The following is a 57671-nucleotide window of genomic DNA, read 5'->3' on the forward strand; positions in this document are numbered from 1 at the left end:
TTCCAAGGGCAAGCGCACGGTGATTGGCCGCGATCATGTGGTCGAGAAGCTGGAGGTGGCGGGTCGCACCTTCACTTATCAACAGCCTGAAGGCGCGTTCACCCAGCCAAACGGCACGGTCAACCAGAAGATGCTCAATTGGGCCTATGAAGCGTTGGGCGAACGTTCGGACGATTTGCTGGAGCTGTACTGCGGCAACGGCAACTTCACCCTGCCGCTGGCTACCCGTGTGCGTAAAGTGCTGGCGACTGAAATCAGCAAGACTTCGGTTTATGCTGCGCTGAACAACCTGCAAGATAACGCTGTGGATAACGTGACTCTGGTGCGTCTGTCAGCCGAAGAGCTGACCGAAGCCCTGAACGAAGTGCGTCCGTTCCGTCGCTTGCAGGGTATTGACCTGAAAAGCTACGAGTTCGGCAGCGTCTTCGTTGACCCGCCGCGTGCGGGCATGGACCCGGACACCTGTGAGCTGACCCGTCGCTTCGACAATATCCTGTATATCTCATGTAACCCGGCGACATTGGCCGACAACATCGCCCAATTGCACGATACGCACCGGATTGAGCGTTGCGCGCTATTCGACCAGTTCCCGTGGACTCACCATATGGAATCGGGTGTTTTGCTGGTTCGTCGCTAAGTTTTCATATATAGCGTCGACTGAATCGCGGGCAAGCCCGCTCTCACAGGAACTGTGCAGTTCTTGTGGGAGCGGGCTTGCCCGCGATGGCCGCGCTACGGTTTCTGAAACTGAAAATACCCCGCCACCTGCCGCAAGTCCCCTTCGCTCAACAACCCCGCGTAATACTTGAGCTGCACCCGCGCCAGCAAATAGGCATAGCGCGCCTCAGCCAAATCCCGCTTGGCGCTAAACAGTTGCTGCTCGGCATCCAGCACATCCAGATTGACCCGCTCGCCACCACTCACGCTTTTCTGCGTGGCCTGCACCAGGGCACTGGCGGACTCCACCGCCATTTCATAAGCCCGCACCTTGGCCGCCGCACTGCTATTAAGGTTGTACTGTTTGCGCAGGTCCACCAGCGTGGTCGCCGTTTGCGCGTCCAGCTCATATTGCGCCTGGGACAGCTGCCGCGCCGCCTGCCGGGTCGAGGCCGAGACTGATCCGCCAGCAAACAACGGCACGGTGAGCTGTATGCCGACGCTGTTGGTGTCGTATTTCTGGTTATAGGTGCTCTCAGAGTCGGAACTGGTCTGGCGGCTGCTCGCATATAAACTGAGCTTGGGCAAATGCCCGGCCCGCTTACGCTCCACTTCGTACTCGGCCGAGGTCAAGGCATGCTGTTGCGACGCCAGTTCGGGGTTATTGGCCAACGCCAGTTCACGCCAGCTTTCAAAGCGCTGTGGTTCCAGAGGCAGGATGGCAAAACGCGGCGTCAACGGATCAAGCTGCTCAATCTCCAACGGTTGACCCAACATTGCTTCCAGCTCACGCAGGGCGGCGTCCTGATTATCTTGCGCCTCGATCTCTTCAGCCACCGCCATGCTCAGGCGCGCCTGGGTTTCCAGCACATCGGTGCGGGTGCCCTCGCCGCCTTTCAATAGCCTCTGGTTGAGTTGCAAGCGCTCGGCGAAGGCACGCTTTTGCGCACGACTCAGCTCGATCCGCTCCTGCGCCAGCAATGCCTGACTGTAGGCACTGAGCAGACGCACAGCCAGATACTGGCTTTTGCTACGAAAGCGCTCATCGGAGAACAACGCCTGCGCTGCGCCTTGTCGGAATCGAGCATAGGCTTCGTAGTCCAGCAGTGGCTGCTGCAACGTCAAAGTCGCCGCATAACTACGGTAATCACGATCGGTACGGGTACTGGCCTGGGTGACTTCAGACTCGTTGCGCGAGTTGTTGTAGTTCCACGACAAGGTCGGCAATAACGCCGAACGCCCTAGGGCACGGTTCTCTTCCCCCGCCGCGCGTTCCTCAATCGCCGCCTGAAACGTCGGGTCGTTGCGGATCGCCAAATCGTAGGCTTGCAGCAAACCCAAAGCCTGCACCGGCCCCGCACACATCATCAACAACCCGCATAACATCTGGCGCACGCTCATTCTTCCACCAACGCCATATGGGTGCGGTCAAGCAAGGGTTTGAACAGGTAATTGAGCATCGAGCGTTCGCCCGTGCGGACAAAGGCTTCCACCGGCATGCCGGGGCGGATCTGCAAACCGGCCAGTTGTGCCATGCCGGCTTCGCTGACTTGCGCACGCAGCGTGTAATAAGGCTCGTCGGTGCGTTCATCGACCTGACGGTCCGCCGATACCAGCGTTACTTCACCTGCTACCCGAGGTGTGGTGCTTTGGCTAAAGGCCGAGAACATCAGCTCCACCGGCAGACCGGGGTGAACCTTGTCCGCCAGCTCAACCGGCACCCGCGCTTCAACCAATAGCGGTTCGCCCTGAGGCACGATTTCCATCAGTGCCTGACCGGGCTTGATCACCCCACCTTCAGTAAACACGTCCAGGCCCACCACGATGCCCGCCACCGGGGCGCGCAACTGGCTGTTGGCCAGTTCGAATTCGGCCGAAGCCAGACGATTGCGCAAGTCTTCGGTACGCACACGGGTGTCGGCCAGTTGCGTACGGACTTCCTTTTGATACTCCTCGGCCAGTTGCCGAATCTTCAGACGCATCTCCAGTACTTGTCGCTGCAACTGGCCGATGCGGCCGTAGTCTTCGCTGATCGAACCCAACACCTGGGCATACACCCGTTCGCTGTCCAGCAGGCGATTGCGCGGGATATAGCCTTCGCGGGCCAGCTCACGCAGGCCTTGCAACTGTTCGGTCAGGGCCGTGCGTTGCAGCACCTTGCTGGCCTGGGAATCTCGCACCCCGCGCAGCTGTGCCTCGGCGCCGGCGATGCTTTCATCCACGCCTTGCTGGTCCAGCAGCAAGGCTTTGCGCCGACTATCGAAGAGTTGCTGCTGTAAGACCAGGTTGGAAGCCACTTCCGGCTCGGCCGCCAATGCCGTCAGCTCGGCCGGGAAGTTAACGCGGCTGGCGCCATCACCCTCGGCATTAAGCCGCGCCTCGCTGGCCAGCGATCCATAGAACTGACTGCGCAATGACTGGGCTTGCCCCAGCAGCGGGGTTTCCTTCAGGCGGATCAGCACCTGGCCTGCGGCCACCGTGTCACCGTCACGCACATCGATACGCTCAACGATCCCGCCGCTGGGGTGTTGCACCACTTTGCGATGGCCGGAAACCATGACCTTGCCCGACACCGCGACGCCCTTGTCCAGCGGCGCCAATGCAGCCCAGCCGAGAAACCCGAGAAACCCGCCAAGCATCAGCAGCCAGCCCAGGCGCGCATAGCGAGTGTCATCCAGTTGCAGCACATTGCTGTCGCCAAGGATCTTGGCGTATGACTGCTTCATGCCTTGCTCGCCTCTGCCGTACCGAGCCGATAGCTCACATTCATCGCCGGTTTTGCCGCCGCAGGCTTGGCCGCTGTGGGGGCTCCGAGCACCTTGGCGGTCGGGCCAAAGGCTTGTAGCTGGCCTTCACGCAGGATCAAGAGCTGGTCGGTAAGGGTCAGCACATTGGGTTTGTGGGTAATCAAGATCAGGGTCCGTTTGTGCTGTTTGAGTTGGACAATGGCCTGCAACAGGGCCTGCTCCCCGGCCTCATCGAGGTTGGAGTTGGGTTCATCGAGCACAATCACCGCAGGCAAGCCGTACAACGCACGGGCCAGGCCGATGCGCTGCTTCTGCCCGCCAGACAGCCCCGCGCCACCTTCACCGAGGCGAGTGTCGTAGCCCTCGGGCAATTGCAGGATCAGTTGATGCACGCCCGCCAGTTGTGCGGCGGCCAGCACCTTGTCGGCATCCACCTCGGCAAAGCGTGCGATGTTTTGGGCGATGGTCCCGGCAAACAGCTGTATGTCCTGGGGCAAATAGCCCAGATGCGGACCAAGCTGGTGTTTGTCCCACTGCGACAGCTCGGCACCGTCCAGTCGCACCTTCCCCGCCAGGGGCTGCCACACGCCGATCAGCAAACGGGCCAGGGTTGATTTGCCGCAACCTGACGGCCCGATGACCCCCAGCACTTGCCCGGCAGGCAAGACAAAACTCAGGTTGGCCAAGGTAGCGCGACGGGTGCCGGGCGCACTGGCGCTCAGTTGCTCAACCGACAACTCGCCCTTCGGTACAGGCAAAGTCATACGCTGCGGGCGTGGCGGATAGCTGTGCAACAGGGCTTCCAGGCGTTGATAGGCCAATCGAGCTGAAGTCCATTGTTTCCAGACACCGATCAACTGGTCGATGGGGCCCAGCACACGCCCCATCAGAATGGAGCCGGCAATCATCATCCCGGCAGTGATTTGCCCTTGTACCGCCAGCAAGGCGCCGAGCCCGAGCACCAGCGATTGCAAAGCCAGCCGCACACCTTTTGACCAGGCGCTGACGGTGGCGGTTTTTTCACTGGCCAGATTTTGTTGCGCCAAAAATGCCGTGTGCTGCGCCAGCCAGCGACCACGCAGGGTGTCGAGCATGCCCATGGCTTCGATGGCCTCGGCGTTGCGCAAATGGGCGCTGGCTTGTTGGGTGGCCTCTACCGACAACTCGCTGGCGGCTTTAAGCGGCGCTTGCGAAACCCGCTGGTTGACCCACGCCAGAATCATCAACAGCACCGCCCCGCCCAGGGCCAGCAGCCCCAGCCAGGGGCTGAACATAAAGATTACAAACAGGTACACCGGAAACCACGGCGCATCGAAAAACGCGAACAGCGCATTACCGGTGGCGAACTGGCGCAGGCTGGTCAGGTCATTCAAAGCCTGCCCTGCCGCCGGGCTGCCGGTGCGCAATTGCGCTTCAAAGGCTGCGTCGTAGACGCGCTGATTCAAGCGCATATCCATCTGCGTGCCGAGGCGGATCACCACCTGGCTACGCACCCACTCCAACGCGCCCATCAGGCCAAACAGGCCGAGGATCATCAGCGTCAGCATCAACAGGGTCATTTGATTGCCCGATGCCAGCACCCGGTCGTACACCTGCAACATATACAGGGCCGGGGCCAGCATCAGTAAATTGATCACGGCCGAGAACAGGCCAATATTGAAAAAAGCACGTTTGTAGGCCGTCAAGGCAGCCAGCATCTCGTTGGCTTTGGGCCGGGTCATGGAAAGATTCCGAAGAAATGGGCCGAAAACCCTGTGGGAGCAGGCTTGCCTGCGATGCAAGCGGCGCGGTCTTGCTGCCAGACCGTGCCGATGCAATCGCGGGCAAGTCGAAACGTCGCACCGCCGCTCCCACAGGATTGGAGTTCACTGGGGTGAGCGGGAGTTACGCCGCCAGTGCCCAGTCCTGAGCCACATCCAGCACGCCAATCAGGCTGATATCAGCCGCCAGCGGTGCATCGGAGTGAGCCAGGCCAGCAGCCGCCAGTTGGTCGAAGGTCGAATCGGTGCTCAGGCCGAACCCGCTCAGCAGGTTGTTGAGCACGCCTTCCAGACCCGATACATCGCCTTTCATCAGGCCGTAGATCACATCCTGAACAGCGTTGCCCGCACGGCCGGCATCGCTGGCGGCAGACAGGTCGAGGCCGTTGAAGGAGACGGTGTAGTCGTTCAGGCCAAACGCGCTGCCCGCACCACCAGTCAGAACTTCGCCCAGACTTACGCTATCCAATTCGCCCCACAGGTAGTGGTTCATGTTGTCGCCAGCAGGGACTTGAGGGTTATACACATAATGCAAGCCATTGCTGGTATCGCTTCCTGCGATAAAGGCGTAGTCCGAATCATTAGCACCGTGCGTAGCATATTGCTCGCCATTTTGCTCACGAGGGCCAGTATTGAAACCACCGGTATTACTTAGACCGTGACCGGCCGTTTTAAAACCCAAAGCCCATTCACTAAGCACGTCACTAATCGAATCAGAACCAACAAACGAACTATAGTTAATTGAAATAGTCATGATTTAAATCTCTTCCTTAGATAATTTCAGTGAAGTGACGCACGGCAACGCACGCCTTTGCTCACCACGAGCAATCTTTTACATAACGAAGCAGACAGCCCGTTATTTAGAATTTATATTCGAGCATACCGCTCAATGTCCGACCTCGCGCCATGCTCAAGTTATTGGCATCCCCCATGGCTACAAAATAGGCTTCGTCGGTAGCGTTCTCTAATGACAAGGAAATATTCAAAGTGTCCGTTGGCCAATAACTGGCATAGAGGTCGTACACGCTGTATTTAGGCCAGAGTGCTTGCTCTATACCGCTGTAACTCCATTCATTCAGGCTCGCGCCATTACCAGGGCTGTAGCGCAAGCGTATCCCCGTGTCCAGGCGCCGCTCAAGGAAACGAGCACCAACCGTTAGAGACCCTCGATCTGCGGGCATATATGCCGCATTACCCATAGTAGATCCGCAATCGATTTTGTTGTTTCTGTCCGGGTCATCGAGCCATTCATAGACTCTAGTATTGATGTAGCCAATCTTGCCATTAGGCCGGGTGTAGGGCGTCCTGATTATCTTAATAACCTCGCCCCTTTTCTTGGCTCCGCCCATATAGTACCCACTTGAGCAAAATTCATTACTGCCAATCATATGTGTGTAACTCAGGTTGGTATACAACCGCCCCATATCGTAATTCAACTGATATTCAACGCCGCGAAACCGGGTCTCCGCCTGGTTATTCACATACGCAGAGCGACCCGACCCGACGACATCCGCCGACCCTGGAAGAGAGACACCATAATGTAAAAATGAGAAATTCTTGATGTTATTGTCAAAGTAAGCAACTTTTACTCCAAGCCGGTCATTATTAAAGAACAGGGATTCTTTAAAGATATTTAAGCCGAACTCCCATTCCCGGTTTTCCTCAGCTTTCAGGTATGGATTGGGGTAAACCCGCTCCGGCGCATTCCCCCCATGGGGCCGCCCGGTCATAAACACCTCAGTCACCGCCGGCGGGCGCCAGCCTTGGCCCCATCGCCCATAGAACTGCAACCAGTCAACTCCGGGCTTTATCCCTATACCAAACGTCGGTGAAAACTTGCCTTCTTCACGATCTGAATCATAGAAATGAACATTTCTTACAGAAGTCCCCGATGTCATCACCTCGCCACCATTCTCCCCTGGAGTGACCAGCGCTTGCCATAAGCTCATGCCCGTTTTGCCTTCCAGGCGATAGCGGTCATAACGCAACCCGGCATCCAGCGTCAGCCAATAGCTGTACTGGTAGTGCAGGTTATTGAACAGGCTGGCCATGGTGCGTTTGCCTTCCGGGTCTGCTCCCTCGACCCAGGGCAGATCCTTCTCGTTCTCGGCCGGCACCAGATTGTTCTTGGATTTCAAGATGTCCTGATAGCTTTCCAGGCCATAGTTCCAGCTCAGTTGCCCGTAGTTGTTGAAGTCAAACCGGGACGTGTTTTCTACCTGAAAACCCCATGTGCTGGTGCGAAACTCATCTTCGTAACCATCAAATGCATTACCACTATCAGCCGACGCTTTGTGGGGGGCATTACGCCGATCAAGCTGCGTATTGACGTAATAAAGTTTACTTTTGAAGTCGATCAGCTCGTTATCCGGGTTGTAGCTGTAATCCAGCGCCAGGTTGCCGGTATTGATATTGCTTTTACCGGTACGCACATAGTCGTAACCATCCTGCGTCGTATTGAGGTTGGTCCATGCGTCAGCGCTATCGCTGTCGGTTTCCAGGTAAGTGAACTGCGCTCGCTGGTCGTTGGGCAGGTTCAGCCCGAACTTGACCATCTGCGAACGGGTCACGCTGCCGGTATCGCCTACTTCACTGGTCAGCCAGTCTGTCCAGGCTTCGCGATATTTGTTCTTGTTGCGAATATTTACGCCCAGGTTATCGGCGTTTTGCCGACCGGTACGGTAGTCACCAAAATGGCGTTCACTGTAGGCAAACAAGGCATCGCCAAGGTCATTGCCAAATGCGAAAACGCCACCGCCGTTGAAATAGGTGCCGTTACCCAACTCACCGATGCCACTGCCGGCCCGGATGCGCCCGCCGTACTCTTTGCCATCCTTCAAAAACTCGCTGGCTTGCAGGGTGTTAAAGCTGGCAATACCCCCCAGTACTGCAGCACCGCCCATGCCGGATTGGGCACCTTTGTCGATTTCAACGCTGGAGACCATTTCCGGGTCGATCAACATCACGCCATTGCGTTGCTGATGGCCGTTGACGTTAAAATTCTGGCGCATGCCGTCAACGTTCATATTGACCCGGCCATAGTCCTGAATCCCGCGGATATTGACCGACAGGCCCTGGTCCCGCTGATTGACGGCGGTGTACACACCTGTAGTTTCTTCCAGCATGTCCGCCGCATGACGTGGGGCACGCTTGTTGATTTGCTCGCGGGTAATGACAGCGACGGACGATGGGGTCTCATACACCCAATCCGCACTGTTGCCTTCACTGGCAGTCACCGAGGTGGTGCCCAGCGCCAGCGCGCCTGCGTGTTCGCCGCTGACACGGGTCAGGGTGATCTGGCGTTCGCCGGTAAAGCGGTATTCCACCGGGTTGTTGCCCAGCAAGCGGGCCAGGCCTTCCTGGACACCGAAGTCGCCATTCAGCGCCTGGGACTGCAGGCCGCGCAGCATCTGGCTGTCGAACAGCACTTGCAGGCCCGCCTGCTCGGCGAAGATCAGTACTGCCTTGTCCAGCGGCTGGGCCGCGATATGGAAGGCGATAAATTCCTGTTGCACCACACTGCTGGCTTTTGGCGCAGCGTGTGCCGGCGTTTGCGCCGCCAAAACGGCAAGGATTCCGATATGAACTGCAAAGGCTAACCGGCTAGCGGACTGCACCCCTTTGCGCTGACTACCCACCATTTTTATTTTCCCCAGGCTGTACGAGCTGCTTTGCGAATGAATCTCAATAGCAAGACGCATTAGCCGGGGAAAGTCAGTAAAGGTTTTTGCGATTAATTTTCAATAGGGGCTTTGAAGGCTATGCAGGGCCCTGTGGGAGCGGGCTTGCCCGCGATGGGATGACCGCGGTTTGTCAGGCACACCGAGGCGCTTGCATCGCAGGCAAGCCCACAGGTTTGGTGTTGATCCCGATGTCAGTAAATCAGGCTGACGCCCGCCAGCTCGACGCGCTTTACATGCAACTCACGCGTCAGGGTCTGCAGTGCGCTGTCGAGCATTTCCAGGCGGAATACGCCGCTGACCTGACGGCCGGCCAGGGCCGGGTTGGCCAACAGGATCTGGCCGGGGCGATAACGGTTGAGCTGCTCAATCACCTGCCCCAACGGCTGGCGATCAAAGATCAGTACGCCACGGCGCCAGCTGGTAGCCGCGCTCAGGTCAAACTCGGGCAGTGGCTGCACGCCATTTTTGACGCTATAGCGAGCGCTCTGGCCTTCTTCCAGGGTTTGCTGCGCTGCACCCTGAACGGGCGGGCTTTGCAGGCTGACCGCGACGCTATGCTGCAATACGCCAACCCAGGCCTGATCACTACCCTCGCGGCCCACCACAAATTGCGTGCCCAGTGCCTTGGTACGCCCGCCCGCGCTTTGTACGACAAAGGGCCGGGTTTCGGCTTCGCTCATCGGCGCCACGTCGAACACGGCCGAGCCAGCCAACAAGCTGATGCGCCGTTCGTTGCTGTCATAGTCGATGCTGATGGCGCTGGAGGCATCCAGCTCGACCGAACTGCCATCGTCAAGTTGAACCGTGCGGATTTCTCCTGCGCCGGTGCGGTAGTCAGACTGCATCTGTAACAGCAACGTCGGGCCACTGACCCAGCCCACAGCCAGTACCAGCGACAGCACCGCCGCCCGCCCGACCCAGCGCAGCGGACGCCTACGGTGGGTCAATGGCGCTGTGCGGGCTTCTGCCGGGCGCTGGCGATGGGGCACTGGCCTGCTCTCCAGCGCCAGCTCCCCCAGTGCCGCCCAGATCTGTTCGGCAAAGCGCAGCGCAGGCGCATGGCGCTCGTCGGCAGCCAGCCACTGCTCCAGTTGCGCCTGCGCCTCTTCGCTCAATGCACCCGCGTGCAGACGCACCGCCCACTCGGCGGCCGCTTCAGTAATCATCTGCTGTTCGGGGCCTTGGCTATTCACGTGTGAATCTCTATTTCTCGTTATATATAAGCAGTGACGTCCTGCTGGCTAAAACTCAGTAAGCCATTCATCTACAAATATGAAAGTTATTTCTGAGGCTCTTGTAGGCGCTGCATGACGTAGGCCAAGGCCTTGGACAGATGTTTCTGCACTGAGCTGTCAGAAATTTCAAGATGCCGCGCGACCTGAGCATGGGTCAGGCCCTCAATGCGGTTGAGGCGGAAGATTTCCTGGGTACGTTCGGGCAATTCGGATAGTGCCTGCTTTAGAGCCATGCGCTGTTGTTCAGCCATCGCCTGGGCCTCCAGCCCTGCCAGTTCATCTTCGATTTCAGCCAGGGCTTCGTGGCTGACCGTATCGGTCTTGCGCCGGGTTTCCTGGCGAATATGATCGACCAGCAGGTTGCCGGCGATGCGGTACAGATAGCCGGGGGTGTTGTCGATTTGCTCTTTGCGCCCACGCTCTGCCATGCGCAGAAAACTTTCCTGCACCAGGTCCGCAGCCAGCTGAGGGTCCCGCACCTTGCGCGCCAGGTACCCGCGCAGGGCACCGGCATGCTTGAGGAACAAACCCTTGAGATCCATATCCGACAAACCGACTCCCTGAGCATGAAGGAAAGGGGTCGCTATCTTACTTTTTGTCGAGAATGATTTTCAATTGGTATTGTGTTTCATTAGTACAAAGCGTGTCGCTGGCTCACGCCTGTAAATAACGCAACACGGCATCACCTATCATTTCGCGCTGACGCTGCTTGACCTGCAGATCGGAAAAGTCGACCTGGAAGATTTCGCCAAGGGTGTAGCGGTTCGAGACGCGATAAAAACAGAATGAGCTGACCAGCAAGTGAACATCCAGCGGGTTGAGCCCGGTACGGAAGACCTTTTGTTCAACGCCACGCTGCAGGATGTTTTCCAGCGCCTGCACAATGGTGTCGTTCATGGCCTTGATGCCTTCGGAACGCTTGATGTATTCACCCTTGTGGATATTTTCAATGCTGACGATACGCACAAAATCCGCGTTCATATCGTGGTGATCGAAGGTAAATTCCACCAGCCGTTGAATCGCCAGCACCGGCTCCAGCTGATCCAGGTTCAAGCGGCTCTCGATGCTGCGGATTTCCCCGTACAGTTTCTCCAGCACCTCGACGTAGAGCTGCTCCTTACTGGTGAAGTAGTAGTAGATCATGCGCTTTGAAGTTTTGGTGCGCTCTGCGATAGCGTCCACCCGCGCCCCCGCCAGCCCTTGTTCGACGAACTCGATAATGGCTTCTTGCAGGATGTTTTCGCGGGTTTTCTCTGGGTTGTTCTTACGGCTTTTACGCGGTTCGACTACCGGTGCCGTGGCGCCGGTGTCGACTTCTTGGATCTTGGTCATAAAGGCTCACGGCCATCTTGGGATGCCCGTGATTATGGGCTGCCCTGCTCTGTGAAGGAAGTCGCCTTACAGCTTTGCCTGACGCGCCGCACCACTGCGCGACTTGGCCATGGCCGCTAGACGCACTGCAACGTTGGCCGCGCCATAGCCGGCGTAGCCATTCTTGCGTTGCAGCAGTTCAAAGAAGAATCGCCCTTCAAACGCTTCGGTGTACACATGGAATAGCTCGCCGCCCTGGGCATCGCGGTCGTACAGGACGTTGAAATAGGCCAGTTTGCTCAGGAACTCGTCATCAAAATCAAAGCGCGCTGCCAGGTCGTCGTAGTAGTTGAGCGGGATATCCAGCAGCGGTACGCCTGCGGCTTTGGCGCGACTGACTTCGGCGAACAGGTCGTCACATTCGAAAGCGATGTGATGTACACCAGAGCCGCGATAACTCGACAAGGCATGTGAGATGGCGGTGTTTCTGTTCTCGGAAATATTCAGCGGCAAGCGAATCGAGCTGCAACGACTGCGCAGCGCACGGCTTTTTACCAAGCCATACGGGTCCGGTAGCACCACTTCGTCATCGGCCTCGAAATCCAGCAGGCTTTTATAGAACAACACCCAGCTGTCGAGGCTATCGGCCGGCAATGCCATGGCCATATGGTCGATGCGTTTCAGGCCGCCCTGGGCTGATGCCGTTGGTGTGAGGTTAAAGTCCGATTCGTATAACGGTTTGCCCGCCTCGTCCTGGTCCACCAGATAAATCAGGCTGCCATCCGGTGCCCGTACTGCCGCCAGCTCCAGCTCGTTGGGGCCGACCAGGCCGCGATAGGGCTGGCCCTTGTAGGCCACGGCGCGGGCCAGTGCGCTGGCGCTGTTTTGCACACGAATGGCGGTGGCGCATAACGATGGGCCATGAGCCTCAAAAAAGTTATGGGCGAACGAATAGGGTTCTGCGTTGAGGATCAGGTTGATATCACCCTGGCGCAGCAGGCTTACATTCTTCGAACGGTGCTGACCGGCCTTGCTGAAGCCCAGACGTTCCAGCCAGTGAGTCAGTTGCGCGCCCTGATTTTCATCCACGGCAAATTCAAGAAATTCGATGCCGTCGTACTGGCTGGCTGGCGGCGGCGCGAACAGGGGTTGCAGCGTTGCAGCCGGGACGGCCTGCTGGGCCAGGCGCTCGCGGGTTTTCTCTTCGAGGTACAGCAACGAGCGCAAACCATCGGCCGCATTGGCCCGCGGGGGCGCGGCGCGAAAACCGTCATTGAAGATTTCCAGCGACAAGGGGCCGGTGTAGCCGCTCTGGATAATCGGCGCCAGAAAGCCCGGCAGATCAAATTCGCCCTGGCCCGGGAAGCAGCGAAAATGACGGCTCCACTCCAGCACGTCCATGGCCAGGATCGGCGCATCGGCCATCTGCACAAAGAAGATCTTGTCACCGGGGATCTGCGCAATCGCGCTCGGGTCGCCCTTGAGCGACAGGGTGTGGAAGCTGTCGAGCAAGACGCCCAGATTCGGGTGGTCGACCTCACGCACCAAGTCCCAGACCTGTTGCCAGGTATTGACGTGGCGGCCCCAGGCCAGCGCTTCGTAACCGATACGCAGGTCCCGTGCCCCGGCACGCTCGGCGAGCAAGCCAAGGTCATCAAGCAGGATCTGCCGGTCACCGGTCGAGTCCGCAGCGGCGTTGCTGCACACCAGCACGAGGTCGGTACCCAGTTCCTGCATCAGGTCGAATTTGCGCTCGGCACGGTCCAGGTTGCGCGCCAGGCGGTCGCGGCGGCAGCCTTCAAAGTCACGGAACGGCTGGAACAGGCTAATGGCCAGCCCCAGGTCTGCACACATCTGCCGTACTTCCCGCGGGCTGCCATCGTAATACAGCAGGTCATTTTCGAATATTTCGACCCCGTCAAAACCTGCTGCTGCAATGGCGTCCAGCTTTTCTGGCAAGGTGCCGCTCAAGGAAACCGTGGCGATCGAACGCTTCATTTATAACTCCCAGGATTGGCGCAGCCTGCAGGCGACGGCATTTCTTAATGGCCTGATTATTAAGGGCGCCCTATTATTGAGCAACCAATCTGTACCAACCAGTTAGTTTTGCGTGCGATTATCGAACATAATGACCTCTCTTGAATTGACGATTTTTTGTCCACTCGCCACCATCGAGTCCGTACTTCTTGCGTCACCTGCTGTGCAACACCACATAAAAATTCCAAGAAACGGGTAAACATCCATGGTCCCTTCTCCGACTGCACGCACCACCTCTGCCCATGCTCCAAGCGCAGGGATCGGTGACAAGATTCGCGGCACCCTGGCGACTGGCAAAACCCGTTGGGGCATGCTGGCACTGGTGTTTTTCGCCACCACCCTGAACTTTATCGACCGCGCTGCCCTGGGCGTCATGCAACCGATTCTGGCCAAGGAAATGAGCTGGACGGCGATGGACTACGCCAATATCAACTTCTGGTTTCAGGTGGGCTATGCCATTGGCTTTGTACTGCAAGGCCGCCTGATTGATCGGGTTGGAGTCAAGCGTGTGTTCTTCTGCGCCGTGTTGCTGTGGAGCCTGGCCACCGGTGCTCATGGCCTGGCCACGTCGGCCGTGGGCTTTATGATCTGCCGCTTTATTCTCGGGCTGACCGAAGCCGCCAACTACCCGGCCTGCGTAAAAACCACGCGCCTGTGGTTCCCGGCCAGCGAACGGGCTGTGGCCAGCGGGATCTTCAACGCCGGGACCAACGTCGGCGCCATGTTCACCCCGATGTTGTTGCCACTGGTGCTGCATGTGTGGGGCTGGCAGGCCGCCTTTTTGTGCATGGCCGCCTTGGGCGGTATCTGGCTGATTTTCTGGGGTTTGAAGTACTACAACCCGGAAGATCACCCGACCGTAAGCAAAGAGGAACTGGCTTACATCCAGCAAGAGAAAGAACCTGAGCAAACCACCGTATCCTTCGGCACCATCCTGAAGATGCGCGGCACCTGGGCCTTCGCCTTGTCCTACGCAATGACGGCTCCAGTGTTCTGGTTCTACCTGTACTGGCTGCCGCCGTTTTTGAACCAGCAATACAACCTGGGCATCAGCGTGACCCAGATGGGTATCCCGCTGATCATCATCTATATCACTGCCGATTTCGGCAGCGTCGGCGGCGGGATTCTGTCTTCAGTACTGATCAGGCGCGGCATGGCGGCGGTCAAGGCCCGACTGGTATCGATGCTGTTGTGCGCGATCAGCATTATCGGCGTGGTCATGGCTGCCGGCTCCAGTGAACTGTGGGTTGCGGTAGGCGCCATTGCCCTGGCACTCGGCGCGCATCAGGCGTGGACTGCCAATGTGTGGAGCATGGTGATGGACTACACGCCCAAGCACATGATGGGCACTGTGTTCGGCTTTGGCGGCATGTGCGCGGCCATCGGCGGGATGTTTATGACCCAGTTCGTGGGCTATGTACTGACTGTCACCAACAATAATTACACCTTGTTGTTCACCATGATTCCAGCGATGTACTTCATTGCGTTAGTGTGGATGTACTTCATGGCGCCGCGAAAAATCCCGCAGGTTTGACGCATAGACTCAACGAGGTCTCGATGACATTGCCCACACCCCTTTCAGGGGTGAACAAACCCTTGAAGGGCATCCTGCTGATTGTGACGGCCACTGCGCTGTTCTCCAGTCACGATGCGCTGTCCAAGTACCTGAGTGGTTTTTACCCAGTGGTGATGGTGGTGTGGGCACGTTACCTGGTGCATACCGTGCTGATGGCGGGGATCTTTCTGCCACAGTCCGGGTTGCGGGTACTGCGCAGCAAACGGCCTTTGCTGCAGGTGTTGCGGGCCATCTGCCTGCTGGGTTCGGGCCTGTTTTTCACCTATGGATTGTTGTTTATCCCGCTGGCAGAGAATACCGCGGTCAACTTTCTCGCGCCGCTGTTGGTCGCGGCATTGTCCGGGCCATTACTGGGCGAAACGGTAACCCGCGGGCAATGGCTGGCCGTGATCTGCGGGTTTATCGGGGTGGTGATCATCATTCACCCTGGGGGCGAGTTGTTTACCCCGGCGGTGTTGTTACCGATGGCGGCAGCGCTGTGCTTTAGCTGTTATCAGATTCTGACGCGCAAACTCAGCGCGTATGACAGCCCCACCACCAGCAACTTTTTTGCCGGGCTATTTAATGTGTTGGTGATGAGCGCGCTGGTGCCGTTTTTCTGGCAAACCCCGACATTGGTCCACGGTCTGCAAATGCTCGCATTGGGCAGCCTGGGCATGACCGCGCATTTGCTGCTGACCCAGTCGTTTCGCGTGGCCGCACCGGCCTTGCTGGCGCCATTCAGTTATTGCCAGATTGTGTTTTCCGGGGTGTTGGGCTGGTTGCTTTTTGACCACACGCCGGATCTGGCCAGCCGCGTCGGTATTGCGATTATCTGTGCCAGCGGGCTGGCGGCAGCTTGGCAGCAACGGCGCGGGCGCGCATAACCAGTGGGAGCGGGCTTGCTCGCGATGCAGGCAACTTGGTTTATCAGGTAAACCGAGATGATCCCATCGCGAGCAAGCCCGCTCCCACACACAATTGCAGTGCCGGGTATGTTCAGAAGTCGAAGAACACTGTCTCGCCTTCGCCCTGGATGCGGATATCAAAGCGATAGGCTGTTTTGCCATTTAACTCGCATCGATGAGCAATCAGGGTTTCGCGACGCTGCGGCTGCTCGATCAGGTTGAGCACCGGGCATTGGCCATTCGCGTCTGGCTCGTCGCTGAAGTACAGCCGCGTCTGCAAATGGATATTGATGCCACGGGCAAACAGCGACACATTGATATGCGGCGCCATGGGTATACCCGCAGCGTTGTTCACCACACCCGGCTTGATGGTGTTGAGTGTCCACTCACCGGCATCGAAGGTGGTGGCAGTACGGCCAAAGCTGTTGAAGGCTTTTTCCGAGTCAAAATCTTCGTCGTAAACCCCTTCGTGGTTGGCTTGCCACAGTTCCAGAAAGGAGTCGCGCACCAGGTGGCCGTTACCGTCATAGACGTTGCCAAACAGCACGATGTGCTCGCCCGCAGCGTGCGGCTTGGCCATCTCGCTCCAGATTTCTTCAGGGCGCGACGGGTTGCCGGCAGCGGCCAGTGCCAGGCCGATATGCACATAGGGGCCAGCCGTTTGCGATGGGGTTTCCGGTAGCAGTTCGATAGGCATGACGGGGCTCCTCAGCAGTTTTCGAAGTGAGTCTGGCGCTGACCGCGCAGCACAATGTCAAAACGATACGCCAGGCAATCCATCGGATTGGCGGCGCCCATGTCCAGACGGGCGATCAAACTTTGCACCGCGTCAGGATTGGTGATCGACTTGACGATCGGACACATCGGGATCATCGGGTCGCCTTCGAAATACAGCTGGGTAATCAGCCGCGTGGCAATCGAGGGGCCACTGATGGAGACGTGGATATGCGCCGGACGCCAGTCATTTGGCCCGTTGCGCCAAGGATAGGGGCCAGGTTTGACAGTGCGGAAGCTGTAATAGCCTTCGCTGTTGGTCAGCGCACGACCCACGCCACCGAAGTTGGGGTCCAGGGGGGCCAGATAGCGGTCGTTCTTGTGGCGATAACGGCCACCCGCGTTGGCCTGCCAGATTTCCACCAGGGTGTGGGGAATCGGCTTGCCATACTGGTCGCACACGCGCCCCGCCAGGATGATTCGTTCACCAATCGGCAAACCGCCATTGTTGAAATTGAGCAGCAAGTCGTTATCGAACTTGCCGAATTTCAGATGGGAAAAGTCAGGCCCGCTGGTTTCGCTGACCGATTGCGGAATGCTCACCAGCGCCTGGCGCGGGGAACGGGCAATCGAGGTCTTGTAGTCGGGGGTCAGGGCTTTGGGGTGCCAGTTGCGGTCACGGATGATAAAGCGCCGGCTGTCTGCATCAGACATGTCGATCTCCTGTTGTTTTTATAGAGGCTAGAAGCCAGTTTCAAACAACAGGCCAGTAAGGACTACTGAAAAGGCCACATACATACATAACCAAATGGTTATGGATAAAGTTCTTCGCCATAGGCCTGGCCCAATTCGCGCAAAACCTCGACACAGCCCTGGGCCGCCACTGACATGGGTACATGGGCGTTGCTGCAAATACCGATCGAGCCGCCCGGCTCGCGCTGGCCCAGGTCGATTTCTTGCAGTTCGCCACTGGCCAGATCCAGGCGCACGGCGTCCAGCGGTGCAATCCATACCGCATCGTTGCGCAATACATAACGCCGACTGAGAGTGATCGACAGGGTTTCCAGACGCTGGCGGGACTGGCTGATACCGCACTGCACAAACAGGCTGTCGGCAAAAGTGCGAATAGTGGTGTTGGCCAAGGGCAAAACCAGCGGGTAGTTCTCCAACTGACTGCGGTCCAGCGGCCCCCGGGTCAGGGGGTGATCTGCGCGTACCACCAGAGTCATGGATTCGCTGTAGAGATGTTCAAAGTTCATCCCTTGAATTTGTGGGCTGTCGGTCATGCGCCCCACCACCAGATCGACATCACCTACGCGCAATTGCGATAACAGATAGGCGCTGGGCCCGGTCACAACGCTCACCACCAGCGACGAATGCCGCGCATGCAGGCGCTGAACCAGTTCGGGTATCAGCAGGCTTTCCACGGTGGACAGCACCCCAAGCCGCACCGTACCGCCCACATATTCGCCCCCGCGCAAGGCATTCACCCCTTCACGCAATGCCTGCACCGAAGGTGTCGCATAACGCATAAAGGCCACCCCGGCCTCAGTCAGCGTAACCCCGCTTTTACTGCGCACAAACAAGCTGACCGTCAGCAGTTCCTCAAGCTCCTTGAGGGTTTTCGACATGGCCGGCTGGCTCACCGCCAGTACATCCGCTGCCCGCGCCAGGCTGCCCTGGCGCGCCATCTCCAGAAAACACACGAGGTGACGGTACTTGATGCGGGTATCAATGTTCACAGGGGTAACAACTCCGGCGCGGGGATTGGCTGAGATCGCGGGCTTTGCGATAAAAGATGAGTTTATCCTCACCTGCCAACCCTGAGCCCAAATGCCATACTCTTTGGCCAATAAATAAGCGTCTGACAGCCGGACTGGCATTGTCCCGACTCAGCAACAACACTTGAATACACGATTTATCAGAGGACTGCCCCCATGCTTTGGAAAAAAGGCCGACGTAGCGATAACGTCGAAGACGTGCGCGATCAAAGCACCGGTGGCGGCGGGATGCGTATCGGTGGCGGTAAAGGGCTGAGTTTGATGGCCGTGGTGGTGATTGTCGGCATCGGCTTGCTGACCGGGCAGGACCCGATGCAGATCCTCGGACAATTAAGCGGTCAGCTCACCGAACAATCTTCGCCCCAGGTCACCCAACAAGCCGGGCGTGCGCCAGCGGCCAATGACGAACAAGCCGATTTTGTACGGGCGGTTCTGGGTGACACCGAGGACACCTGGCGTCAGGTATTTCAACAAGCCGGGCGCAGCTATAAAGATCCGACCCTGGTGCTGTTTCGCGGCCAGATCAATTCGGCCTGCGGCTTTGCTACCGCAGCCAGCGGGCCGTTTTATTGCCCGGCAGACCAGAAGGTCTATCTGGATATGAGTTTCTTCCAGGAAATGGCCCAACGGTTCAAGGCCGCTGGCGATTTTGCCCAGGCTTATGTGATCGCCCACGAGGTTGGTCATCACGTACAGACCTTGCTGGGTGTGTCGTCGAAAATGCAGATGGCCCGCCAACAGGGCAAGCGCATGGAAGGCGATGGCGGCTTGCTGGTGCGTCAGGAACTGCAAGCCGATTGCCTCGCCGGGGTGTGGGCCAATCATGCACAAAAACGCCTGAACTGGCTGGAGCCTGGGGATATTGATGAAGCCTTGAATGCCGCCAATGCCATTGGCGATGACCGCTTGCAGCAACAAGGCCAAGGCCGTGTGGTACCGGATTCCTTTACCCACGGTACTTCTGCGCAACGGGTGAAATGGTTCAAGACCGGTTTTGAGCAAGGCAATATCAATCAGTGCGATACCTTCTCGGCAGCGAGGCTTTAAATGGTCATACGTTCGATCGCGTCAATCATGGGCCTGTTGCTGGCCTGCTCCGCCACTCAAGCGGCTGAGCACGGGGTTAAGGAACTTAGTCCCGATCATCTCAAAATAGGCCCCGGGGAATTGAGTCTCGGCCTGAGTCAGGACTGGAAACGGCCACTGCCGCAGGTGCAGCGCGCATTGATCGTGATTCACGGTCGCCTGCGCAATGCTCAGACGTACTTGCACAGCGCCGAGCAGGCTGCGAGCCAGGCCGGGCAGTTATCCACAACCCTGGTGATTGCGCCGCAGTTCCTCAATGAGTCTGATGGCACTCGCAATGCCTTGTCCGACTCGGTCCTGCGCTGGCACGCCAATGACTGGATGGCGGGCGACCCGGCGGTGAGTCCTGCACCGCTCAGCTCTTATGCGGCACTGGATCAGATCCTTGAACGACTCAGCGACCGCAAGCGCTTCCCTGCCTTGCGCGAAGTCGTGATCGCCGGGCATTCCGGGGGCGCCCAAGTGGTGCAGCGCTACGCCCTGACCACTCAGGCCGACAAAGCCTTGCAGGCAGACGGGATCAAGGTGCGCTATGTGGTTGCCAACCCGTCTTCTTATGCTTACTTCAATGCCCAGCGGCCGATTCCGACCTTTGATGCGGCGAACTGCCCTGGCTTCAACACCTGGAAGTACGGGCTCAAGGAGCTGCCTGCCTACGCCGAGGGGCAAAAACACCGACAGCTGGAACAGGCCTATGTCGAGCGCGACATTACCTATCTGCTAGGGGCCAAGGACACCGACCCCAACCACCCGGCGCTGGATAAAAGCTGCGAGGCCGAAGCCCAGGGTGCCTTCAGGCTGGAACGGGGCAAGAACTACTTTGAGTATTTGACCCAGCGCCATCCACAGGGGCTCAATCAGCGGTTGGTTGAAGTGCCCGGGGTCGGGCACAACGGCGACCAGATGTTCACCTCGCCAGAGGGGCAGAAAGCGTTGTTTGGCGGGTAAACACACCCATTACCGCTGTGGGAGCGGACTTGCTCGCGATAGCATCACCTCGATTTTCCTGGTAAACCGAGTTGCCTGCATCGCGGGCAAGCCCGCTCCCACAAGGTTTAAAGGTTAGGCGAGCAACTGACGCAGTTCGAAACAGTCTTTGGCGTGCCAGTCGGTCAGTTCCGGCCACGGGTTTTCCGGCACGTTGACCAGTACCGTCTTGCTGCCCGCCGCACGGCCGCAAGCCAGGTCAAAGTGGTAATCCCCCACCATCACCATCTTTGCCGGCGCCACATCCCAGGCCCGCGCCAGCTGCAGCAGGCCATCCGGGTCCGGCTTGTGTACGGCGTTGTCACGGCCCAGAACATCCTGCGGCGCAAAGCACTCGCCAAGGCCAATGGCCTTGAGGGTGATATGCGCCAGCTCCTGGGCATTGCGGGTCAGGATACCCAGGCGGCAACCCCGGGCAGCCAGATCGCGCACCAGCTCAACCGCGCCGGGTGCCGGGGTCGAAGCCAGCGCCAGTTCGCGTTCGTGCTCCAGCAACCAGGCGTGCTTGGCCGCAGCCTCTTCTGCGGGCAAGCCGTTAAGGTGGGTCAGGATGTCTTCATCCGCCGGGATTTCCAGCGCCCGACGAATCGCGGCAAAATCATGCACGGCGAGGGTCAGGGTGCCGTCCATATCGAAGACCCAGTGTTTGACGTCCTTGAGTGTCATGCCCAATCCTTGCGATGGCGGATCAACCCTTCCTGCGTGACCGAAGCCACCAGTTGACCTGCGCGGTTGTACACACTGCCACGGGAGAATCCACGGGAATTGCCCGCCCACGGGCTGTCCATGGCGTAGAGCAACCAGTCATCGGCACGCAGGTCGGCGTGGAACCACAGCGCATGGTCGAGGCTGGCGACCTGCATATCTTTTTGCCATACGCCTTTGCCGTGAGGCAGCAAGGAGGTGGTCAGCAAACCGAAGTCCGAGGCATAGGCCAGCAGGTATTTATGCAGCGCAGGCGAATCAGGCAAGGTGCCGTCGGCGCGAAACCACACGTATTTGATCGGGTCAGTGACCTTGGGGTTGAACGGGTCTTCACCCACCACCGGACGAAATTCGATGGGTTTGGCGCACAGCAGTTTTTCCCGCATGGACTCTGGAAGCAGGTGCCCGCGCTGGCGAATCATATCGAGCTCCGAAGGCAGATTCTCCGGGCCGACAACGTCGGGCATGGTCGTCTGATGCTCAAAGCCGCCCTCGTCATATTGAAACGAAGCGCTGCTGGTAAAGATCGGCTGGCCTTTCTGGATTGCGGTCACCCGCCGCGTGCTGAAACTGCCACCATCACGTACCCGGTCAACCTGGTACACCACGGGCAAACTGGCATCGCCGGGGCGCAAGAAATAGCCATGCATCGAGTGCACATGGCGGGCGTCTTCAACGGTCTGGCTCATGGCCGACAGCGATTGACCGAGCACCTGACCGCCGAACAACTGGCGAAAGCCCAAGTCCTGACTGCTGCCGCGAAAGAGGTTCTCTTCGATCGGTTCCAGGGTCAGCAAGTTGACCAGATCATCCAACACTTGGCTCATTCAGATTCTCCTCACACAAAGCAATACCTTCGTAATCTTCGTTACGCAGGTCAAAAAATTCCGGCTTGCGCCGCTCTACTGCACCTGTCTAGCCGTGCAGGGTTTCCAGCCACTGTGCCCGCGTGATGCGGTACAGCACATGAGGCCTTAGCGGGTCGCCTTCTGGCAGCAGGGGGTGATCAAAATCACCACTGAGGTCATGCTGCATACCAATGGCCTGCATCACCTTTTGCGATGGCAGATTGGCCTGGGTGGTAAATGACATCACCTGATCCAGGGCCAGGCGATCAAAGGCACAGCGCAATACCGCCCAGGCCGCCTCGCTGGCATAACCCAGGCCCCAGTGTTCAGGGGCCAGCCGCCAGGCTATTTCAACAGCCGGGGTGAAGGGCGTCTCAAACGAAACATTCATCAACCCGGTAAAACCAATAAAGGCACCTGTGTCCTTGCGCTCCAGTGCCCACAGCCCGTAGCCATATTCTGCAAAGTGCCCGCGAATTCGACCAATCAACGCCGCGCTTTCGAGGCGGCTCAAGGGCGCCGGAAAGTAGCGCATCACCTGTGGGTCGGCACACATGGCAGCGAACTCGGGCAAGTCTGTGTCACGCCAGGGGCGCAAGTGCAAACGGGCACTTTCGAGCTCTTTGATCTGCTCCATCAGTCCTCTCCGATTTGTTACCGGGCTTTACCCGAGCAGTGTACAGCGCTGTTAATATCCAGCGCTCGTTACGACGCGAAAATCCCTATGCCAGTGCCACTGATTTACCACGATGACTACAGCCCGCAGTTCCCGGCGGAGCATCGTTTTCCGATGGACAAGTTCCGCCTGCTGCGCGACCACCTGGTCGAGTCCGGGCTAACCCTTGATGCACACCTGCTACGCCCCGAGCTGTGCCCTGTGGATATCCTGGCCCTGGCCCATGACCGTAGCTATATCGAGCGCTATATGGCGGGCGAGCTGGCCCGCGAAGATCAGCGCCGCCTGGGCCTGCCCTGGAGCGAGGCGCTGGCGCGACGCACCATCCGGGCGGTGGGCGGCTCGCTGCTGGCCGCCGAGCAAGCGCTGGAGCACGGCCTGGCCTGTCATCTGGCGGGCGGCACCCATCATGCGCACTACGATCACCCGGCGGGCTTTTGCATCTTCAATGACCTGGCGATTATCAGCCGCTATATGCTGGAAAGCGGCCGGGTTAACCGGGTGCTGATTTTTGACTGTGATGTGCATCAGGGCGATGGCACAGCACGAATCCTCGAACATACGCCAGACGCCATTACCGTTTCCCTGCACTGCGAAAAGAACTTTCCGGCGCGCAAGGCGCAAAGTGACTGGGATATCGGTTTGCCAATGGGTATGGGCGACATCGAGTATTTGCAAGTGGTGGACGAGGCGCTCAATTACCTGTTGCCGCTGTATCAACCGGACCTGGTGCTCTACGACGCCGGTGTGGATGTGCATAAAGACGACGCGCTGGGCTATTTGAAGCTCACCGACGCAGGCGTTGCCGCCCGTGACGAGAGCGTGATGCGCCACTGTCTGGGCCGTGACATACCGGTAGTCGGGGTGATTGGCGGGGGTTACAGCAAAGACCGCAAGGCCCTGGCGCGCCGCCACGGGATTTTGCATCACAGTGCACAAAAGGTCTGGCTGTCATCGGGTTGTCACTAAGCTGTGATTTTTTACCCACAATGCCTGTGGAACTGCCTGTGGATAACCTGAGTGAAAGCCCCTGCAGGTCACGGCGGGCATGGCCTGCAGAAAGCTGTATGTTTTTCGTACAACCCCTGTCTCGGTAGGAGTGGGCTTGCTCGCGATGGCATCACCCCGGCTTTCCTGACAGATCGCGTCGTCTGCCTCGCGAGCAAGCCCGCTCCCACAGGGAATGTGTGCGTGAGTCAGGTAGAATGCCCGGCTTATTTCGCCGATTTGCAGCCCTGTCATGACTCAGCCCTCCTCCCCTACCCATCATGTCGCCATTATTGGCGGTGGCCCGGCCGGTTTGATGGCCGCCGAAGTGTTGAGCCAGGCAGGCGTGCAGGTTGATCTGTATGACGGCATGCCCTCGGTTGGCCGCAAGTTTTTGCTGGCCGGGGTCGGCGGCATGAATATCACTCATTCCGAAGCCTACCCGGCATTCTTGTCGCGCTATGCCGAGCGCGCACCGCAAATCGCACCACTGCTGCGTGCTTTCAACGCCGACGCCTTGTGCCAGTGGATTCACGATCTGGGCATTGAAACGTTCATCGGCAGTTCGGGCCGGGTGTTTCCCACCGATATGAAAGCCGCACCGCTGCTGCGCGCATGGCTCAAGCGATTGCGCGAGTCCGGGGTAGTTATCCACACCCGCCATCGCTGGCTGGGCTGGCAAGCCGATGGCCAGTCGCGTGTCGATAGCCCGGAAGGTGAAAAACTGATCAAGGCAGATGCCGTGGTGTTGGCCCTGGGCGGTGGCAGTTGGGCACGACTGGGCTCGGATGGTGCATGGATGCCGTTGCTGGCCGAGCGCGGCGTAGAACTGGCAGCCTTGCAGCCGAGCAACTGCGGGTTCGATGTGGCGGGCTGGAGCGAGGTGCTACGCAGCAAGTTTGCCGGTGCTCCGCTGAAAAACATCGCCATTGCCCTGGAACACGGCACGCCGCGTTTGGGCGAATGCGTGATTACCGCCAGCGGGATTGAAGGCAGTCTGATTTATGCCTGGTCGGCGCCGATTCGTGAGGCGATCAATCAACAGGGTGAAGCGACGATTCTGATTGACCTGCTGCCGAACAAGCCTGTGGATAAAATCCAGGCAGCATTGGCCAAACCGCGCGGCTCGCGCTCGATGAGCAAGCATTTGCACAGCCAGTTGGGGCTTGATGGCGTAAAAGCGGCGTTGTTGCGCGAGTTGGCGTCCGCCGAATTTTTCAACGACCCGACGCGATTGGCCAAGGCCATCAAGGCGCTACCGTTGAAGCTGATCAAGGCCCGGCCATTGGACGAAGCCATCAGCAGCGCCGGTGGTGTACGGTTTGAGGCTGTGGATGAAAACCTGATGCTCAAGGCAGTGCCCGGCGTGTTCTGCGCTGGCGAAATGCTTGATTGGGAAGCCCCCACCGGCGGCTACTTGCTCACAGGCTGTTTCGCCAGTGGCCGTGCTGCCGGGTTGGGGGTTTTGAGCTGGCTTGACGCGCAAAGCTGACCGAACTGTGGGAGCGGGCTTGCATCGCGAGCAAGCCCGCTCCCACAGTTACAGGGTGCTTAAGGCTTACGCTTGCGCGGGCCGGTGTTGAAGACCGGTACTTTACGCACAGGCTTGACCGATGGCTCGGCCGGTGCCGCTTCGCCGCTATCGACCCACTTGCCCAGGTTGCGCTTGCCACCACCGCCCGAGGTTTTCGGCTTTTTCGGCTTCTTCGGCTTTTTGATCACCTGACCCGAAGCATCAGTCTCAGGCACACGGTGCTCAGGCTCGAAGTCTTGCTCTTCGTGACGCGGCAACGTCTGACGGGTCAGCATCTCGATGGCCGACAGCATATTCACTTCATCAGCGCAGACCAGCGAAATGGCTTCGCCCTTCTGACCGGCACGGCCGGTACGACCGATGCGGTGAATGTAGTCTTCAGCCACGATTGGCAAGTCGAAGTTGACCACCAGCGGCAGGTCTTCGATATCCAGACCACGGGCCGCAACGTCAGTGGCGACCAGAATCTGCACTTCGCTGGCCTTGAAACGATCCAGCGCCCGTTGACGGGTCGCCTGTGGCTTGTCGCCATGAATGCCGTCAGCGTTGATGCCCAGGCCTTGCAGCTTGCCGACCAGCTCATCCACACCGTTGCGGGTTTTGGCGAACACCAGTACCTGTTTCCAGTGCTGGGTACGCAGCAGGTGCAAAAACAGCTCTGCCTTGCGCTTTTTATCGACCGGGATCACCCACTGCTTGACGCTGCTGGCCGCTACGTTACGCGGGCTGACTTCGATGCTCAGCGGGTTGTCGAGCATCTGCTCGGCCAGCAGGCGGATCGCGTCAGAGAAGGTGGCCGAGAACAATAGGGTCTGGCGTTTTTTCGGCAACGCACGGTAGATGTCGCGCAGCTCTTCGGAGAAGCCCAGATCGAGCATGCGATCGGCTTCATCGAGAATCAGGGTTTGCAGCTGGTTGAACTTGATCGCCTTCTGGCGATACAGGTCGAGCAGACGCCCCGGGGTGGCGACCAGTACATCAACGCCTTTGCGCATTTTCATCATTTGCGGGTTGATGCTGACCCCGCCGTACACCGCATAGGTGCTCAACGGCAGGTGCTCGGCGTACTGGCGGATGCTTTCGTGAACCTGTTCGGCCAGTTCGCGGGTGGGTACCAGTACCAGGGCGCGTACCGAGTTGCTGGCGACTTTCGGGCCTTCCATGGTCAGCGACTGCAACAACGGCAAGGCGAAGCCGCCGGTTTTGCCGGTGCCGGTCTGGGCGGCGGCCATCAGGTCGCGGCCAGCCAGCACTGCGGGGATCGCTTGGGCCTGAACCGGGGTTGGGGTCTTGTAGCCGAGCGTCTCAAGGGCGCGCAGCAAGGGTTCGATCAGGCCAAGGGTGGCGAATGTCATGGGGATACCGTCGAAAAAGGTCAGCGCGTGGGTGCATAAGTTGCAATGGCGCGCAGTTTACCCTAATTCACGCGGGTTTCTGCTTGCGCCACTGCGGCAAACCGATCAACACCACGGCACTGATGATGACCGCCATCGCCAGGCACTCTTCAACACCGATGCTCTCGCCGGCAAAGGCAATGCCCAGCATGACCGCCACGGCCGGGTTGACGTAGGCGTAGCTGGTGGCGGCGGCCGGGCGCACGTTTTTGAGCAGGTACATATAGGCGCTGAAGGCGATGATCGAGCCGAAGAACACCAGATACAGCAACGCGCCCCAGCCTGCGGCGGTCGGCATTTCGGTCATGCGCTCACCGCTGAGCAGGCTGGCGCCCAGCAACATGGCACCGGCGGTGAGCATTTCAGCCGCACTGGCCATAGGCCCGGCGGGCAGTGGCAAGTGGCGGCTCCAGACCGAACCAAAAGCCCAGGTGGCGGCGGCAAAAATCACCATTGCCGCGCCCATGGGGCTGGCTTGCAGGTTGGAGCCCAGGTTGAGCATGCCGATACCGACCAGCCCGAGGGCAATGCCCGCCCATTCCAGACGGGTGTTGCGGGCACCCCAGAAGTAACCGAAGAGCAAGGTGAACAACGGTACCGTGGCCACGGCCAGCGCGGCGACGCCGGAGGCCACACCGGAGTGCTCGGCCAGGGTCACACCGCCGTTACCGCAAGCGAGCAACAGAAAGCCGATCATGGCTGCCGAGCGCCATTGCACCGCGCTAGGGGCCGGCGCACCACGCCAGCGCATAAAGCCGTACATCAAGCTGCCTGCAATCAAGAACCGCACTCCGGCCATCATCAACGGTGGCCAGGACTCAATGCCGATGCGGATGGCCAGATAAGTCGAGCCCCAAATCACGTACAAGGCAAAGAAAGCACCGATCAGTTGTAACGGAAAACGACGTGCGGCAGGCATGAAGGCAGCTCAAGGGCAGAGGCAGGGGACTGGGGAGTTTAGACAAGGGCCGGGGGAAGGCATAAGTACAGAATGCACCAAAAGGGGCCGTACACTTTTCACTACTGACCGTATTGTCTTGTGGGAGCGGGCTTGCCCGCGATTCAGGCACTGCGGTGCATCAGGTACACCGCGGCGATTCCATCGCGAGCAAGCCCGTTCCCACAAAAAACCAGCCTGCATCAAGACCGCTGATGTTAAAACCCCCGATAGCGTTTCAAATGCTCATTAACCTTGGCCGCGGGAACCTTCTGCAAGGTGCGCAGCAGATCATGGTTCAGCTCTTTCAACCCATGCTTGTGCCGCAGTTGCTGCGCCAGATACGTCGTCAGGTTGGCCGCCATTTCCGCATCGGCCATGGCCCGGTGAGCCTGGCCGGTGTGGGGCAAGTCGGCAAAGGTGGTCAGGGTGCCCAGCTTGTGATTGGGCGCAGCCGGCATCAGGCGGCGCGCTAGCAGCAACGAACAGGCAAAGTTCTGCAAACGGGTGCGCTTGATCAGACCCATTTCAAAATCCCAGAACTTCTGGTCAAACGCCGCGTTGTGCGCCAGCAACGGGGTGATACCGACGAACTCATTCACTTCGTTCATCACCTGCTCGGCCGATGGCGCAGTGCGCAGCATGGCGTTGCTGATACCGGTCAACTGTTCAATAAACCCCGGCACCCGCACACCAGCGTTCATCAGGCTTTGGTAACGCTCGACGATGCGCCCGCGCTCAAGAATCACCACGGCAATTTCAGTAGCCCGGCAAGTGCTGCTCGGGGAGATGCCGGTGGTTTCAAAGTCAATTACCGCGATGCGTTCCAAACCTGGTCAATCCTGTAAAAAATAAGGGTTACTTAAGCAGCAAATTGCCTTCAATCGGCACGTAACGGCTGGCAGCACGAATCAATGAATTGGCCGTCAGGCCGGGTACGCCGTAGGCCACGGTTTCAACCCCGTGCTTGCTGGCAATACGCTCAAGCAGCAGGTCGAAGTCGCCATCACCGGAGGCCAGCACCACTTCGTCCACGTTGGCGGCAACATCCATGATGTCGATGGTGATGCCCACATCCCAGTCGCCCTTGGCCGAGCCATCGCTGCGCTGGATATAGGGTTTGAGTTTTACGATAAAACCGAGGTTGCGCAGGATCTGCTGAAACTGCTGCTGCTTGCTGTCACCCCGATCAATCGCATAGGCATAGGCCTCGACAATTTCACCGCGTTTGCTGATATCAGCCCACAGGGCAGCGTAATTGAAATGACAGCCATAGGCCTGGCGAACCGTGTAATAGAGGTTCTGCACATCCGCGAAGACCGCAATTTTTTTCACCGGCAAACCTCAATGGCGCCCGGGCTGCGGGCACGCGACTGAAAAACAAGACCGCAGTATGCCAGCCTGTCGAGGGTTTGCGCGGATAAACCGCCCGGCGTGCAGTAACACGCCGGGCGCAGGGATCAAACGTAGGAGTCGTCGTCGGAAAAGAAGCTGTCGTCATCCAGCCCCACGTCTTCAATCCCGCCACCGCTGTTGGCAAACGGCTGATTGCCCCATCCGCCGCTGGCGGTGCCTGGCTGCTCGATGATTTCTTCGACAATCTGCGGTTGCTGATTGTGATGGAACAGGCTGCTGATACCTTGCGCCAGCATCACGCCACCGGCCACACCCGCTGCAGTTTTCAGAGCACCACCCATAAAGCCGCTGCCCAACGCCGGGGCTGGCGCTGCGGACTGAGGGGGCGCAACAGGGGCAACTGCCGGGCCATCACGCCAGCCACCCGTGCTCGACGCGGGAGCCGGTGCACGATCACCACCGCCAAAAAGCCCCGACAGAAAGCTGCCGCCCGATGGCGCAGATGCGGGAGCTGCCTTGGCCTGTGTCAGATCTGCCTGCAGTTGCTTGTTCTGCTGGTCAAGTTGCTTGAGCGCTACCTCCTGCACCAGCAATGCTTGAGTCATGTAATACGTTGCCGCAGGCTGACGCGCCAAATGCTCATTAATGCGCGCCTGTGCCTGGGCATCGCGCGGGGCGGATCCTGCCTCGGCTTGCTGCAACCGTGTAAACAACCCGTCAATCAGGGTTTGCTCTTCGCTGTTCATGACAACCTCATTCGATTGCAGATAAAAACCTGCCCCTGGCATAACGCAGAAGCTCAATAAAAGTTATGGGGCACGCTACAAAAAGTTTCAATGGCAACTAGCCTTCATTAACTTTTGTTCATCCAGGTGATTCACGGTTAAAGTGGCGCACCGCTTTTGACTACTGACAACTGCCAATGAATCCGCTGACTGTTCTTCGCGACTCCCTGTATTTCTTCCAGCGCAATCTGAGCCAGATCGTGACGCTGTGCCTGCCGCTGGTCATTCTTGAAGCGGTGCTGCAACACATCGTCGACAACGCCGTGGGCCCTGATCCCTCACCCGGTTACGGCCTGGTGGTCGGCCTGCTGCTGTACCCGCTGTACACCGCAGCCCTGATCCTGTTTCTCGATGCCCGCAGCCGTGGCGAAAGCCCGCGCAACCGCGATCTGCTGGCATCGGCGGTCAATCTGTGGCCCAAATTCGCCCTGCTCTCGGCAATCAGCACCCTGCTGATAGTGCTGGGGCTGTCGATGTTTTTTGTGCCGGGGATTTTCCTGACCGTGGTGCTGGCCTTCTCCGAGTACCGGCTGGTATTGCGGGGTGAAGCACCACTGGCGGCCATGAAGTCGAGCTTCACCCTGAGCCGCGGGCATTTCTGGCGGATTTTCGTTTGCATACTGGCCGTACTGGGGCCGCTGATGTTGCTCAAGGAGTTCAGTTACTCACTGTTTGCCAAGGACGACAACACACTGCTGTCACTGGCACTCGACAGCGCCAACAGCTTCTTGCAGTTGTTTGTTTCCGTCGTTTTGTTCCGTTTATTTATGTTAATCAGCGAAAAATCAGACTAATAAAAACAGCATTTCCTACATAAAGAACCTTGGAGTGGCGCACTACCGTCGGGTATGTTCGCTCACTCCTTGTAACGTTATAAGTCGAGCCCATGTCACGTTTATTACGCCGCACCGTTACAGCTTTGCTGCTGATCCCAGCGCTGCTGGCATGCCTGATTTATAGCGTTACATGGCGGCCCGATGCTCGGGAGGTGCTGCCTCTGAGCTGCCCTGGCTCAGCCCCCGTCCTGGTCCCCGGCCAGGCACTCAAGGTCATGACGTGGAACATTCAGTACCTGGCCGGCAAGCGTTACGTATTCTGGTACAACCTGACTGACGGCAGCGGCCCCGATACCCGCCCCACCCGAGAGGACATGGCTTTCAGCCTTGATGAAGTGTCGCGGGTGATTCGTGACGAGCGCCCGGATCTGGTGCTGCTGCAGGAAGTCGATGACAACGCCAAGGCCAGCGATTACCAGAACCAACTGGCCCTGCTGCAAGAGCGCCTGATCGACCTTTACCCCTGCAGCACCCAGGCCTTTACCTGGAAGGCTGACTTTGTGCCCGACTGGCATATTTTCGGCAGCGTCGGGCGCTCACTGGTCACCCTTAGCCGGTTCCAGATCGAACACGCCGAACGCCTGCAATTGCCCGTGGCCGAGGCCAACTTTATCAGCCGCCAGTTCCAGCCCAAGCCTGCGCTGCTGGTCAACTACCTGCCACTCAATGACGGCGGGCAACTGGCGGCGATCAATACACAGCTGGATGCTCCCTCCGCGAACAACAGCAACCTGCGCCTGCAAATGCAGAGCGTCGCCGCGCTGGCCGACAAGCTCGAAAGCCAGGGCACACCGTGGTTGATCGGCGGGGATTTCAACCTGCTGCCCATCGGTCAGTACATGCGCCTGCCCGGCCCATTGCGTCAGGGCTACTCAGAAGACAGCGAGTTGCACCTGCTCTGGGAAAAGTACCCGATGATTCCCAGCAACCCTGAAGCCACCGGTATCGACCGCGAACTGTGGCTGACCCACTTCCCCAACAGCTCCGACGCTGACGAGCCCGACCGCACCCTCGACTACCTCTTCCATAGCCCCAAGCTGCAGCGCATTGAAGGCTATGTGCGCCAGGAAGACACCCTGACCATCTCCGACCACCTGCCAGTGCTGGGCCGGTTGTTGCTGCCTGCGGACTGACCTGCCCCTCCCGACTGGCCATGCCCGGCATTGCTACCTTTCCCGCACCAACCTTGGGCGCAGGGGCACATAACCGGGCACAAAGGTAACAAGTAACAACCTGCCCCACCTTCCCCTGCAACCCCTTGATTGCGCACACCCCTTGCCAGTCGTGGCTCTGCGCCCGCTCGCCAGACAATGGCACAGGCTTTGCTTTCATCTGAAAAGCATCTGATATATCAGACGCTTTTCAGGAGTAAACATGCCCGACCCTACTGATTTTTCCAGCCTTCGCGAAAGTGCGAACGCACCGACAAAAAGCGCAGCCCAACTGCGCGAGCTGGCCTATGCGCAAATCAAGCAGCGCATCATCAGCTGCGAATACCGCCCCGGCGATGCCATCAACGAAGCGCAACTGACCGCCGCATTGGGTATTGGCCGCACGCCGATCCATCAGGCACTGCACCGCCTGGAAGTTGAAGGCATGGTCACGATCATGCCGCGCAAGGGCGTGATGGTGACGGCCCTGTCGCTTAACGACGTACTCGACATGATCGAAGTGCGCGTCAGCAACGAACAGCTGTGCGTAAAGCTCGCCGTGGAGCGCGCGACCGACGCGGATATCCAGGCCATGCGCGACATTCTGGAGCAAACCCCCGCCTTGCTGGCCAAGCATGATGTAACCGGTTTGATGTCGCTGGATCTGCAATTTCACATGGCAATTTCCGCCGCCGCGCATAACCGCGTGCTGGCCGAGCTACTGCGCAACCTGCACGAAAAACAAGCACGCTTCTGGTTCCTGACCCTGTCGGAAAACCACCACAGCGAACGCATCTATCACGAACACCTGCAAATCCTTGAGGCGGTAGAACAGCGTGATGGCAGCGCTGCCATTGCGGCTATCCATCACCACATCGACGATTTCCGCCGCGCCATCATGCGCACGCTTTAGTCACTCACCACGAGAATTTCCCATGACTCAAATGACCTTCCAAGTAGTCGGCCAAGGCGAACACCAGGCCAGTATCAAGCACCTGATCATCGCGGGCTGGGCTGGGCGCAACTCCGAAGCGGTAGAGCACCATATTGCTGAACTGGAAGCCCTGGGCGTACGCCGCCCCACTCAAATCCCATGTTTTTACCGGGTATCCGCCAGCCTGCTGAACAACGCCGACAGCATTCAGGTGCCAGGCAAGGACTCATCCGGCGAGACCGAGTTCGTGCTGATCCCCAGCGAGCAAGGTTTGCTGATCGGCCTGGGCTCGGATCACACCGACCGCAAGGTGGAAAGCTATGACGTGACCGTGTCCAAGCAGATGTGCGACAAGCCCATCGCCCAACAGGTGTGGCGCTACTCGGAAGTTCAGGCGCACTGGGACCATCTGGTGATGCGCACCTGGCGCGTTCGCGACGGTGTGCGTGCCCTCTACCAGCAAGGCCCGGTAACCAACTTGCTGGCACCGGACACCCTGCTGGCCAAACTCAACAGCGACGGCTCGCTGCCTGCGGACACGGCGATGTTCTGCGGCACGCAATCGGTGATCGGCGAGCTGGGTTATGGCGAAGCCTTTGAAATGGAATTGTTTGACCCCGTCCTCAACCGCAGCCTGCGCCACCAGTACGGTGTCGAGCCGCTGCCTGTCGCCGAGTAAGCACCCATGAACACTATTGCCGAATTCGCCCAGGCCCTGGCCGCGGGCCGTACTACCAGCGAAGCTCTGGTCAAGCAGGCGCTGGGCCGTATTGAGGCACATCGCGCGGCGGCCGGGGTTGCCTATATCAGCGTTGATGCCGAGTGCGCCCTGCACGCTGCACGGGCCAGCGATCTGGCACGCGCCAGCGGCTATGTACCGTCGCCGCTGGCCGGATTACCGGTGTCGATCAAGGATTTGTTCGATGTAAAAGGCCAAGTGACTGCAGCAGGTTCGCGGATATTGGCCGATGCGCCGCCTGCCAGCTGCGATGCGCCAGTGGTCGCGCGGCTGCGGGCAGCCGGGGCAATATTGCTGGGCCGCACCAATATGAGCGAGTTCGCCTTTTCCGGCCTGGGCCTGAACCCCCATTACGGCACGCCGCTGACGCCCTGTGCGCCAGAGCGTATTGCTGGCGGCTCCAGCTCCGGCGCTGCTGTAAGTGTGGCGCTGGGCATGGCCGTCGCCGGGCTGGGCACCGACACCGGCGGTTCGCTGCGGATTCCCGCGGCATTCTGCAACCTCGTCGGCTTCAAACCCAGCGCCAGCCGCGTGCCCATGGCGGGCACCTTCCCCCTGGCCGAAAGCCTGGACTCAGTCGGCGCAATGACCCGCAGCGTCGCCGACTGCATCCTGCTCGATCAGGTTCTCAGCGGCGAGCAACTGGATACCCGCGCCGTGCCTTTAGCCGGGCTGCGCCTGGCCGTTACCCGGGATCTGGTCCTCGACCAGCTCGATGCCGATGTGGCAGCCGCCTTCGAGCGCACCCTGCAACTGCTCGCCAGTGCAGGCGCCTGCATACGCTGGTTCGACTTCCCGGAACTGCACGAGTTGCCGCGAATCAATGCCGCGGGCGGGCTGACCGCCGCCGAAGCCTGGCATGGCCATCGCCAGTGGCTTGAAAGCGATAACAGCCACAGCTATGACCCGCGCGTGGCCCAGCGCATCCGCCGCGGCGCGGCTATCAGTGCCGCCGACTACCTGGATATCCGTAACGAGCGCCAGCGCCTGATCAGCGTTGCCCGTGAGCGCCTGGGTGACGCCGATGCCTGGTTGCTGCCAAGCGTGGCAGTGGTCCCGCCAAAGCTGGCAGACCTGGCTGATGACGCAGCTTTTTTCGCCACCAATGGCCTGGTATTGCGCAACACCAGCGTGCTCAATTTTCTCGATGGCTGTGCCCTGAGCCTGCCTTGCCAGCGCGGCGACGAGTTGCCGGTCGGGTTGTCGATTGCGGGCCTGCACGGGCAAGACGACCGCGTACTGCAAGTGTCTGGCGCGATCGAGGCACTGTTGCGAGAAAACGCCTGATGCACCCCGGCTAAATCAAGGGCAGGCCCACCTGCCCTGCTTTGACTGACACAACAAAAAATACACGGCGCACCCTCGTGCGCCCCCGTTCGCCTGCCAATCGGCTTGCGCGCTGTTTTGCGCAACGAATTGACGAGACAACTCATGAACCAAACTAACGCAAGTTCGACCCTGGGACTGGCCCAGGCGCCAAGGGCTGACGAAGTGGCGATGGTCTATCGCAAGATCACCTGGCGCCTGCTGCCGTTTCTGGTATTTCTCTTCGTGCTGGCCTGGATTGACCGGGTCAACGTGGGCTTCGCCAAGCTTTCAATGTTGCAGGACCTGGGTTTCAGCGAAGCTGTCTACGGGCTGGGCGCGGGGATATTCTTTATCGGTTACTTCTTGTTTGAAGTACCCAGCAACCTGCTCCTGGAGAAAATCGGCGCCCGCCGTACCCTGGCGCGCATCACCATCATGTGGGGCCTTACGTCCATTGCCATGGCCTACGTTGAAAGTGCCTGGTCATTCTATGTGCTGCGGTTTCTGCTCGGGGCCTTTGAAGCGGGCTTCTTCCCGGGTGTGGTGCTGTACCTCACCTACTGGTTCCCGGCGGCGCAGCGGGCCAAGATCAACGGCATGTTTATGACATCCTTCGCCATTGCCGGCGTGGTCGGTGGCCCGCTGGCCGGGTTTATCATGAGCCGCATGGTCGGGGTCGGTAGCCTGGCCAACTGGCAATGGCTGTTTATCCTCGAAGGCATTCCCTCGGTGATCGCAGGTTTCCTGGTGTTGCGCTACCTGCCGGAAAAACCGGCCAATGCCAAATGGCTGACCCCTGCACAGCGCAAAATGGTCAGCGACACCATTGCCCTTGAAGACAAGATGCCGGGCAAACACAGCGACCTGCGCTCGCTGATCCGTTACCCCAAGCTATGGCTGTGTGCGCTGGTGTATTTCTGCATCGTCAGTGGCAACGCGACTATTGCCTTCTGGACCCCGTCGGTTATCCAGGCGCTGGGCGTCAAGGACACCATGAATATCGGTCTGCTCGCCGCGATCCCGTTCATCCTCGGCACTGCGGCGATGCTGTGGAACGGCTTTCACTCAGACAAAACCGCAGAGCGCCGCATCCATTGCGCCATGGCCACGGTAATCGCAGGCTTTGGGCTGATCTGTACCGGTCTGTTTATCGGCAATGCGGTGATGGCACTGATCGCCCTGACCATTGCAGCCATGGGCATCCTTGCTGCCTTTCCGGTGTTCTGGTCGATTCCCGGGGCTTTTTTGGCAGGCACCGCAGCAGCCGGGGGTATCGCCCTGATCAACTGCATCGGCAACCTCGCGGGCTTTGTTGCGCCCTATATGATCGGCTGGCTGAAAACCCTGACCGGCAGCCTGGCTGCGGGCCTGTATCTGGTCGCAGCGTTTGAATTGCTCGCTGGCGTACTGCTGCTGGTGTGCTTCAAAGGGATCAAGGTCAGCAAGTAATAATCACCGAGGCAGCATAGATGTGGGAGCGAGCCTGCTCGCGAAGGTCTCAGAGCGGCGCAGACCTTTTTCGCGAGCAGGCTCGCTCCCACATCCTTATCGCGGCGCCCGGATCGTGTCAGCAACTTCCTGCGCAAAACTTTGCAGCACTGATTGATTCTGGCCTATAGTTGTACGATGACGTATAACAATAATAAATCGGCGCTTATGCCCAGCGGAGCAATTGCATGACTGATTCAAAACGATTCGACAATTACATCGGCGGCGATTGGGTCGCGGCCTCTGCCTACAGTAAAAATATCAACCCTTCGGACCTGTCCGATGTGATCGGTGAGTATGCCCAGGCCGATGTCGCCCAGGTCCAGACTGCCATTGATGCGGCGCGAGCGGCATTCCCGGCCTGGTCGACCTCTGGCATCCAGGCGCGCAGCGATGCACTGGACAAGGTCGGCAGCGAAATCCTCGCGCGCAAGGAAGAACTGGGCACCCTGCTGGCCCGCGAAGAAGGCAAGACCCTGCCCGAAGCCATCGGTGAAGTAAGCCGCGCCGGTAATATCTTCAAGTTTTTTGCCGGTGAATGCCTGCGCCTGTCGGGTGATTACCTGCCATCGGTGCGCCCTGGCGTGCATGTGGAAGTCACTCGGGAAGCCCTGGGCGTGGTCGGTTTGATCACCCCGTGGAACTTCCCCATTGCCATCCCGGCCTGGAAGATTGCCCCGGCCCTGGCCTATGGCAACTGCGTAGTCTTCAAGCCTGCCGATCTGGTGCCGGGTTGCGCCTGGGCACTGGCCGAGATCATTGCTCGCGCAGGCTTCCCGGCGGGTGTGTTCAACCTGGTGATGGGCAGCGGCCGCGTGGTCGGCGACGCCATCGTCAACAGCCCGAAAGTGGACGGCGTAAGTTTTACCGGCTCGGTGGGCGTTGGTCGCCAGATCGCCATCAGCTGCGTGTCACGCCAGGCCAAGGTCCAGCTGGAAATGGGCGGCAAGAACCCGCAGGTGATTCTCGACGATGCCGACCTCAAGCAAGCGGTCGAGCTGGCAGTACAGAGCGCGTTCTACTCCACCGGCCAGCGCTGCACCGCCTCAAGCCGCCTGATTGTCACCGCGGGTATTCACGACAAGTTCGTTGAAGCGATGGCCGAGCGCATGCGCTCGATCAAGGTAGGCCATGCCTTGCAGGCCGGGATTGATATCGGCCCGGTGGTATCCCGTGCGCAGCTTGATCAGGACCTGAGCTATATCGACATTGCCCGCAACGAAGGCGCGCGACTGGTCGCCGGTGGCAGCCTGGTGACCTGTGATACCGAGGGTTACTTCCTGGCTCCTGCCTTGTTTTCCGACAGCACGGCCGATATGCGCATCAGCCGCGAAGAAGTCTTCGGCCCGGTGGCCAATATCATCAAGGTTGCAGACTACGAGGCGGCGTTGGCGATGGCCAATGACACCGAATTCGGATTGTCGGCGGGGATTGCCACCACCTCGCTCAAGTATGCCAACCACTTCAAGCGTCACTCCCAGGCCGGGATGGTGATGGTCAACCTGCCGACGGCGGGCGTGGACTACCACGTGCCCTTTGGCGGACGTAAGGGCTCGTCCTACGGCTCCCGTGAGCAGGGCCGCTATGCGCAGGAGTTCTACACGGTGGTGAAGACCAGCTATATCGGGTCTTGATATCGACTGACCGCGTTGATGCCATCGCGAGCAAGCCCGCTCCCACAGGAGCGGCGCAAGTCTTGTGGGAGCGGGCTTGCTCGCGATGCAGACGCCGCGGCCGCTCAAGAAACCGGCTTTACATGCCTACACCTTGCGTGGCTTGATCCGCGCCGTGGCTTCGGCCACCAGCGGGTCGTCGGGCCAGTAATGCTTGGGGTAGCGCCCCTTCAAGTCTTTCTTCACTTCGGCATAAGTGCTGCGCCAGAAGTTGGCCAGGTCCTGGGTTACCTGCACCGGGCGCCTTGCCGGCGACAGCAGGTGCAGTTTGACCACTTGCCGCCCGCCGGCTATGCGCGGCGTATCCGCCAGGCCGAACAGCTCTTGCAGACGCACCGCCAGAATCGGCGGGTACTCACTGTAGTCCAGGCGTACCGAAGAACCCGACGGCACTTTGATATGGTGGGGCGCCAGCTCATCAAGACGCTGGGGCAGCGGCCATTTAAGCAAGTTATGCACAATGCTCGACAAATCGAGGTTGGCAAAATGGCTCAACCGCGAGACACGCCCCAGGTACGGCGCCAGCCAGTCCTCAAGCCCGGCCACTAATGCCGTATCACTGACATCCGGCCATTCGCTCTGGCCCTGGGCCTGTATCTCCAGCTCACGCAGCAACGCCACCCGCGCCTGCCATTGGCGCAGCTCAGGCGTCCACGGCAACAGTTCCAAGCCCTTGCGCCGCACCAGATTGACCAGCGCCTGGGTGCGCGCCGCTTCGTCCAATCCGGTCAAAGGTTCACGGCTGAGTACCAGTTCGCCAACCTTGCGCTGGCGCTCTGCCCGCAACACGCCTTCACGCTCGTCCCAATCCAGCTGATCGACCACGTTGACTTGCTCGCTCAACACGCCATCGAGCAAAGCGGGGTCAAACTCGGCGGCCAGGTAGATACGCTCTTCGCGCTGGCCCTGGCGGCTGCCCAGATCGGCGATCACCAGCCAGGGCTGCTTCATCAGGCCATCCACCTCGCTGAACAACGCCGCCCGGCCATTGGCCAGGCGGTATTCCGCGCCGCCGGGTTTGCGTTGCTGAGCAACACGATCGGGGTAGGCCAGTGCCAGCAAGGCGCCCAGCCAGCGTGGGTGATCGGGGTCAGCAACTGGTTGCGTGGGCTTGCCGCGCAAGTTACTGCGATATTGCCGGGCCAGTTGCTTGGCGCGCTGCACACCGCCCTGGCCGCCCCGAGCGGCGCGGCTTTCTCCCGATAGCAGGGCCAAACGGCTATGCACGTCCGCGCCAGCGCCACGCAAGATGTCACGTTCCCCGAGGAGCGCCGCCACATCACAGGCCATATCGGCCAAGCCCAGATCTTGCCCGCGAATCAGCAGATGGGCGATACGCGGGTGCGCCGGCAGTTCGGCCATGGCTTCACCGTGGGGGGTGAGTTTTTCACCGCGCAAGGCACCCAGCCGCTCCAGCAATTGCCGGGCCTGTGCATAACTTGCTGAAGGCGGCACATCTAGCCAGATCAGTTGCTCGGGGGTCACGCCCCAACGCGCCAGTTGCAGCGCCAGCCCGGCCAGATCGGCCTGGAGGATTTCCGCACTGCCATACGCGGCCAACTGCGCGTGCTGGTCTTCGGACCACAGGCGATAACACACACCAGGCTCCAGGCGCCCGGCGCGGCCGGCACGCTGGGTAGCACTGGCGCGGGAGATGCGCTGGGTATCCAGCCGGGTCATGCCGCTGCCGGGGTCGAACCGCGGCACCCGCGCCAGCCCGGCATCAATCACTACCCGCACGCCGTCGATGGTCAGGCTGGTTTCGGCAATGTTGGTGGCCAGCACCACTTTACGCAGCCCCTTGGGCGCAGGCTCGATGGCGGCACGCTGGGCCGCCAGGTCCAGTTCACCATGCAAGGGGCAGAGCAAAATATCGCTGCGCGAACCCAGCGCATCTGCCAGTTGCTGGTTGACCCGGCGGATCTCTGCCTGCCCGGGCAAGAACACCAGCAGGCTGCCGCTTTCATCGTTGATGGCATCAAGGACGGTCTGCACCACCCTTGGCTCGATAAACTCACCGGGCACAAACGGCCGGCCCCAGCGCATCGCCACTGGGTACATGCGCCCTTCACTGCGCAGGATCGGCGCATCGTCAAGGATGCTGGCCAACCGCTCGCCTTCAAGGGTGGCGGACATCAGCAGGATTTTCAGCGGCTGCTCGTCACGAAACAGCTCACGGCCGCTCAGGCTCAAGGCCAACGCCAGATCGGCATCCAGACTACGCTCTGCAAGTTTGCTGATTTGACACATTGTCAAATACTTAAAATCCGCTACATTTTAAGGACAAATCCAGCCTTCAAGGGTAAATAAAACCGTGACAATCATCAAAAGTAAAGGCTACGTCACCCACTACCCGCTGCAGGCCATTGATGAAGAGCTGGCATACAAGCTGCTGATGTCTCCGACCACACTTGATAGACACAATAGTAATGCTCTGCAGCTTTTCGACTGTCACTGTCACTGCTTGGGCGAGTACCTCAGCCTGACCAACCTTGATGGTGAAAAACTCACGTGGCTGGTCGAAAGCTTTCTTGGAAGCCTTCACGTTGGCGACATAGCTGTGCTTGAAGAGTACATAGTTCGTCAACGATCAATTGCTGTTACTGAGATGATTTCTGGTCTGGTCGACCTTGTTCCAGGCCTGCAGCCAGTGATCTGGTCTCGTGCCCGGCTGCCTCACTTTGAACAGACATGGCAAGAGAGCAAGCACAAGCTAGACCCGGAGATCGTCTCCTTCTGGAGTGGGTGGAAGGTCAAGGCCAAGAAAGGAAAATCGGTTTATCTCAAGCTAGTTGCGATGTATCACTCGCACGGCCCTGAGTTCACCAAAGCTTTCCATGAAGCGATCAGACGCGACTCTTTGAAGCGCGCCAAAGTGGCGAGCGGGATGATCAATAAGCTCGCCAAATACATATCTGAGCAAAGCTTTCGTTTCCCTCCGGCAGCTTTCCAGTCACCGGAGATGATGGAAGACTTTTTCGAGCACTATTTCTGGCACTACCAGAACATTGAGTACGAGCGCAACGAAGACCCAGAACTCAATGCTCGCACTTTCAGAACTATGCGAAACCTGATCATAAGATGCTTCCTCAAAACCGATGTTTGGTCGGCTGACGAAGACGCAATAGTTTTGCCTGCAGGGAAGAGTAAGGCTGGCTCCGAGCTCAACATCAAGAAGAACAAGCATGGCATTGAGATCAAAGACAAACTTCTGACAGAAGTACCCGTGCATGTCACGGACATCCAGGCAATCGACCTCCTTTATGGAGAGATTACCAGTGATCTGTCGTGCATCGAAAAATGGGGGCTATCAGAGGCGTTGGCAATTCGCAAAGCGCAACGAATTCGAGTCAGAGAAGCTGGGGACGGCATGCTTCTGGAGCGTGTTGTCCGCAACCCCCAAAATCGCCTTAACTTCGAAAAGCTAGGCTTCGCAAATATTTGTCGCACCTTCGAAGACGAAGGCATGTGCACAACGAATGATGCGCGTCGTCGTTACGGAATAAGGCTTCCGGCGCTAGCACTAAAACTTGGCCTACCCACAACCTACAGCTTACTGCCGTTTCAGTGCTTACTCACTCTATACCACCCGGAAATTACCACTACCTTCATGGACGACTTGGTGATTTGGGACGGCCCAAAAAGGGTTTCGTTCTTGAAGACTGACAAGGGCTATGAACTTATTGGATTTAAGGATAGGCGCGGGAGTAAGAACTCCGAACAGAAAATCCTGCTGCACCCCAAGGCTGCTGCGCTCGTTCGTATGGTAGAAGAGATCACGGAGCCACTTCGCCAATACCTTAAAAAGCAAGGCGATCCGACTTGGCAAAAACTTTTTTTAACGTGCGGAAGAAGCTTCAACTATCCGAAAACTGCTGACAGCAACATTCTAAATCGAACGGCAGTCGATAAGAACGCTTTTAGGCGCGAAGTTTTCATTGCGCGGCTATCGCCCCACACCGTGAAAAGAGGCGACGACTTGGTGGACTTTATCAAGAAGCTCTCGATAACCAGGGTTCGCGCTCAGTCAGCCGTGGCTGATTACATTCAAAATCATAGCCTGCCAAGACTTGCCAGAAAGCTTGGTCACGCCCACATGAACAGAGACCTGTTGGATTCCTACCTGCCCACCGCGATCTATGACTTCTTCGCGACCAGGTATGTGCGTATTTTCCAGAAGGGAATCATCTGCGAAGCCATGAAAGACAGTAAATACCTACTTCGTGCTTCCAAGTTTGACGATTTCGACCAAATGCACGAGTTTTTGAGCCGGTACACACTCAAGGAGGTTCCGGAGAACCTCAAAACCAGGGAAGAAAATCGCTTGGCCAATGGTGAGATTGTAGAGGTGGGTGTCTCCGTGTCTGCTGAAAGCATGACCGCGCTGATGTCCATCAGAAAAGCCATCAATCTCAGCAAGACGCCACACGCTGTTCGAGGGCTGGCCAAATACTGGGCTGCGGTTTGCGATACGGTCGAGAAGTACATCCTCAAAAGTCGCGACAAACTCCTGCACGCTCATTTGGAAATCGCCTCCAAAAATTGCAACCCCAGCGCCTACGAGAGCATGATCCATGCAGTATCCTGAACACCTCGCTCATTTCGCCAGCCTGTTCAAGAAACGCGACATATCACACTTCATGTCGGCTCCGTGGCTTGTCTCAAGCTTCAGGGATCCTGTGTGGAAATACAATTTTGGTTTCAAGACCGACCAAGACCTGGATTGGAGTGTTCACCTGTATGACGGTTCGTTATTAACGGATCCACAGCACGTCAAATTACTCAACTCGTTGCAATGCTGGCTGATAGCAGCGACTCAAAATTCAGCTGGGCCAGGCTTCACCAATAGCTGGGCCTCACAGGCGGCATCTTTTCGACGAACGCTCACGCTCATTGACCATATCCTTCAAGGCGCCGAAGCCTTGGAGCTGGTCGAGCATGGCCTGAGCGCGCTTACCTATGACGTGATGTGTGACATCATCGAGCAGGTCGGGACTAGTAGCTACGTCGCTGTGAGTACCTACGATTGGAACAATCGTCTCGCGAACTACTGCATTTCGCTTCTGGAGGAAACTAGCCCAGCGGCCATTGATAAATGCCTGGAGGATTACCCTTCCATCTCCGACATAACACCTCTTCAGCTCGAAGAGAACGTGCTTGATATCCCTCTGGAGCTGATCCCGCGTGTAAGAGCCGCGCTTTATATCAACAAGATGTACCACACCCATCCAAATGGTGGAGTGAACGTCAACTCAGTATGGGTCAGTGCACAACTATACAACGATACTTTAGCTGGAAAAAGGCGACTCAAGCCCCTGCATAGCATATTAGGTTTCATTTGGCGTAATGATCGCTTTATTCGTGAGGTCGATGGCGCCCCGGTCACCAACGGCAACCCAGACCGCATGACCAAGCGAGACTTGGTCTTGTACCGCACCGCCTTTACCATCTTACAAAAGATCTCTGCCCTAGATTTTCCACTCCCTACCCCAGAAGATCTTAGAGAGATTGCAACCTATAAAGTAACAGGGGCGGCGATGGGCCGTTTTAAAAATGTCCCAACCCCAATCATTTTCAAGGCGATCAAAGATGGCATTGAGTTCCACTTTGAATACGGCCCGCAGCTTCTTGAAAGCTATGTGAACATCGCCAAATATTCCGTGAAACACAAGGTCAACATCACAGGCATCCCAGACACAACTATCCTCTCGCTACTCGAACCCTCCATCGCTAAACTTGGCGTCCAGTACCTAGGAATTTCTACTCGCTCCAACGGAAGGGATCCTGGTACTGAACTAAAAGAAAGCAAGGAACTGTATTTCAGCAAGCTACGGGGCAATGTAGGGCTACTGGAACTCATCGCGGTCTATTACGGATCTATCCAGTTGTTGGTAGGAGCAACGATGGCGAAACGGGGTTGTGAACTACGCGGCCTCGATCCTGCCAACTGTCTCAGCGCGGACAAAAAGTGGCTGATCGCCCCTATCGCCAAGTCTAGTCGGGGTCTAAAAGGTCGCAGGGCTCGAAACGCCCGCCCCATTGATCCCCTAGCGGCGGAAATGGTTCAGACGCTCATTGACTTCCAGACAGAGCTGATCAGCATCGGCTTCATCGATCAGCACCTTCCCTTGTTTTCGTCCCCAGGCATCATAGGCACAAGTTCTTTGACGCCTTGCGACGTTTACCTCTACTACAAAAATATTGATCTGTTTTGTGATTACTTTGAGGTCGAGCGCGACAGTTTGGGGCGTCGCTACTACATCCGCCAACACCAACTGAGGCGGTTCTTTGCCTTAATCTTCCTCCATTGTGGGTACGGGGCAAGCGTAGGCATCCTGCAGTGGATGTTCGGGCACACTGACCCGGCGCACATCTGGAATTACATTACGGAGGAGCTGCCAGGCAAGGAGCTTCAAAACACCTTGTCGCAAGCCCTCAGCGAGCGTATCGCCTCTGGCGGCGCCACGTACTATACTGATGTGGTTGATCTGATTGAGGCTAAATTCGGCACCCGAAACGTGTCATTAATGGATGCAGAACAGCTCGCAGAATACTTTGACTTTCTTATGGAAAGCGACCAAATGACCATGGAGCCAGTTTTCCTGGAGAGTGATAACGGTTTACGGGTTGACATACTTGTTGTTGTGAGGAAACAAGATGAAATGGGATGAGGGAAAAACCATTCAAGCCGCCTCGATTGAGAACACGAGAAAGTTATTACTAGCGATAATCGCGACGCCTTACAAGTACCTCAAAAGTGCCGTTATAAGGGACTCCCTTATTAGCCAGGCATCTCTGGCGAAGCTCGCTTTGGAAACGATCGTTGAGGGAGAGACGCTACATATATCACCCATAAGTTTAAACACATTTAAGCAAAGAAGCGAAGAGCGAATACCGGGTGGATTCCTTGCAATAGATCGCCTACGTAAAAATGCTGCGTCGGTTATCAACAAGGAGGAAAAAAAAACACCCACGAAAAACAATAGAACTAGAGAGGCGATACTGGCGCAATTGGCGGAGCTTAATCTCAGCCTTGATGTACAGAAGCGCTCAAACTTGATACTCCTGCAAACCTTATCGGATGTCCGCAGTAAGCTGGATGGCGTAGTCAGCGCACAAGATGAAGTGACGCGCAAGATTCGCGCTGCGGAAATATTAAAGCGTATCACTGCAATAACCAGTCTAAACCCTGAAATGTATCAAATCCCGCCTATACAGAAGGCATCGGTCGTATCTATCACGGCCAAGGGTAAGAAAAATGAATGAAGAATTTCTGGTGGAAACGCTAGATCATGTAGATCTGTTCCAGAGATTTTCCGGAGGTAAGACGCGCAAGCATGCCTTCTACAAATTCCCATACATAAAGTGGCCAAATAACGAGCCATGCCATATCGCCAATCTCTATTTGCTAAAACTATCCAAGAAGCATGAGCAAATTTCTGCTGATGGTCGAAGGCAGGACAGCAAGGGTGGAACGATTGGCCAGTACGCGAGCAACATTAGCCAGCTGATAAGACGCTGCTGGCATTACAGGGTCGACCCTTATCACATAACCGACAAGTTTTTTGAAGATTTCATCATTGAGCTAATTGAAGAGCCCAACCCTAGAAAACCTGATAAACCAAAAAGAGCAGACAGAACCACCATCAACATAGGTAGAGAGTGCTTAAAGTTCCTAGCTTGGATTGGCGAATTTTATGGCGACCTCAACTTCGTATCACCAAAAGGCACCATCAAGTTAACCACCGAAGAAGTAATTCGCACCTTCAACAATCAACACAAAGTAACAACTACGATCTCGCACCACTCTTTCCCCCTACCTTTCCGCGAGCACACACGAAGCCCAATTTCTGAGCATAACATTGACAAGATGGTGCAGGCGGTAAATGATAGCGGCAAGTCCGAGTTCCTCAAAGCGCGACACCTTGCACTGCTCACACTTCTTCAGCATACAGGCGCTCGGCGATCGGAAATCGCATCCCTGACAACATCGTCACTGCGTGATGCCCTGCTGATGAAGTATCCAATGCTAAAGCTGGTAACGCTTAAGCGCGGCGAAGCATTTGTCCGTGAAGTTCCGGTGAATGCGATTGCATTGAATGAGGTCAAAAAATACTTAGCCGCAAGACAGAAGTTGATCAAAGCACACCCAGAAAACCAAAACGACTACTTGCTCATATCTGAAATAACAGCAAAACCGATCGCACCTGAGACTATAACGTCGATAGTCTCGAAGATCAGAGAATCGGCTGGAATTGAAGAGCAAGCATGCGCGCATATGTTCCGCCATGCCTTTATCACGAACTTGTTCAGATTGCTCGTCGAACGACACAAGTATGAAAGCAAGGATGAGTTCCAAGCAGCACTTATCAGCGACAAGGAATTCTTACGCAAAGTTAGGGAGTGGACAGGCCACAAGAGCATTGAGTCTCTCAGAGACTATCTAACAAAGGTATTCGAAGGAGATAAGAGCATAGGTGATGCGGCTGAAAGCGTGCACAAGACTAATACGTTAACGCTTTATCAGAAGAACTCCGATGCTCTTTACAACGAATTCAAGCTCAAAAAAATAACTCCAGATGAGTTTATGCGACGGAGTGACGAGTTGATGGCGCTGCGGGATCTCGAGCTTTCTAGGTATGACGGCCAGCCTAAGTCTCTTTAACGCCTGGCGGTGATGACGACCGTCCACTGCTACACGCAGGACAGTGCCCCCCGTAGTGCCCCCCATCTGGGTACATAACGGGGCAAAAGGAACTTAATGTTCCGTATCGGGGGCATTACGCCATACGCTTCGGGCTTCCATTCTCAAGCCTCTGGCCCATCGTGGGCCGGCGCGCTCCGCTTGCGCTTTTGGCCACAAGTTGCAGGATGGTATCGGGAACAATTATGTCGAGGTGCTCATCGGTTGCGCCAACTGATAATCCCTGTCCTGTCCACACGGATGCCGCTCTACCTAAAGTGCATTGCCACCTATGAGTTTTTATTAGGGTGTGCGATAAATGCGGCACAGCGCCTGGGCACTATATCGATAGCAATTGCAATCACCGAGCTTGGAGAGTGTCTAGAAAAGCCGGGGCGATTCAATATACCTTCGAGACCTTCGCGTTATTCGGTTTCGATGGCATCTTGCTTCCCCCACGCTTCTTGATTCGCCTAGGAGCAGCAACCGGAGCGCGTCCCAGCAGCGGGTTCGAACAAGGACTCTACAATCGTGCAATCTGGGGAGTTTGAACCCAAGCAAATTGACTCACACGTGCCTGCCATTGAGAGCAGCTCTATCCGGATTTGCTGGAGCTTAGCTACCTTCGACTCTACTTCTGCTAGGTGCTTCTTGACCACCGACAGCGCGTCAGCGCACGGACGATCAGCATCTGCTGCGAGCGCGATGAGTTCTCGGATATCGTCGAGGGGAAAGCCTAACTCACGATTCTGACGGATGAAGACGAGTCTTGAACGATGCTTCTCTGTGTAGATTCGGTGCCTGCCGGTCGACCGCAGCGCCGGAGGTAAAAGGCCTATTTTCTCGTAATAGCGAATAGTTTCAATGTGGCAACCCGTTGATTTAGACAACGCCCCGATTCCTGACATGCGAATTCCCCAAGCATTTTCTTGAACCTGTAGTAGCTACAGATATTACCCTGCTCAATCGAAAATTGATTTCACGCGTTTTAAGGGCATTTTGTGGACAGAGAACAGCTAGAGAAGAACCAGATTCCCGTCTACTTCGTCGCGGTCATTGTCGCTGCTATCGGAGGTCTGCTCGCACCTAATGCTTCTCAAGCGTTAGGTGCGTTGGTGACGCCAGCCATCGCTGTGCTGATGTACACCATGTTTCTACAGATCCCATTCCTGGATCTCCGTGAAGGGCTTGCAAACAAGCGTTTCATGACGGCGCTGCTGACAGCCAACTTCGTCGCCATCCCCCTGTTGGTTTGGGCGTTGACCATGGGCCTAACGGGTCACCCAGCGATTTTGGTGGGTGCACTGTTGGTCTTGCTGACGCCTTGTATCGACTATGTGGTGGTGTTTACCCATATCGGTAAGGGCGACTCCAAACTGACTCTGGCGGCAACGCCGTTACTACTCTTGCTTCAGCTTGTGCTACTGCCCCTGTATCTGGCCTTCATGCTGGGTAATGACTCGGGGGTGGTTATATCGGTGGGCCCATTTGTTGAGGCTTTCGTAGTGCTGATTGCTTTGCCCTTGGTATTGGCGGTAGCAACAGCTGCCGGTACAAAAAGGTCACGCGTCGTTGAGGGTTGGAACAACGCTTGGGCTTGGATGCCTGTACCGGCTATGGCAGCGGTATTGGTCGCAGTGATCGGATCTCAGATTTCAGCGGTGGTCAGAGACATGGACAAGCTGCTGCCCGTCATTCCTGTCTACATTGGTTTCATGCTCTTGGCACCATTGGTTGGTGCGCTGGTTGCGCGAGCATTCAAATTGCCGGCCATCACTGCAAGATCAGTAGCTTTCAGTAGCTCGACACGCAATTCATTGGTGGTTCTGCCACTGGCATTGGCCTTGCCAGAGGAAATCAGAGGGCTCGCTGCGGCAGCAGTCATTACTCAAACGCTGATTGAGTTGGTCAGCGAACTAATTTACATCCGAGCAATTCCTGCTTTGGTGTGGCGCAAAATGTAGATGCCAGCGAAGACATAAGCCCAAAACACCCTGCGCGATTAAGCGGGCGCCCACCTATGCGGTAGCAGCTCGTTAATCTTACTCGCGCGCTGCGTCGGCAGGCTTATAAGAACATCTTTCAGGTAAGCATATGGATCGTGCCCGTTTAGGCAGCCCCGCAAGGTTTGATGCTTTCAGGGATCAGTCCGAAATAAAGCAGGTTGTGATAGAGAGCGATGAGCCAGCCCACAACTGCTAATGGCAGTGCATAGCGCCAAACACCGGCGTCCGATAAAAAGCAGGCGACGCCCAATACAAGGACGAGTGGAAACATGAAGGCTCGTTGAAACCAACAGAGCACACAGGGCAGTTGCCCCATGACTTCACCAACGAATAGCACGGCGATTGTTGATACCAGAGCGAGCAACCAAGCACAGAGCAGTAGTGCCCAAGCTCCGGATTGATGCTGTTTTAACGGTGCTTCCATAGGATTCAGTCCGCTTTCTTTTGAGCGCGCGCAGATTTGCTTATCACCTAAGGCGCGTAGAATGAAGGTTCTAGCAACTATAAGGTCAAGCGAAATGAGTCCGACCACATATACAGTCGGAGCCTTGGCGAAGGCGACCGATACCAAAGCGATAGCCATCCGCCATTACGAGCAGGTCGTCCTCCTGCCCTCCGCAGGTCGTTCAGCATCGGGCTATCGCTTCTACACCGACGAGGAGCGCGACCGTCTACTGTTTATACTCCGTAGCCGCGCACTGGGCTTCAGTCTTGACGATGTTCGAGAGTTACTAGGCTTTGCTGATACACGCGACGCTTCCTGCGCTGGGGTGGACGCAAAAGTCGAAGGGCAGTTAGAGCAGGTTCGAGTGCGCATCCGAGACCTGCAAGGTTTGGAGTCGGAATTGGAGCGCTTGATAGCTTGTTGCGAGGGTGGCGTGATCGAGCAATGCCGCATTATCGAGTCAATGTCCAATCGTCGTTAGGCGTGCTAGGCGTGCGGCTTGAAGCTCTCTCGCTATGCCTGCAAGATGCGCGTAATTTCCTTAGACTTACTAGGGCAGGTTTAAATCACCAACCGCAGTGCTTGCAGAGCTGCAACGTGCCCCCGGATAAAACAATGGGCACCGCTGCCGGCGTCAGCAACTTCTGAGGCTTGTATGCCAACCAACTTGGAGAGCTGAAGCGGGTTACCCATAGCATTACCTCACGCCGCTGGATCGCATCGATGAGATTCGATGGCTTATAGAACCCCACCTTATTTTCGGGAAAGTTTGGGCGTAGCAGTTCGATACTGTCGCTTACAAAATTGCAGCCGATGTACTCCTTCTCACCAATGGTGTGAAGTTTCCTTCCATGCCCTGGCTGACGCAGTAACGCTGTCCTACAAGGGTCAGGCCGCCCCCCTCGTTCTTGAGACCAAATCTGATCGTCGTGCTGTGTGAGGTAAGCTGCTCATTGATGATTCAGGCGACGGCGAGATGGCTGCGTGGGCAGGGGCGCATGTCCTGACCGACAATCCCGGAGCGATGATGTATCCGTCCACCATGTTCCGCATAAACAATGTCACTGAACAACTGAATCAAAACCGAGGATAGGACAAGCTCTCCGCGCTCATGGTCGCGGAGGAAGAGCGGACTGACAAGCGCTTCCTGCGCAAAAGCCCAATCATCCGACTTAAAATTCATGGCATCTAGTGGTTGCCGATTTTGGTTTCGACGACTTCGTATGTGTTCGGATTTTTTTTGGATCTTCACTTGACGCGGCTTACAGCTGGGCCAGCCGTAAGGAAAAACTACGATAAGTTTCAGGTAAATCATTCATCCGACACTTCCTTGATTCCTTAATTAGTGCTGACTCCAAGGCTGGGAGTCTAAACTAATTTTATCCATGCTCTTATAGCTGGTCGAGCACCGCGCATCCGCACCTCTCACGTGCGAATTAAAGATTTCTGGTCGCTAAGTGAGCACGGTGTAGCAACTAGCATTGTAAAAACTCAGAGCCGCAAACGGCTGATCGCACGGCACGCGCGTCAACACTCCAAGAAAGCCGCCGAATATTACAAAATTGTAATTTCTCAATCATGCCCCTGTTATCTACAGATTGCAACGATACAACTCGGCGATGACATAGGAAGCGCGACCAGCTTCCTTCAAACAACAATTCCAGCCGAAGTGCTTTCTAGTTCTGCCGAACCGAAGGAGTGATTAATGATTAACAATACAAAGTTTTCGATAGCCGCTATGGCAATGGTTGTCAGCTCTGTGCCGTCAATGGTGATTGCGGAAGAAAAAAATGGCGGTTTTATAGAGGATAGTAGCCTTACCGTCCTTAACCGCAACTACTACTTCAATCGCGAACATCGTAACGGAGAGTCAAGCCCTACAGGCAATGGATATTCAGAAGCATGGGCAAACGCGATTATTACTAAATTCGAGTCTGGATTTACCCAGGGCACAATCGGTGTCGGAGTGGATGCGTTTGCTATGATTGGAATAAAACTCGACACGGGTGGCGGCCGTAATGGCGGCCGTAGTTCATTTGATGTCCTTCCAGTCAATAGCAACGGAGAGGCAAGGGACGAATACACAAAAGTGGGAGGTGCGGCAAAAATTCGCGCCTTTGACACCGTAGTAAAAGTCGGTGACGTATTCCCATCCACCCCAGTTGTGGCTGCTGGCGACTCAAGACTACTACCGGAAAGTTTCACTGGCGTCACAGCAACCAATACTAGCATTGAAGGCTTGACCGTTCAGGGCGGTCGCCTACATGCCATGAGCCAGCCAGTTTCGAGCAACATGCGCGACAACTTTGCGACCTTCTATGCCGGGCCTGTTAACTCGCCTTGGGCAGGCTACTTTGGTGGTGATTATAACTTAAACAAAAACGTCACCCTTAGTCTTTACTCCAGTCGCCTCAAGGACGTATGGAATCAATACTATGCTGGCACCGGAGTAAACTACTCATTATCAAATGAGCTTTCCGTATTCGGAGGCCTTAACTATTATAAGGCTGTCGATGAAGGAAAAAAATTACTTGGCGATTTCGACAATAACATATGGAGCGGTAAAGTAGGCGTGAAGTATGGTGCGCACACACTTGCACTATCCCATCAGCGAAATAATGGAAATAACGACTTCGATTACCTGCGTCAGTCGGACTCAATCTTTCTTGATAACTCAATTCAGTACAGTGATTTTAACTCACCTAAAGAACGCTCTTGGATGGTTCGCTACGACCTCGACATGACATCGTATGGTGTGCCTGGCTTGTCGTTTATGACGCGTTACGGTCGTGGCACTGATGCTGATTACTCTAACGCCAATACGACGTACATGAGACGCGATGCGGATGGAAACCCACTTACTGACCAGAAACGTTGGGAGCGTGACATCGAAGTAAAATATGTCGTTCAGACAGGTACCTTGAAAGATATGTCTTTCCGCCTACGGCAAGCTAATACTCGCGCAACCACATTTGAGTCGGATCTGGATGAGGTTCGTGTGATTATTGAGTATCCATTAGCTATTCTTTAAGATCTGCGCAGGATGAATCGTCCTAGACGAACATTCCGTTTTAGCTGGAAAATTTCAAAAATGTAATTTTTCAATCATCTTCCTGTTAGCTTAAGTCACCTATAGTAAACTGGAGTTCATAGATAGCAATCTGCTAGCGCATCTGGCTAGACTGCTACAGGTAATTAACACCCTTGCAAAAACCTGGAACTCACTGCTGTCAAGTTGAAGCTCCGCATCCACTTTTAGATTACTCATCTAAATACGATGTATTTTAAGACGCCCTTCGGGGCGTCTTTTTTATGCCTGCAGTAAACACCCCCCACATTTTATGTCTTATGACGCACTTCAAAAATATGACCCCCTATGCCAAGAGCGTAGAGGCTAACCACCTTTACGGCATTTTCCTGCCACTGTGTATCTGACTGTATTCAGTACTCCTTCAGAGTCTTCGTATGTCATAGCTGCGGGCATCACCCCGCACCCTTCCGCTGGTCGCACCATGCTAACTACATTCACAACATCTAATTTCATTCCGTATTTATATTGCTTAGCTACGGGAATTTTTTTTCCATGCCTAATCGCATACTGCTCCATAGCTACGGAGTTGGCACTCATTCTTTTTTCAAAAACCTTGTCACTATCTTTAGCAAATACGTTTGAAGAGATCGCAGCGACCACAATAAAAATAACATAATTAATAGTCTTCACTTTTTGCACCTCACATGTCAATAAAAACCCCGCAACCGGAATCGGGGCGGGGCTTATGTGTAGCACCACTACATTTACTTACTAATCGGGCCCTTATCACCGCCTGACATTTTCGGAGGAGTTTTTTTCAGCTCTTTGGCTAAAAACTTCTCCATAGCCTGCTCGGTAGCTTGAGTAGCTCTAGCAATAGTCCGGTCTCCACCACCCTCAGCCAATGCAGTGGAAGAAAGAATCAATGCTCCTACAAGAGCGTAAATTTGTGCGATTTTCATTTCGACACCTCATATTAAATACTGGTATTAGAGTATCAATACGAAGCTATCAATACGGTGGCACTAAGATTACATATCCGTCATCATTGATATAAATAGCCCGCTAATGAGGATCAGCAGCGGGCTTTAAAAACAAACTGCTATACTATTTCTTGTTTTTCGCTGTCTGCCTCTTCATCTTTACGGTGTGCCCAGTGATATAACGCAGGAAGTATCAGTAGGGTCAACACAGTTGAGGACAGTATTCCGCCGATCACAACGGTAGCTAGGGGCCGCTGGACTTCCGCGCCTGTTCCAGTAGCTAGAGCCATGGGGATAAAGCCAAGGGATGCCACCAAAGCTGTCATTAATACTGGGCGCAACCGCGTCAGCGCTCCTTCATTGATCGCAGAACTCAACGAATGTCCCTCTTCTCGAAGGTTGCGGATAAAAGCAATCATCACCAGACCGTTCAGCACTGCCACACCCGACAATGCAATGAAACCAACACCCGCCGAGATCGACAGCGGGATATCACGTAGCCACAAAGCCATAACACCACCCGTCAATGCGAATGGAATCCCGGTGAATACCAGCATGCCGTCTTTGAGATTGTTAAACATCATGAACAGCAGGGTGAATACCAAGAGCAGAGCCACAGGGACAACTATCTGCAAGCGTTTGGCAGCTGATTGAAGTTGTTCAAACTGCCCACCCCAGGTAGCCCAATAACCGGCCGGAATCTCTACCTGTTGATCAATGGCGATGCTAGCCTCCTTAACGAATGATCCGATATCCCGTCCACGTACATTCGCGCTGACAATGACCAGACGCTTACCGTTCTCACGACTGATCTGATTCGGGCCAAGTACAAGATCGAGGGTCGCCACTTCTGAAAGGGCAATAAAACCGATCTGATCGGCATTGCCATTGAGCAGCGCCGGGACTGGAATCAGCAGTGTGGACAACCCCTCAACGTCCTTACGCATGGCGTCGGATAAACGCACCACTATGTCGAAGCGGCGATCTCCCTCATACATCGTCCCGGCCTGGCGGCCACCGACAGCCACCGCAATGGTGTCTTGAACGTCTCCAACGTTCAGACCGTAACGTGCGGCTTTGTCGCGGTCTATGTTTATGGTCAGTACAGGTAGCCCCGTTGTCTGTTCGACTTTAACCTCGGAGGCGCCATCGACCCCCTGCATTGACGCGGCAATTTTCGCAGCGGTACTGTTAAGCACTGCCATGTCATCACCGAAGACCTTGACCGCCACATCACTTCGCACGCCTGAAATCAACTCGTTGAAACGTAGTTGGATAGGCTGGGAAAGCTCATAGTTGCTACCGGGCATAGCAGCCGCTGCTTTCTGGATCTCTTCTGTCAACGTCTCCCGGGACTTGCTTGGATCAGGCCATTGATCCTTCGGCTTGAGCATCACATAACTATCAGAGATGTTCGGCGGCATTGGATCGGAAGCAATCTCTGCAGTACCGGTTCGAGCAAACATCCGTTCGACTTCAGGCACTTTTTCCAGCACAAGCTTTTCCAGGCGCTGCTGCATTTCCACCGATTGCGTCAGACTTGTACCGGGTACTCGTAATGCTTGCAGTGCAAAATCGCCTTCGCTGAGACTAGGTACAAACTCACTGCCCATTCGACTGGCGACCACGCCACTCGCAGCGATGACACCTAATGCCATGGCAAATGCCAGCGATCGATGACTCATGACCCAATCCAGCGCGGGGGCATAAGCCCGTCGCGCTCCTCGCATTATCACGTTCTCTTCTTCCTTGACTTTGCCCGTCACGAACATGGCAATTGCCGCAGGAACAAAGGTTACGGACAGCAGCATAGCGCCTAGCAAGGCGATCACGACGGTGAACGCCATGGGGTGGAACATTTTCCCTTCGACACCGGTCAGGGCAAAAATAGGTAGATAAACGACCATGATGATCAACTGCCCGAAAATCAGTGGTCGACGGGCTTCTTTGGCTGCTGCAAACACTTCGTGAAAGCGCTCGGAGCGAGTGAGGAGGCGCCCGTGATGGTGCTGCGCATTGGCGAGGCGCCGTATAGCATTTTCGACAATAACCACTGCACCGTCGACGATAATACCGAAGTCCAGAGCCCCCAGGCTCATCAGGTTGGCGCTGACTTTGTTGGTGAACATACCTGTGAAGGTAAAGAGCATGGCTAGAGGAATGACCATGGCAGTGATCAGTGCTGCGCGAATATTGCCTAGGAATAGGAACAAAATCGCGATTACTAGGATTGCACCTTCAATCAGATTCTTCTTGACCGTGGCAATAGCCTTGTCTACCAAGTTAGTACGGTCGTAAACAGTGATCGCAACCACCCCTTTAGGCAGTGAACGGTTGATTTGCTCTAGCTTGACTGCAACGGCCTGAGAGACGGTACGGCTGTTCTCGCCTATCAGCATGAACACCGTGCCGAGTACCACTTCACGACCGTTTTCGGTCGCCGCACCGGTACGCATTTCACGCCCAATATCCACGGTCGCCACATTTTTAATACGTATAGGGGTGCCATCGACGTTGGCGATCACGATATTGGCGATGTCGTCGGTGGTCGCCACTTGGCCAGGGGCACGAATCAGTAGTTGTTCGCCACTGCGCTCAATGTAGCCGGCTCCTACGTTAGCATTGTTGCTTTCCAGCGCGGTCACAATGTCTGTCAGGGTCAGCTTGTAAGCGGCCAAGCGTTTTGGATCCGGAGCAATCTGGTATTCCTTGGCGAATCCGCCAATGGTGTTAATTTCGGCGACCCCAGGAACGTTGCGCAGCTGAGGTTTAATAATCCAATCTTGGATTACCCTCAGGTCGGTCGGCGTATAGGGACTACCATCCTCTTTTACGGCGTCTTCTTGGGCCTCGACAGTCCACAGAAAAATCTCACCCAAACCGGTAGAAATCGGCCCCATGACAGCTTCCACGCCTTCGGGCAATTGTTCCTTTGCCATCTGCAATCGTTCATTGACCAATTGCCGGGCGAAGAATAGGTCGGTGCCTTCCTTGAAAATCACCGTAACTTGTGAAAGCCCCGAGCGTGAGAGTGAACGCGTCTGCTCAAGTGCCGGCAGACCTGCCATGGCGGTTTCAATAGGGAAAGTGATGCGCTGCTCAGTCTCCAGTGGCGAGAAACCTGCGGCACCAGTATTGATTTGCACCTGGACGTTGGTGATGTCGGGCACGGCGTCGATCGGCAGCTTCTGGTAGCTAGCAATGCCGAGTCCGGCCATGAGGAGAACCGCGAGCAGGACGATTATGCGTTGCTCGATGGCAAATTGGATTAGGCGTTCGAACATGAGAACCTTCTCGTGGAAGTGGCGGATCAGTGGGCGTGTTCAGCCGAGGCTTTACCCAGTTCTGATTTCAGAATGAAGCTGCCGGCAGCAGCGACTTGAGCTCCGGGCTCCAGGCCCTCTGTGATCTCAGCCAGACCTGCTGCACGACTACCTATTACTACTGCTTGCGCCTTAAACCCGTCATCAGTTCGAACGAAAACTGTTGGCCTATCCTCGACCGTCTGGATTGCTGCTTCTGGTACTGCGACTTTCGCCAGCCGGGTATCGGTATCAACCAGTACGGTTACGAACAGCCCGGGACGCCAAGCCCCTTGCGGATTCGCTATGGACACACGGACAGTGGCGGTACGAGTCTGCTCACCCAGTAAACTCCCAACGTAGGCCACGGCACCCGTAACTTCCGCATTCAACTCAGCGGCACTAACCGTGACAGACTTGCCCACCAGGACTTTGCTCAAATCCTTAGGGGAAACGCCAAAAGTCACCCAAACATGCGACAAGTCCGAGAGCGTAAAAGCATTGCTGGTTTCACTGACAACCTCACCAAGGCCCAAGTGCTTTTCGACCACAACGCCATCGAACGGTGCACGCAGCTCATACCGGTTGCCACCACTGATCACCGAGCTGCCACTAAGTACGCTGATTTTTTGTCGGGCATTACTGACAGCGATTTCGGCCTCTTGCAGAGCCTGACGGGCTTGAAGGAAATCCTGTTCGGCAGAGATTTTGTCCTGCCATAACTGGCGTTCACGCTCGTAGGTAGTGCGCGCCAACTCTAGACGACGTTGCGCTGCGGCTTGCTCACTGCGCTGATCAGAAATTTGTTGACTGGCAATCACGGCTAGTAGCTGACCTTTTTTCACTGTTTGGCCAAGATTGACATGTACCGACTCGACGACACCAGGAACCCGGGGTACCACATGCGCAGTACGGTCTTCATCGAAACGGACTTCTCCAGGAAACGGCAATGAGAGGCTGATGCTCTGTTCCTTAGCTTCGATTAACTGAATGCCGGCAGATCTGATCTGATCGTCGCTCAGAGTCAGGTGACCTTCTTCTGCTTCCCCTTCTTCATGCCCGCCATCAACTGACTCCTTGGCCGCACCCTCGTTGCTGTGATCAGCATCGTGGCCCTGCTCTTCTTGCGTCTGTACGCCGGTGGACGCTGTTGACGTGCTACCCATCCAGAGCGAACCAACACATATGCCCACCGTGAGGGTCAGTGCGGTGACAAGGATTTGTTTTTTATCCATGGGACTCCCTACGCAGCTCAGTGGGCAGTCACGGATTACCGTGGCACTGCGATGCTGAGTAGCGGTTAAAAAAGTGTTATATGAAATTCAAGGGGTATGAGTGAGCTTGTCGACATCACCGAAAATTCGCTCGATACGCACCCAGGCGTCTGTCGCCTCGGCAATGGCCTGGAT

49 protein-coding genes and 3 pseudogenes (2 of these 52 running past the window's edge) are annotated in these 57671 nt (G+C 56.6%); 22 read left to right on the top strand and 30 right to left on the bottom strand.

Annotated elements, in window-relative coordinates:
• Positions 1-637 carry the 3' portion of a tRNA (uridine(54)-C5)-methyltransferase TrmA gene (trmA, locus tag ACZRMH_RS10575; protein ID WP_464013393.1) on the top strand. Its footprint begins 452 nt before the window's first position, so only the last 637 of its 1089 coding nucleotides appear in the window; its start codon lies beyond the left edge, outside the window; the stop codon is at positions 635-637.
• Positions 638-732: 95 nt separating this feature from the next.
• On the opposite strand, the gene ACZRMH_RS10580 is transcribed toward trmA, so the two are convergent.
• The 5 genes from ACZRMH_RS10580 to ACZRMH_RS10600 form a co-directional block, all read right to left on the bottom strand.
• The gene (locus ACZRMH_RS10580) at positions 733-2043 is read right to left on the bottom strand and encodes a TolC family outer membrane protein (protein WP_464013431.1); all 1311 of its coding nucleotides are present in this window, start codon (positions 2041-2043) and stop codon (positions 733-735) included.
• Positions 2044-2054: 11 nt separating this feature from the next.
• Positions 2055-3383 (bottom strand): HlyD family type I secretion periplasmic adaptor subunit, encoded by a 1329-nt coding sequence (locus ACZRMH_RS10585; RefSeq protein ID WP_464013394.1) that lies wholly within the window; start codon positions 3381-3383, stop codon positions 2055-2057.
• Positions 3380-5125 (bottom strand): type I secretion system permease/ATPase, encoded by a 1746-nt coding sequence (locus tag ACZRMH_RS10590; RefSeq protein WP_464013395.1) that lies wholly within the window; start codon positions 5123-5125, stop codon positions 3380-3382. The genes ACZRMH_RS10585 and ACZRMH_RS10590 overlap by 4 nt, the downstream gene beginning before the upstream one ends.
• Positions 5126-5288: 163 nt before the next feature.
• Positions 5289-5918 (bottom strand): heme acquisition protein HasA, encoded by a 630-nt coding sequence (locus ACZRMH_RS10595; RefSeq protein WP_464013396.1) that lies wholly within the window; start codon positions 5916-5918, stop codon positions 5289-5291.
• Between the two features lie 106 nt (positions 5919-6024).
• Positions 6025-8592: a TonB-dependent receptor gene (locus tag ACZRMH_RS10600; RefSeq protein ID WP_464013397.1), complete on the bottom strand. Its 2568-nt coding sequence runs from the start codon at positions 8590-8592 to the stop codon at positions 6025-6027.
• Here ACZRMH_RS10600 and ACZRMH_RS10605 point away from each other — a divergent pair, their 5' ends adjacent.
• Positions 8593-8763 (top strand): hypothetical protein, encoded by a 171-nt coding sequence (locus ACZRMH_RS10605; protein ID WP_464013398.1) that lies wholly within the window; start codon positions 8593-8595, stop codon positions 8761-8763.
• A 275-nt stretch (positions 8764-9038) separates the two neighbouring features.
• Here ACZRMH_RS10605 and ACZRMH_RS10610 read toward each other — a convergent pair whose 3' ends face one another.
• The 4 genes from ACZRMH_RS10610 to quiC form a co-directional block, all read right to left on the bottom strand.
• Positions 9039-10040 (bottom strand): FecR family protein, encoded by a 1002-nt coding sequence (locus ACZRMH_RS10610; protein ID WP_464013399.1) that lies wholly within the window; start codon positions 10038-10040, stop codon positions 9039-9041.
• Between the two features lie 86 nt (positions 10041-10126).
• Positions 10127-10633: an RNA polymerase sigma factor gene (locus ACZRMH_RS10615; RefSeq protein WP_464013400.1), complete on the bottom strand. Its 507-nt coding sequence runs from the start codon at positions 10631-10633 to the stop codon at positions 10127-10129.
• Positions 10634-10736: 103 nt separating this feature from the next.
• Positions 10737-11414 carry a TetR/AcrR family transcriptional regulator gene (locus ACZRMH_RS10620; protein WP_464013401.1) on the bottom strand — a complete coding sequence of 226 codons (678 nt, stop codon included), beginning with the start codon at positions 11412-11414 and terminating at the stop codon, positions 10737-10739.
• A gap of 66 nt (positions 11415-11480) precedes the next feature.
• Positions 11481-13391, bottom strand: a complete 1911-nt coding sequence (gene quiC, locus ACZRMH_RS10625) for a 3-dehydroshikimate dehydratase QuiC (protein ID WP_464013402.1) — start codon at positions 13389-13391, stop codon at positions 11481-11483.
• Positions 13392-13635: 244 nt separating this feature from the next.
• Between quiC and ACZRMH_RS10630 the strand changes: the two genes are divergently transcribed.
• Together ACZRMH_RS10630 and ACZRMH_RS10635 are read left to right on the top strand one after the other, a co-directional pair.
• Complete coding sequence (locus ACZRMH_RS10630; RefSeq protein ID WP_464013403.1) at positions 13636-14964, top strand: MFS transporter; 1329 nt, start codon at positions 13636-13638, stop codon at positions 14962-14964.
• A 23-nt stretch (positions 14965-14987) separates the two neighbouring features.
• A complete protein-coding gene (locus tag ACZRMH_RS10635) occupies positions 14988-15872 on the top strand; it encodes a DMT family transporter (RefSeq protein WP_464013404.1) in 885 nt (294 codons plus the stop codon).
• Positions 15873-15984: 112 nt separating this feature from the next.
• Here ACZRMH_RS10635 and pcaG read toward each other — a convergent pair whose 3' ends face one another.
• The 3 genes from pcaG to pcaQ form a co-directional block, all read right to left on the bottom strand.
• Positions 15985-16590: a protocatechuate 3,4-dioxygenase subunit alpha gene (gene pcaG, locus ACZRMH_RS10640; RefSeq protein WP_464013405.1), complete on the bottom strand. Its 606-nt coding sequence runs from the start codon at positions 16588-16590 to the stop codon at positions 15985-15987.
• 11 nt (positions 16591-16601) lie between these two features.
• Complete coding sequence (gene pcaH, locus ACZRMH_RS10645; RefSeq protein WP_464013406.1) at positions 16602-17321, bottom strand: protocatechuate 3,4-dioxygenase subunit beta; 720 nt, start codon at positions 17319-17321, stop codon at positions 16602-16604.
• Between the two features lie 98 nt (positions 17322-17419).
• On the bottom strand, positions 17420-18349 hold the full coding sequence (gene pcaQ / locus ACZRMH_RS10650) for a pca operon transcription factor PcaQ (RefSeq protein WP_464013407.1): 930 nt from the start codon (positions 18347-18349) through the stop codon (positions 17420-17422).
• A gap of 195 nt (positions 18350-18544) precedes the next feature.
• Between pcaQ and ypfJ the strand changes: the two genes are divergently transcribed.
• Both ypfJ and ACZRMH_RS10660 read left to right on the top strand, forming a co-directional pair.
• Positions 18545-19435 (top strand): KPN_02809 family neutral zinc metallopeptidase, encoded by an 891-nt coding sequence (gene ypfJ / locus ACZRMH_RS10655; RefSeq protein ID WP_464013408.1) that lies wholly within the window; start codon positions 18545-18547, stop codon positions 19433-19435.
• A complete protein-coding gene (locus ACZRMH_RS10660; protein WP_464013409.1) occupies positions 19436-20422 on the top strand; it encodes an alpha/beta hydrolase in 987 nt (328 codons plus the stop codon). It abuts the gene before it with no gap.
• Between the two features lie 114 nt (positions 20423-20536).
• Here the strand turns inward: ACZRMH_RS10660 and ACZRMH_RS10665 are convergent, their stop codons facing one another.
• From ACZRMH_RS10665 to ACZRMH_RS10675, 3 genes are all read right to left on the bottom strand, one after another.
• Positions 20537-21127 (bottom strand): HAD family hydrolase, encoded by a 591-nt coding sequence (locus ACZRMH_RS10665; RefSeq protein WP_464013410.1) that lies wholly within the window; start codon positions 21125-21127, stop codon positions 20537-20539.
• Entirely contained in the window at positions 21124-21993 is an 870-nt protein-coding gene (tesB, locus tag ACZRMH_RS10670) for an acyl-CoA thioesterase II (RefSeq protein ID WP_464013411.1), read from the bottom strand. The genes ACZRMH_RS10665 and tesB overlap by 4 nt, the downstream gene beginning before the upstream one ends.
• Positions 21994-22081: 88 nt before the next feature.
• A complete protein-coding gene (locus tag ACZRMH_RS10675; RefSeq protein ID WP_464013412.1) occupies positions 22082-22651 on the bottom strand; it encodes a GNAT family N-acetyltransferase in 570 nt (189 codons plus the stop codon).
• Between the two features lie 87 nt (positions 22652-22738).
• Here ACZRMH_RS10675 and ACZRMH_RS10680 point away from each other — a divergent pair, with 87 nt between their 5' ends.
• Both ACZRMH_RS10680 and ACZRMH_RS10685 read left to right on the top strand, forming a co-directional pair.
• The gene (locus ACZRMH_RS10680) at positions 22739-23659 is read left to right on the top strand and encodes a histone deacetylase family protein (protein WP_464013413.1); all 921 of its coding nucleotides are present in this window, start codon (positions 22739-22741) and stop codon (positions 23657-23659) included.
• Between the two features lie 271 nt (positions 23660-23930).
• On the top strand, positions 23931-25169 hold the full coding sequence (locus ACZRMH_RS10685) for a TIGR03862 family flavoprotein (protein ID WP_464013414.1): 1239 nt from the start codon (positions 23931-23933) through the stop codon (positions 25167-25169).
• 59 nt (positions 25170-25228) lie between these two features.
• Here ACZRMH_RS10685 and ACZRMH_RS10690 read toward each other — a convergent pair whose 3' ends face one another.
• From ACZRMH_RS10690 to ACZRMH_RS10710, 5 genes are all read right to left on the bottom strand, one after another.
• Positions 25229-26566, bottom strand: coding sequence for a DEAD/DEAH box helicase (locus ACZRMH_RS10690; RefSeq protein ID WP_094999397.1), 1338 nt, complete (start codon positions 26564-26566; stop codon positions 25229-25231).
• A gap of 67 nt (positions 26567-26633) precedes the next feature.
• A complete protein-coding gene (gene yedA / locus ACZRMH_RS10695) occupies positions 26634-27524 on the bottom strand; it encodes a drug/metabolite exporter YedA (RefSeq protein ID WP_464013415.1) in 891 nt (296 codons plus the stop codon).
• Positions 27525-27760: 236 nt separating this feature from the next.
• A complete protein-coding gene (locus tag ACZRMH_RS10700) occupies positions 27761-28372 on the bottom strand; it encodes a 3'-5' exonuclease (RefSeq protein ID WP_464013416.1) in 612 nt (203 codons plus the stop codon).
• Between the two features lie 28 nt (positions 28373-28400).
• Positions 28401-28877: an NYN domain-containing protein gene (locus ACZRMH_RS10705; protein WP_464013417.1), complete on the bottom strand. Its 477-nt coding sequence runs from the start codon at positions 28875-28877 to the stop codon at positions 28401-28403.
• Between the two features lie 125 nt (positions 28878-29002).
• Positions 29003-29644: a DUF2076 domain-containing protein gene (locus ACZRMH_RS10710; protein WP_464013418.1), complete on the bottom strand. Its 642-nt coding sequence runs from the start codon at positions 29642-29644 to the stop codon at positions 29003-29005.
• 176 nt (positions 29645-29820) lie between these two features.
• Here ACZRMH_RS10710 and ACZRMH_RS10715 point away from each other — a divergent pair, with 176 nt between their 5' ends.
• The 7 genes from ACZRMH_RS10715 (at position 29821) to ACZRMH_RS10745 (ending at position 37773) form a co-directional block, all read left to right on the top strand.
• Positions 29821-30477, top strand: a complete 657-nt coding sequence (locus ACZRMH_RS10715) for a YciC family protein (RefSeq protein ID WP_464013419.1) — start codon at positions 29821-29823, stop codon at positions 30475-30477.
• A gap of 92 nt (positions 30478-30569) precedes the next feature.
• Positions 30570-31652 carry an endonuclease/exonuclease/phosphatase family protein gene (locus ACZRMH_RS10720; protein ID WP_464013420.1) on the top strand — a complete coding sequence of 361 codons (1083 nt, stop codon included), beginning with the start codon at positions 30570-30572 and terminating at the stop codon, positions 31650-31652.
• Between the two features lie 241 nt (positions 31653-31893).
• Positions 31894-32583 (top strand): GntR family transcriptional regulator, encoded by a 690-nt coding sequence (locus tag ACZRMH_RS10725; protein ID WP_464013421.1) that lies wholly within the window; start codon positions 31894-31896, stop codon positions 32581-32583.
• A gap of 22 nt (positions 32584-32605) precedes the next feature.
• On the top strand, positions 32606-33283 hold the full coding sequence (locus ACZRMH_RS10730; RefSeq protein ID WP_464013422.1) for a DUF2848 domain-containing protein: 678 nt from the start codon (positions 32606-32608) through the stop codon (positions 33281-33283).
• 6 nt (positions 33284-33289) lie between these two features.
• Entirely contained in the window at positions 33290-34630 is a 1341-nt protein-coding gene (locus ACZRMH_RS10735) for an amidase (RefSeq protein WP_464013423.1), read from the top strand.
• A 144-nt stretch (positions 34631-34774) separates the two neighbouring features.
• Complete coding sequence (locus tag ACZRMH_RS10740; RefSeq protein WP_464013424.1) at positions 34775-36100, top strand: MFS transporter; 1326 nt, start codon at positions 34775-34777, stop codon at positions 36098-36100.
• A gap of 227 nt (positions 36101-36327) precedes the next feature.
• Positions 36328-37773 (top strand): aldehyde dehydrogenase family protein, encoded by a 1446-nt coding sequence (locus ACZRMH_RS10745; protein ID WP_464013425.1) that lies wholly within the window; start codon positions 36328-36330, stop codon positions 37771-37773.
• A 126-nt stretch (positions 37774-37899) separates the two neighbouring features.
• On the opposite strand, the pseudogene hrpB reads toward ACZRMH_RS10745, so the two are convergent.
• Positions 37900-40038 (bottom strand): annotated as a pseudogene (gene hrpB, locus ACZRMH_RS10750) (ATP-dependent helicase HrpB); the annotation flags it as partial.
• 88 nt (positions 40039-40126) lie between these two features.
• Here hrpB and ACZRMH_RS10755 point away from each other — a divergent pair.
• Genes ACZRMH_RS10755 through ACZRMH_RS10770 form a run of 4 tightly spaced genes read left to right on the top strand, consistent with a single transcriptional unit; the run spans position 40127 to position 46477 of the window.
• The gene (locus ACZRMH_RS10755; protein ID WP_016779321.1) at positions 40127-42400 is read left to right on the top strand and encodes a hypothetical protein; all 2274 of its coding nucleotides are present in this window, start codon (positions 40127-40129) and stop codon (positions 42398-42400) included.
• Entirely contained in the window at positions 42387-44483 is a 2097-nt protein-coding gene (locus ACZRMH_RS10760) for a hypothetical protein (protein WP_016779320.1), read from the top strand. Before ACZRMH_RS10755 ends, ACZRMH_RS10760 begins: the two co-directional genes overlap by 14 nt.
• Positions 44470-45078: a hypothetical protein gene (locus tag ACZRMH_RS10765; protein ID WP_016779319.1), complete on the top strand. Its 609-nt coding sequence runs from the start codon at positions 44470-44472 to the stop codon at positions 45076-45078. The genes ACZRMH_RS10760 and ACZRMH_RS10765 overlap by 14 nt, the downstream gene beginning before the upstream one ends.
• Positions 45071-46477, top strand: coding sequence for a tyrosine-type recombinase/integrase (locus ACZRMH_RS10770; RefSeq protein WP_095018412.1), 1407 nt, complete (start codon positions 45071-45073; stop codon positions 46475-46477). Before ACZRMH_RS10765 ends, ACZRMH_RS10770 begins: the two co-directional genes overlap by 8 nt.
• Before the next feature lie 491 nt (positions 46478-46968).
• Here the strand turns inward: ACZRMH_RS10770 and ACZRMH_RS10775 are convergent, their stop codons facing one another.
• Positions 46969-47403: a MerR family transcriptional regulator gene (locus ACZRMH_RS10775; RefSeq protein ID WP_016779317.1), complete on the bottom strand. Its 435-nt coding sequence runs from the start codon at positions 47401-47403 to the stop codon at positions 46969-46971.
• A gap of 93 nt (positions 47404-47496) precedes the next feature.
• Here ACZRMH_RS10775 and ACZRMH_RS10780 point away from each other — a divergent pair, with 93 nt between their 5' ends.
• Positions 47497-48459, top strand: a complete 963-nt coding sequence (locus tag ACZRMH_RS10780; protein ID WP_016779316.1) for an arsenic resistance protein — start codon at positions 47497-47499, stop codon at positions 48457-48459.
• 38 nt (positions 48460-48497) lie between these two features.
• Here the strand turns inward: ACZRMH_RS10780 and ACZRMH_RS10785 are convergent.
• Positions 48498-48608 (bottom strand): annotated as a pseudogene (locus ACZRMH_RS10785) (transposase domain-containing protein); the annotation flags it as partial.
• Between the two features lie 2 nt (positions 48609-48610).
• Positions 48611-48925, bottom strand: a pseudogene (locus ACZRMH_RS10790) (disulfide bond formation protein B); the annotation flags it as partial.
• Between the two features lie 94 nt (positions 48926-49019).
• On the opposite strand from ACZRMH_RS10790, the gene ACZRMH_RS10795 reads away from it, so the two are divergent.
• Positions 49020-49427, top strand: a complete 408-nt coding sequence (locus ACZRMH_RS10795; RefSeq protein ID WP_029611214.1) for a MerR family transcriptional regulator — start codon at positions 49020-49022, stop codon at positions 49425-49427.
• A 480-nt stretch (positions 49428-49907) separates the two neighbouring features.
• On the opposite strand, the gene ACZRMH_RS10800 is transcribed toward ACZRMH_RS10795, so the two are convergent.
• Positions 49908-50261 carry a hypothetical protein gene (locus tag ACZRMH_RS10800; protein ID WP_016779313.1) on the bottom strand — a complete coding sequence of 118 codons (354 nt, stop codon included), beginning with the start codon at positions 50259-50261 and terminating at the stop codon, positions 49908-49910.
• Positions 50262-50651: 390 nt separating this feature from the next.
• Here ACZRMH_RS10800 and ACZRMH_RS10805 point away from each other — a divergent pair, with 390 nt between their 5' ends.
• The gene (locus ACZRMH_RS10805) at positions 50652-51977 is read left to right on the top strand and encodes an OprD family porin (RefSeq protein WP_016779312.1); all 1326 of its coding nucleotides are present in this window, start codon (positions 50652-50654) and stop codon (positions 51975-51977) included.
• Between the two features lie 363 nt (positions 51978-52340).
• On the opposite strand, the gene ACZRMH_RS10810 is transcribed toward ACZRMH_RS10805, so the two are convergent.
• The 5 genes from ACZRMH_RS10810 to ACZRMH_RS10830 form a co-directional block, all read right to left on the bottom strand.
• Positions 52341-52667, bottom strand: a complete 327-nt coding sequence (locus ACZRMH_RS10810; protein WP_081481051.1) for a DUF2790 domain-containing protein — start codon at positions 52665-52667, stop codon at positions 52341-52343.
• A gap of 74 nt (positions 52668-52741) precedes the next feature.
• Positions 52742-52939, bottom strand: a complete 198-nt coding sequence (locus ACZRMH_RS10815) for a co-regulatory protein PtrA N-terminal domain-containing protein (protein WP_016779311.1) — start codon at positions 52937-52939, stop codon at positions 52742-52744.
• Positions 52940-53079: 140 nt separating this feature from the next.
• Complete coding sequence (locus ACZRMH_RS10820; protein ID WP_016779310.1) at positions 53080-56244, bottom strand: CusA/CzcA family heavy metal efflux RND transporter; 3165 nt, start codon at positions 56242-56244, stop codon at positions 53080-53082.
• A gap of 26 nt (positions 56245-56270) precedes the next feature.
• The gene (locus ACZRMH_RS10825) at positions 56271-57497 is read right to left on the bottom strand and encodes an efflux RND transporter periplasmic adaptor subunit (RefSeq protein ID WP_003444054.1); all 1227 of its coding nucleotides are present in this window, start codon (positions 57495-57497) and stop codon (positions 56271-56273) included.
• 87 nt (positions 57498-57584) lie between these two features.
• On the bottom strand, positions 57585-57671 hold the final stretch of the coding sequence (locus ACZRMH_RS10830) for a TolC family protein (protein ID WP_228795938.1). It continues 1137 nt past the right edge of the window; the window shows 87 of its 1224 coding nt (coding positions 1138-1224); the start codon falls outside the window, past its right edge; it ends in the stop codon at positions 57585-57587.

Source organism: Pseudomonas sp. B414 (assembly GCF_055408445.1).

Coding starts and splice junctions, on each gene's coding strand:
- ACZRMH_RS10580 (WP_464013431.1), bottom strand. CDS start 2,043: ATGTTATGCGGGTTGTTGATGATGTGTGCGGGGCCGGTGCAGGCTTTG.
- ACZRMH_RS10585 (WP_464013394.1), bottom strand. CDS start 3,383: ATGAAGCAGTCATACGCCAAGATCCTTGGCGACAGCAATGTGCTGCAA.
- ACZRMH_RS10590 (WP_464013395.1), bottom strand. CDS start 5,125: ATGACCCGGCCCAAAGCCAACGAGATGCTGGCTGCCTTGACGGCCTAC.
- ACZRMH_RS10595 (WP_464013396.1), bottom strand. CDS start 5,918: ATGACTATTTCAATTAACTATAGTTCGTTTGTTGGTTCTGATTCGATT.
- ACZRMH_RS10620 (WP_464013401.1), bottom strand. CDS start 11,414: ATGACCAAGATCCAAGAAGTCGACACCGGCGCCACGGCACCGGTAGTC.
- quiC (WP_464013402.1), bottom strand. CDS start 13,391: ATGAAGCGTTCGATCGCCACGGTTTCCTTGAGCGGCACCTTGCCAGAA.
- ACZRMH_RS10630 (WP_464013403.1), top strand. CDS start 13,636: ATGGTCCCTTCTCCGACTGCACGCACCACCTCTGCCCATGCTCCAAGC.
- ACZRMH_RS10635 (WP_464013404.1), top strand. CDS start 14,988: ATGACATTGCCCACACCCCTTTCAGGGGTGAACAAACCCTTGAAGGGC.
- pcaG (WP_464013405.1), bottom strand. CDS start 16,590: ATGCCTATCGAACTGCTACCGGAAACCCCATCGCAAACGGCTGGCCCC.
- pcaH (WP_464013406.1), bottom strand. CDS start 17,321: ATGTCTGATGCAGACAGCCGGCGCTTTATCATCCGTGACCGCAACTGG.
- ypfJ (WP_464013408.1), top strand. CDS start 18,545: ATGCTTTGGAAAAAAGGCCGACGTAGCGATAACGTCGAAGACGTGCGC.
- ACZRMH_RS10660 (WP_464013409.1), top strand. CDS start 19,436: ATGGTCATACGTTCGATCGCGTCAATCATGGGCCTGTTGCTGGCCTGC.
- ACZRMH_RS10665 (WP_464013410.1), bottom strand. CDS start 21,127: ATGACACTCAAGGACGTCAAACACTGGGTCTTCGATATGGACGGCACC.
- tesB (WP_464013411.1), bottom strand. CDS start 21,993: ATGAGCCAAGTGTTGGATGATCTGGTCAACTTGCTGACCCTGGAACCG.
- ACZRMH_RS10675 (WP_464013412.1), bottom strand. CDS start 22,651: ATGGAGCAGATCAAAGAGCTCGAAAGTGCCCGTTTGCACTTGCGCCCC.
- ACZRMH_RS10680 (WP_464013413.1), top strand. CDS start 22,739: ATGCCAGTGCCACTGATTTACCACGATGACTACAGCCCGCAGTTCCCG.
- ACZRMH_RS10685 (WP_464013414.1), top strand. CDS start 23,931: ATGACTCAGCCCTCCTCCCCTACCCATCATGTCGCCATTATTGGCGGT.
- ACZRMH_RS10690 (WP_094999397.1), bottom strand. CDS start 26,566: ATGACATTCGCCACCCTTGGCCTGATCGAACCCTTGCTGCGCGCCCTT.
- yedA (WP_464013415.1), bottom strand. CDS start 27,524: ATGCCTGCCGCACGTCGTTTTCCGTTACAACTGATCGGTGCTTTCTTT.
- ACZRMH_RS10710 (WP_464013418.1), bottom strand. CDS start 29,644: ATGAACAGCGAAGAGCAAACCCTGATTGACGGGTTGTTTACACGGTTG.
- ACZRMH_RS10715 (WP_464013419.1), top strand. CDS start 29,821: ATGAATCCGCTGACTGTTCTTCGCGACTCCCTGTATTTCTTCCAGCGC.
- ACZRMH_RS10720 (WP_464013420.1), top strand. CDS start 30,570: ATGTCACGTTTATTACGCCGCACCGTTACAGCTTTGCTGCTGATCCCA.
- ACZRMH_RS10725 (WP_464013421.1), top strand. CDS start 31,894: ATGCCCGACCCTACTGATTTTTCCAGCCTTCGCGAAAGTGCGAACGCA.
- ACZRMH_RS10730 (WP_464013422.1), top strand. CDS start 32,606: ATGACTCAAATGACCTTCCAAGTAGTCGGCCAAGGCGAACACCAGGCC.
- ACZRMH_RS10735 (WP_464013423.1), top strand. CDS start 33,290: ATGAACACTATTGCCGAATTCGCCCAGGCCCTGGCCGCGGGCCGTACT.
- ACZRMH_RS10740 (WP_464013424.1), top strand. CDS start 34,775: ATGAACCAAACTAACGCAAGTTCGACCCTGGGACTGGCCCAGGCGCCA.
- ACZRMH_RS10745 (WP_464013425.1), top strand. CDS start 36,328: ATGACTGATTCAAAACGATTCGACAATTACATCGGCGGCGATTGGGTC.
- ACZRMH_RS10760 (WP_016779320.1), top strand. CDS start 42,387: ATGCAGTATCCTGAACACCTCGCTCATTTCGCCAGCCTGTTCAAGAAA.
- ACZRMH_RS10765 (WP_016779319.1), top strand. CDS start 44,470: ATGAAATGGGATGAGGGAAAAACCATTCAAGCCGCCTCGATTGAGAAC.
- ACZRMH_RS10770 (WP_095018412.1), top strand. CDS start 45,071: ATGAATGAAGAATTTCTGGTGGAAACGCTAGATCATGTAGATCTGTTC.
- ACZRMH_RS10775 (WP_016779317.1), bottom strand. CDS start 47,403: ATGTCAGGAATCGGGGCGTTGTCTAAATCAACGGGTTGCCACATTGAA.
- ACZRMH_RS10795 (WP_029611214.1), top strand. CDS start 49,020: ATGAGTCCGACCACATATACAGTCGGAGCCTTGGCGAAGGCGACCGAT.
- ACZRMH_RS10800 (WP_016779313.1), bottom strand. CDS start 50,261: ATGATTTACCTGAAACTTATCGTAGTTTTTCCTTACGGCTGGCCCAGC.
- ACZRMH_RS10805 (WP_016779312.1), top strand. CDS start 50,652: ATGATTAACAATACAAAGTTTTCGATAGCCGCTATGGCAATGGTTGTC.
- ACZRMH_RS10815 (WP_016779311.1), bottom strand. CDS start 52,939: ATGAAAATCGCACAAATTTACGCTCTTGTAGGAGCATTGATTCTTTCT.
- ACZRMH_RS10820 (WP_016779310.1), bottom strand. CDS start 56,244: ATGTTCGAACGCCTAATCCAATTTGCCATCGAGCAACGCATAATCGTC.
- ACZRMH_RS10825 (WP_003444054.1), bottom strand. CDS start 57,497: ATGGATAAAAAACAAATCCTTGTCACCGCACTGACCCTCACGGTGGGC.